This is a genomic window from Pseudomonas sp. NFX15 (assembly GCF_049132105.1).
Classification (GTDB): Bacteria; Pseudomonadota; Gammaproteobacteria; order Pseudomonadales; family Pseudomonadaceae; genus Aquipseudomonas.
This window is the reverse complement of record NZ_JAFMPV010000012.1, coordinates 57,672-115,342: the sequence shown is the minus strand read 5'-3', so window position 1 is coordinate 115,342 and position 57,671 is coordinate 57,672. Positions and strand designations below refer to the sequence as shown.

Sequence of the window (57,671 nt, the reverse complement as noted above, 5' to 3'; positions counted from 1 at the left end):
GTGGGATTTGAAGTCCAACGAAATCGGCATGTCCCATGAACTGTGCCTGCGTGACGGCGTCAATGTGGACAATGAGGCGGCCCGTGAGGCCGTCGGCCAATTGATCATCGATGCCGCGACGGCCACGCACCGGCACGCGGCCCTGATCCGTTCCTCGCCAGGAGCGGACGGTGCCATTGCGCGCATCGACGCGCTAAGCCGGCTGATCGATATCTACGCCGACGCTGACCAACGCCTTGAGGACGTTCCCGACGAATACCCGGACCGCGTCGAGCCCGCTGAGCTTGAGCGCGTTCGCGGCGTGCTCGGCGAATTTCGCCAACTGGCCCAGGACCAATTGGGTGCACTGTTGCCCGAGAACGGCCCAAGCCTGGCGCCGGCCCTGCCGAAACCCGTCGTCGCCGGCCCTTCCCGGCCACCCGCCAAGGTCACCAAGACTCGACCGCGTGAGCCGCTGCCAGCCAAGGCTTCCTCACCCGAGGAAGCCAGCTTCAAGGAAATCCTGCCGGCCCGACCAAAACCCGCCGCTCCACCGGTGATGGACGACACCGACGTTATCGCCGATGGCCTGGACCTCAACGAGAACGTGCAAGGTTTCATCGAGCGCACGCGCAAAGACGCCGCCAAGCCCAACCGCATCCCGGCCGATATGCAGGACCTGTTCGATTTGCAGGCCCTTCGGCTGGAACAGGCATCCATCCGCGTTACCCGAACCATGGCGCGGTTGCGCGCGACGGGGAAAACAACGCCTCCGGTGGGCGATCTTGACGCGCAACTCAATAGCGCAGCAGTGCGATTACGCGCCGCCGGCGTCAGCACCCGCGCCAGCCTGCTCAAGGAGCGCCAGCCCCGACAGGCCTATCTGCATTGGTTGCTGGACAACCAACAGGTGCGGATCGAAAGAAACGAGCAAGGACGCATCAAGACCAAAAAGCGCCGGGATTATTTTCAGGAGTACCGGATTCTCGACACCGCCAACAAAGACCAGCCACTGTGGCTCGCACATTTTCATTACGACTCACTGGAGGCCCCACTGGAGCAGTTCACCGCCGCTCACCTGAAAATCGCCGATGCCCATCTGCAGACCTTCACTGCCGAACGCCGCCAGGCTCTAACGGCCCTGGCACCTATCGACTATGTGTTGCGGCGCATCAGCGATGCGACGCTGTTTTTAAAACTCGAAGCTCAACCCTGAGGCCGGCAGGCGGGCGGCCCGCAGCAGTCGCCCGCTTCAACTTACGTTCCACACTTGGCGCAATCGCTCCAGCGCCGCCCCGATGGCTTTTTCGGGCACGGCGGCAAACCCCAGCACCAGACCCGCGCGCCGATCCATCGGCGTCGCGGAGTCGGGCAGCCAATAGCTGCTCAAGCCATTGACCTCGACATCGGCACTTCGCGCCAGCGCGATCAACTCTTGTTCTCGCGCTACGCTCTCGACCGGCACGGTCAAGTGCAATCCGGCAGTGACACTCGGTAATGCACCGACACCGGGAATCTGCGCCGGCCAACCTTCAAGCAACACATTGCGCCGGTTCAGCGCCGCACGCCGCATGCGACGGATATGCCGCTGGAAATGCCCCGCCGCCATGAACTCGGCCATCACCACCTGGGTGCTCACTTCAGAGTGACGCACATCGACCGCACGCCGCTGGGCAAACACATCCACCAACCCCGTCGGCAATACCAGGTAACCCAGGCGCAACGCCGGAAACGCCACTTTGCCGAAGGTGCCGACGTAGAGCACCCGGCTTTGCCGATCCAGCGCTGCCAACGGCGCCAACGGCGCACCGCTATAGCGGTATTCGCCGTCGTAGTCGTCCTCGACGATCCAGCCTTGCGTGCGTTCGGCCCAGGCCAGCAGCTCCAGGCGCCGCGCCAGGCTCATCACCACCCCGGTCGGGTACTGATGGGACGGCGTGACATAGGTCAAACGGCAGTCATTGAGCCCCGCCAATTCGGCGCAATCGATACCTTCGCCGTCCACCGCCACACCGTGCAGCCGCGCGCCTGCCACGGCAAAGGCATGACCGGCCGCCCGATACCCCGGATTTTCAATCGCCACGCCATCGCCCGGCTCCACCAGCAGCTGTGCACAAAGGCTAATCCCCTGCTGTGCGCCACTGGTGATCACAATTTGTTCAGCGGTGCACTGCATGCCACGGGAGCTGCGCAAATACGCGGCGATCATCGCGCGCAAGCGCGCATCGCCGGCCGGGTCGCCGTAACACAATTGCTGCAAGTCCGGTTTGCGCCAGAAAGCCGCATTCAGCTTGGCCCAGACCTCGAAAGGGAACAGATCGAACGCGGGAACACCGACCCGAAATGCCCGCGGCGGACCGCTCGGCGGGCTGGCCAAATGGTTGTTTTTTACCCGCTGCAACGGATCGTTGTGGATAACTTTGCTGGATGGATCCACAGGTAAATCGAGCCAATTTGTGGATAAGGCTGTGGGTAACCCTGTTGAAAAGCCTGTGGATACTTTTGTGGATAGTTTTTTCGCTGGCAACGCGGCTTGAGGCAGTTGCGCGACGTAGGTGCCGTCCCCGACCCGTCCTTCGATGAAGCCTTCGGCGTAAAGCTGATCGTAGGCTCGCACCACGCTGTTGCGGGAAATCGCCAGCGCCGCCGCCAGATCACGGCTGGCCGGCAGACGCGTGCCACTGGCCAATCGTCCATCGAGCACTCGCAGTCGCAAGGCCTGGTAGAGCTGGCGACTGAGGCCCAGGCGGCGATCGAGTTCGATACCGGCCGGGTTGAACGATAAGGAAAGCGGCGCATCGATCATGGCAATGGACCTACGAAATTGATCATTAATGGCTCTTACAACAGACCAATAGCCTGCCTACGATGAAGGCATTCGCCAAGGAAAATATCTCCATGTACACGCCGCGCGCTTTTGCCATCGACGAGTTGTCCCAATTGCATGAACTGATCCTCGCCACCCGTCTCGCCATACTGGTGACCCACGGCGAAAGCGGCCTGCAAGCCAGCCATGTACCGGTACTGCTGCATTGCGAACAAGGCTCGAACGGCACGTTGTACGGGCATCTGGCCAAAGCCAATCCACAATGGAAAGACCTGCGCGACGGTGCCGAAGCCCTGTTGATTTTTGCCGGTCCCGACGCATACGTCAGCCCTGGTTTCTACCCGAGCAAGGCCGAGCACGGCAAAGTCGTGCCCACCTGGAACTACGTCGCCGTACACGCCTATGGTCGAGCCGAAACCTTCAGTGACGGCGGGCGGCTGCTCGACATCGTCAGCACGCTCACCGACCGCCATGAAGCCGGCCGCGCCCAACCGTGGTCAGTGGCCGACGCCCCTGCCGATTACATCGACGGCATGCTCAAGGCCATCGTCGGTTTTGCCATTCCCATCGATCGCCTGGAAGGCAAGCGCAAGCTCAGCCAGAACCGCAGCCCCGCCGACATCGCCGGCGTGCGCGAAGGCCTGGCCGCCAGCCCGGATATCAACGACCAAACCCTCGCCCAATTGATGCCCAAGGAATGAACATGAGTCAGATCGACATTCGCCAGGTCACCGCCGACGACCACGCTGCCTGGTTGCCGCTGTGGCAGGCCTACCTGCGCTTCTACAAAACCGAACTGCCGCAAGCGGTCACCCAAAGCGCCTGGCAACGCATGCTCGACCCGAACGAGCCGACCCACGCCGCCCTCGCCTGGGCCGATGGCAAAGCCGTGGGCATGGTGCACTTCATCTACCATCGTTCGAACTGGGCCATCGAAAACTCCTGCTACCTGCAAGACCTGCTGGTAGCCGAGCAAACCCGCGGCACCGGCGTCGGTCGCCAGTTGATCGAGTTCGTCTACGCCACCGCCAAGGCTGACGGCTGCAACAAGGTGCACTGGCTGACCCACGAAACCAACGCCACTGCGATCCAGCTCTACGAGCGCATCGCCGAGCGCCCCGGTTTCATTCAATTTCGCAAAGCCATCTAGGTTCAAGGAGAACAGCATGTCGATTTCACTCGCCGACTGGAAAGGCGTCCCGGCACCGACCACCCGATTGATCGAAGGGCGTTACATCCGCCTGGAAAAACTCGACCCGGCACGCCATGGCGACGATCTGTTCAAGGCCCTGCAAGGCCCGGGCGCCGACCCGAGATTGTGGGACTACTTGCCGTATGGTCCCTTCCCGGAACGCAGCGCCTTCAACGACTGGCTGAACAACCACGCCGCCAGCAACGACCCGTATTTCTTCAGCGTGATCGACCGCGCCAGCGGTGAAGTCCAGGGCCTCCTCAGCCTGATGTCCATCGTCGCGGCACAGGGCCGTATCGAGATCGGCCACGTCACCTTCGGCGCGCCGATGCAGCGCTCACCGAAAAGCACCGAAGCGGTGTACCTGCTGGCCAAGGAATCCTTCACCCTCGGCTACCGTCGCCTGGAGTGGAAGTGCAACAACGCCAACGCCCGCTCCAAATACGCCGCCGAGCGCCTGGGCTTCAGTTTTGAAGGGGTGTTCCGCCAGCATATGGTGGTCAAGGGACAGAACCGCGACACCGCGTGGTATTCGATCTTGGACTCGGAATGGCCGGCGGTTGGCGCTGGGTTCGAGCGCTGGTTGAGTGAGCAGAACCAGACGGCTTCGGGGCAGGTGAAAGGGTTGGTGGAGTGCAGGGGGTAACAGCCTGCATCCTTACAGAAAAAGATCGCAGCGCCTGCACAGCGGTTGCCTGTCTCCTGCAGGCAATGCCGAGGGCTGCGATCTTTCATTCACGCCGAATACGCATGACCCCCATCTTCAATCCAAACGGTCTGAACACGGCATTCAATGACTTCAGCGTTTGATTGCCCTCTCCATGCTCGATATGCACCAGTGTGCGGACCGAAATCTTGCACATCTTCGCGAACTGGGTCTGGTGCAGCCCGGTAACTTCGAGTCGCAAGCGGCGTACCGCCTCGCCAATTTCAAGCGTGCCTTGAGCCAGCGCTTCCTGGATGCTTTCGATGAGCACGGTGCGCTCGGCGACAGTCATGCTCATTTCAGCCCCCACGCTTTCAGATACTGCTCCAGGTTTTTCAGGGCAATTCGCGGATGATTCATGGTCATGTCAGGCAAGCCGCTGGCCGACAATATGTCCGGCAGAGCCATCAGCTGATTCGCGTCTTCACGCAGGCGCTCAAACGAGTCCTGCAAATCACTCAGCCCCGCCAACGGGTCATCTGGATCAGCGAGGTCTGCCAATGCACGACAGACACCTCGCCAGTCGACATCTCCCGCGCGTTCCAGTTCTTTTGGCCACTTGGTAGATCGTGTAATACCTTCATCGTCCATGACCATAGGCGCCAGGTCATAGATCGGTGCGAGACGGAACGATGCAACGTCCCGGATGATTGAGGTATTGCGTCCATGGTTGTCCGAGTTGCCGAGGATTTTGTTGAGCAAATCCCGACGCAAGTACTCTGCGACGAGATCAGGGATCTGCTCCGTCTGTCCGGCTTCACGCCAAAGCCTCGCCAAAAGTCGGATCACTACCATGTGATCCATTGCACTGCCCGGAGTCGTAATATTCGCCAGCGAGTACATTGACTCCACGGCAAAACGCTCGACACCCTGCGCGGTTGTTTGACGGTCAAAACGCCGCACCCAAAGGCTGGGCTTGCTCGCCTCTTCCAACGCCAGCCCTTGCGCAGAGACTGTTTCGAGCCCCAAAGCCTGAAGCGCCTTGTAGTAGTGATATTCGCTTCTCAGTATTGCCTGGTCGGTTGTTGTCCCCTTATTGCGGGCAAACTTCACGAACCAATGCTGGGTAACGTCTGAGTCTTCAAGCACTGCGTCCGGATAAAAAAGTCCCGCCTTGCTCTCAGTCAGCAACAGCTTTGGAGCCTCGCCACCTGCACCCGTCGCACCGCCAATCGCAGCACCCTGTTCATAGGCATATTCGAGAAAACGATTGTCACGACTGATAACGTCCTGGCGCTCAAACCCCATTGGACGACGCTGATCCACCGCTTCGGCAGACTCCTTTACCCGCATATTGCCAATAGGAGCCGGAGTGCTTTTGGCCAACAAATAAAGGTCCGTACCGACATCGGAGGGCTTGTCTCCCCCCACGTGTGCGAGAAGAAACCTTTTGGCTGCACCGGCAGGTGCAATGTCATGCACAAATGCCGGAGCGTTGGTTCTCCTGCCATCCCAATCCAAAGGGAATCTGGCACTCACGGCTTTGGCGAACGGCGTGCCGATCTCCTCATAATTGTCAAAAAGATAGGATTGTGCATAACCAAAACTGCATCGACTTTCGAAGCCTTTTTCAGGGCGGTCGAAGCTTAAGACCATGGCGTCATGCCAATTCCCGTCGGTATGGACTTGCAAAGTCAGGTTATACATCAATCAACACCTGCATTTAACTGCATTTGAAGGAGGGTAATGGAAGCAGAACTGCAATATAGTGCGCATCCACACAAAAAAATTCAATGAGAACGCATTAAAATGCAGACTTATACTACCGGAGCGTGCTGGGCGAGTGCAGGTCTTGAGCTTGCGCCAGGGCCACAGATCTCGGATTGCTGTAAGAAAATGCATCACTTCGAAGGGGCAAAGATTGCTGTCTTTGACGTGCAATAACAATTTCTGCACAAGGGTCTGATACGCCCTTCAACGATGCCGGAACCGCCTGACATCGGTGCCGATAGCCCTGCTTTTAGAGTTTGGTCTCCTGCCATGGAGGCTAAATTCGATGCCCACTCAATACACACGCCGACCCCATCAACTCGCCCTGGCGATTGCCCTTGCCTTGGGCTGCACAGGTGTTGCAACAGCCCAACAGCCCGAACCCGTTGCCCCGGCACGCACGACAGCAGCCGCGCTGATCGCTGATCTGAATGCTTTCGCCAAAGACACCGATACCGTGCCGCTCCAGATCAAAAAAGCCACGGACGGCACGACCCTGAAACTGGATGAGCGCAATGACCTGATCACCCTGAACCCTAGAGGCAGCCTCACCGGGCTTCTGGATGGCGGAGCCGGTCAGAATGTCCTGCAACTTAACGCGGCAAAGGGCGGCAACCTGGGTGACACTCGCCAATTCCAGCGACTGGATGTCAATCAGGGGCCCTGGACCCTCAAGGGATCCGGGGATTTTAGCGAGGCCGTGTTGATACGGCCTAAAGCCGCCCTGACCAATAACGGACACATTGAAGGGCGTGCAATCGTTCAAGGCTCGCTGATCAATAACGGGTTGATTGTCGGCAATGTCGAGGTCGACAAAATGGGCACCTTCAGCGGCAAGGGTCACGTGGGCTCGATGGATGTGCTCGGCGAACTGGTCGTCAATCATTTGCACGGCGCACCGACCGTCGCGGGCGACCTGAAGCTGTTCGACAAGGCCGTGCTGGCCTATGAGATCAACGCCGCTGGACGGGGGGAAACAATCAAAGTCGAAGGTACGGCCAGTGTTGAAGGGGCCATCCTGAAAGTGCTCGCGATAGACGGTGAGTATCCACAACTGGGCCAGTACACCGTAATCGAAGCCAACGCGATTGACGGGGAATTTGCCCGCGTCGAAAACAACCTCGCTTTCATGAAGCCGGACGTGGAATACAAGGGAACGACCGTTGAACTCACCTATGCACGTAATGACGTCACTTTTGAGGAACTCGCGGTCACTGAAAACGGGCGGAAGCTCGGCGACAGTATTATCGAATCCAATGATTCAACGCCCCCGCAGTCGCTACCCCGGGAGGAACCTGCCGACACTGTCGTCAACAATCAACCTGTGAATACCCTCGCGCCTGAACCCGACGCGATCCCAGCGAAGACCATCGAGTCGCCGACAGCGCCTCAAGCGCCCACTGGCTCCAAAACAGCATCGGCACCTCCCGCATTACCGGCGGCTCCAACCTCCACGGCCAATAAATCCAAACCGTCCAGTCCAACGAACGCAGCTGTCGTCGCCTTGCTGGGTGCCGACAAAACCACCGCCTCACACGCCATCGAACAGTTAGCCGCCGGCACCACCGCCAACCTCGCCAAAGCGACGCTGAACAGCGACGGCCCCGTGAGTGCGACGATGCTCGCGGCCATGCGCCAGTTCGACAACGCTTCTGGTGTCAGCAGCCAGAAGGGAGCACCACGACGTGCAGCGGGCGACGACCACGACGGTCGCGTCTGGCTGCAAGCACTGGGTCATGGCGGCACTCTGGATCGCGACTTCGATGCCTTGAAATACGCGACTCAAGGCCTGGCGCTGGGCGCGGATTGGGCATTGGATGATGAATGGCGCATCGGTGTGATGGGTGGGAAGTCCCAAACGCGCCTGGACAGCCGTGACCTCGATGGCGATCTCGATAGCTGGCATTTAGGGGCTTATGCCCTGCGCCAGAGCGGCCATATGTCTTGGCGCTTTGGCGCGAGCCACAGCCACCACGATGGCAGCACCCAACGCCGAGTAGCGTTCAATGGTTTTCGTGACCGCCCCCAAGGCCGGTACGACGCCAGTACCCAGCAGGCGTTTGCCGAAGCCGGCTACAACATCGGCCGAGCCAACGTCAGCATCGAGCCATTCGCCGGCTTTGGTTTTCAACGCTATCAGCGCAATAGCTACACGGAAAAAGGCGGGGCCGCCGCGCTGAAAGTCGATGAACAATCGCAGAACAACCTCAGCAGCACATTCGGTCTGCGCGTGGCGAAACTCAACACACTGGATAACGGCATGCAGCTGACACCGCGTTTAAGTGCCCGCTGGAAACACACCTACGGCGAGGTCACTACGCAAACCCGCCAACGCCTGATCACCGGCGGGCGAAACTACACCGTCAGCGGGGCACCGCTGGATCGGGACAGCTGGAGCGTGGACGCAGGCCTGGATGTGCAGCTTTCGGCACGGCACACCTTGGGGATGGGTTATGGCGGTGAATTCAGCAGCGACAGCCGCAGCCATGGCGTGACGGGGCAATGGCGGATGACGTTCTGATCACCTAGTCAACACGAAGCCTGCTAGAACCAGCTTGCTGGCGATGGACTCAAGTGCGCCGCGTTTAGTCAGTTCTCGCGCGTTATCGTTACCGACCATCGCTGGCAAGCCCGCTCCTACACGTCAGGTGGTGGTTTCTGGCAGGCAAAAAAAGGGGAGCACATGCTCCCCCGAGGTATAAAACGTTGTATCGCGGCTGCTAAATCAGCCTTCGATCTCGATCAGGATTTCGCCCGGGTTGACCCGATCGCCCTTGGCCACGTGAATGGCGGTGACCTTGCCGGCGATGGCCGCCTGGACTTCGGTTTCCATCTTCATCGCTTCGGTGATCAGCACAGCCTGGCCCGCCTTGACGGTGTCGCCTTCCTTGACCAGGACGTCGACGATATTGCCCGGCATGGTGGTGCTGACGTGGCCCGGTGCAGTGGCTTGCTTGCGCTTGCTGCTGCCGCCGCCGACGAATTCGTTGAGCGGCTCGAACACCACTTCTTCCGGCATGCCGTCGATGGACAGGTAGAAGTGACGCTTGCCTTCAGCCTTGACGCCAACACCGGTGATGTCCACACGATAGGTTTCGCCGTGCACGTCGATGACGAACTCGGTCGGCACGCCTTCGCCACCGGCCGAAGCCACCTTGCCCGCTTCCGGAATCGGCAACAGCACTTCTGGGGTCAGGGTGCCGGCGGCACGCTCCTCGAGGAACTTGCGGCCGATGTCCGGGAACATGGCGAAGGTCAGCACGTCTTCTTCGGACTTGGCCAGTGCGCCGATGTCGGCACGCAGCTTGGCCATTTCCGGCTTGAGCAGGTCGGCCGGGCGAACGTCGATCACTTCTTCGCTGCCGATGGCCTGGCGACGCAGTTGCTCGCTCACTTTACCCGGCGCTTTGCCGTAGCCGCCTTGCAGATAAAGCTTCACTTCGTTGGTGATGGTTTTGTAGCGCTCGCCGGCCAGCACGTTGAAGAACGCCTGCGTACCGACGATCTGCGAGGTCGGGGTCACCAGCGGCGGGAAGCCGAGGTCTTCGCGAACGCGCGGGATTTCGGCCAGCACTTCGCCCATGCGGTTCAGCGCACCCTGCTCTTTCAATTGGTTGGCGAGGTTGGAGATCATCCCACCCGGCACCTGGTTGACTTGCACACGGGTGTCGACCGCGGTGAATTCGCTTTCGAACTGGTGGTACTTCTTGCGCACGGCGTAGAAGTACAGGCCGATCTCCTGCAGCAGCTCCAGGTTCAGGCCGGTGTCGAATTCGGTGCCCTTGAGCGCCGCAACCATCGACTCGGTGCCTGGGTGGCTGGTGCCGGAAGCGAAACTGGAGATTGCGGTGTCGATGTGGTCCGCGCCGTTTTCGATAGCCTTGAGCTGGCACATGGTCGCCAGACCGGCCGTGTCGTGCGAGTGGATGAACACGGGCAGCGACTGCTCGGCTTTCAGCGCACGAACCAGTTCACCGGTGGCGTACGGGGTCAGCAGACCAGCCATGTCCTTGATCGCCACCGAGTCGCAACCCATGGCCTCCATTTGCTTGGCCTGGGTGACGAACGCATCGATGGTGTGCACCGGGCTGGTGGTGTAGGCGATGGTGCCCTGGGCATGTTTGCCGGCAGCCTTGACCGCTTCAATGGCCACGCGCAGGTTACGCACGTCGTTCATCGCGTCGAAGATACGGAACACGTCGATGCCATTAACCGCTGCCTTGGCGACGAAGGCCTTGACCACGTCGTCGCTGTAGTGGCGGTAGCCCAACAGATTCTGGCCGCGCAAGAGCATTTGCAGACGGGTGTTAGGCAACGCAGCACGCAGCTGGCGCAGGCGCTCCCACGGGTCTTCTTTCAGAAAGCGTACGCAAGCGTCGAACGTTGCGCCGCCCCAGCATTCCAGCGACCAGTAGCCGACTTTGTCGAGCTTGTCGCAAATCGGCAGCATGTCTTCGGTGCGCATGCGGGTCGCGAGCAGCGATTGGTGGGCGTCGCGCAGGATGGTGTCGGTTACATGAATCTTCTTGGACATTGTTTTATTCCTCACAGGCCTGCGTGGGCGGCGATGGCGGCGGCGATGGCCAGGGCCAGCTCTTCGGGTTTGCGCTTGATCGAGTAGTTGGTCAGTTCAGGGTGGCTTTCAACGAAGCTGGTGTTGAACTGACCGCTACGGAATTCCGGATTGCGCAGGATTTCCTGGTAGTACGCGGCGGTGGTCTTGACCCCTTGCAGACGCATGTCGTCGAGGGCACGCAAGCCACGGTCCATCGCCTCTTCCCAGGTCAACGCCCATACCACCAGTTTCAGGCACATGGAGTCGTAGAACGGTGGAATGGTGTAGCCGGTGTAGATCGCTGTGTCGGTGCGCACGCCGGGGCCGCCGGGCGCGTAATAACGAGTGATCTTGCCGAAGCTCGGCAGGAAGTTGTTCTTCGGGTCTTCGGCGTTGATCCGGAATTGCAGGGCGAAACCACGGTGCTGGATGTCTTCCTGTTTCACCGACAGCGGCAGCCCGGACGCGATGCGGATCTGCTCGCGAACGATGTCGATGCCGGTGATTTCTTCGGTGATGGTGTGTTCCACCTGCACCCGGGTGTTCATCTCCATGAAGTACACCTCGCCCTCGGCGAGCAGAAACTCCACCGTGCCGGCATTCTCGTAACCCACGGCCTTGGCTGCGCGCACCGACAGGTCGCCGATGTAGGCGCGCTGTTCCGGGGTCAGTTGCGGGCTCGGGGCGATCTCGATCAGCTTCTGGTTGCGGCGCTGGATCGAGCAGTCACGCTCGAACAGGTGCACCACGTTGCCGAAGCTGTCGCCCAGGATCTGCGCTTCGATGTGCTTGGGATTGACGATGCACTTTTCCAGGAACACTTCCGCCGAACCGAAGGCCTTGGTGGCTTCGGAAATGACGCGAGGGAAGGCTTGTTCAAGTTCTTCGCGGCTGTTGCAGCGACGAATGCCGCGGCCGCCACCACCGGAGGTGGCCTTGAGCATCACCGGATAGCCGATGCGCTCGCCTTCGGTCAGGGCTTCTTCGATGCCCGAGACGTTGCCTTCGGTACCCGGGGTGACCGGTACGCCAGCCTTGATCATGCTGCGGCGCGCTTCGGTCTTGTCGCCCATGCGGCGAATGACTTCCGCCGACGGACCGATGAATTTGATCCCGCGCTCGGCGCAGATGTCCGCCAGTTCGGCGTTTTCCGACAGGAAGCCGTAGCCTGGGTGCAGCGCATCACAACCGGTTTCCACCGCCAGGTTCACCAGTTTGCGCGGGTTCAGGTAACCGGCCAGTGGCTCGGCGCCAATGCTGTGGGCTTCGTCCGCACGTTTCACGTGCAGGGCATGACGGTCGGCGTCGGAATAGATCGCGACCGAGCGAATGCCCATTTCGGCGCAGGCACGTACGATTCGTACGGCAATCTCACCACGGTTGGCGATCAGGATCTTTGTTATCACTTGGAGTTTCCCTTGAGCCGGTAATACCCACGACCTGCTAGACCCAGGTCGACGCGTGACCAAATGTTTCAACTTGGTCGCAGGGCCACACTAGCGCCCGTAAGGGATTAACAAAAATGAATAAAAATTGGGTCGTGCATAAGTAAAGACTTATAGTTGATTCATCAGCCAGCGACGAGAGCGACCCGATAATGCGTAAGTCATTGATGCGTATGACTTTGCGGCAATTGCAGATCTTCAACGAGGTCTGTGATCTGCGATCTTACAGCCGCGCAGCCGACGAAATGTCGCTCACACAACCGGCCGTCAGCCTGCAGATTCGTCAGCTGGAGGAGCTGATTGGTCAGCCTTTGTTCGATTATGTCGGCAAAAAACTCTACATGACCGAAGCCGCTGAAGCGTTACAGCGAGCCAGCCGGGATATTTTCGGGCGCCTGGAAAACCTCGACATGCAGCTGTCGGACATGCAGGGCTCACTGCAAGGGCAACTGAAACTGGCGATTGAATCCAGCGCCAAATACTTCGTGCCGCATCTGTTTGCCGCGTTCAAACGCCAACACCCGGAAGTGAACCTGCAACTGACTGTAGTCAATCGTGGCCAGGTGATTCGACGTTTGTCGGATAACCGCGACGACCTGGTGATCATGTCCATGGTGCCGCAGGACATGGGCCTGGAATTCCTGCCGTTCCTGAACAACCCGATTGTCGCCGTGGCGCCACCCGATCATCCGCTGTGCCATATGGGGCCGCTGCGCTTGCAGGATCTTGAGCCTTACACATTGCTGCTGCGCGAAACCGGTTCCGGTACGCGCCTGGCGTGTGAGGAGTATTTCAAAGAGAAGCGCGTGCATTTCAACCAGACCCAAGAAGTCTCATCGGCCGAAGCGCAGCGTGAATGCGTACTGGCAGGTTTGGGCGTTGCGCTGTTGACGCGCCACGCCCTGAACCTGGAGCTGGCAACCGGCGGGTTGATCGAGCTGCCGGTCGAAGAGCTGCCGCTGTTTCGCAGCTGGTGCCTGGTGCAGGCCAAGGCGAAACGCCTGTCACCGGTGGCGCACGCCTTCCTGGCGTTTATCCGCAGTGAACGGATTCAGATCAGCGCGCTGGTTGAGCGTTTCGACGGGAAGCTGCGGCAGACGTCTGCCAGAAGTTGAGTTCCAGCTCGGGAAAATCACCAATCTCGGCCAGAAGCTGACGGCGTTCGCAGCGATCTTCAATGGCGCGGCGAAATTCCATGCGGCGCTGATCTTCTTGCTGGCGACGGGTTTTGACAGCGCTGTTGCGTTCTTCGTAGGGCATGGCCATTTCGAGTCTCCCAAGGCGAGTTCAGGAGCTTCAAGATAGGCGCGAGGGATGACGGTTTGGCGGCTTGGGCGTTACAGACTGATGAATGTTTGTTGGGTGTCCACTGTACCTGTGGCGAGGGGGCTTGCCCCCGTTGGGTCGCGCAGCGGCCCCGAGTATTTTGCGACTGCTACGCAGTCGAACGGGGGCAAGCCCCCTCGCCACAGAGTCCGTGTTGATCTTTAGATCAGTCGTCCAGCGCTTTCACCGACTTGGGTGACAATCGCAAGCTGCGCAGGCTGCGCTTGACGCTCTTGAGGTGATTGACCAGGCTCGGCCCGCGCGCCATCGCCACGCCCATCGCCAACACGTCGATCACCACCAGGTGAGCGATACGCGAGGTCAGGGGCGTATAGATTTCCGTGTCTTCGTGCACGTCGATCGCAAGGTTAACGGTGGACAACTCGGCCAACGGCGTCTGGCTTGGGCACAAGGTGATCAACGAAGCGCCGCTTTCGCGCACCAGGTTGGCGGTGATCAGCAGATCCTTCGAACGCCCCGACTGGGAAATGCAGATCGCGACGTCGGTCGGCTTCAGCGTCACGGCCGACATCGCCTGCATGTGCGGGTCGGAATACGCCGCCGCGGTCAGCAGCAGGCGGAAGAATTTGTGTTGCGCATCCGCCGCGACCGCGCCCGAAGCGCCGAAGCCATAGAACTCGACACGCTGGGCCTGGGACATCAGCGTCACCGCCCGCTGCAACTCCAATGGGTCGAGCTTCTCGCGAACCTCCATCAGCGTATGCAGGGTAGTGTCGAAGATTTTCAGGCTGTAGTCGGCGACCGAATCATCTTCATGGATCGCAAACTGGCCGAAGCTCGCGCCCGCCGCCAGGCTCTGGGCCAGCTTCAGCTTGAGATCCTGGAACCCGGAACAACCGATGGCACGGCAAAAACGCACGATGGTCGGTTCGCTGATGCCTACGCTGTGGGCCAGGTCGGCCATGGAGCTGTGCATCACGGCCGCAGGATCAAGCAGCACGTGATCGGCGACCTTGAGCTCCGACTTGCGTAACAGGTGACGAGACTGGGCGATGTGTTGCAGCAGATTCAAAGGGCTGGACTCTTTGTTATTGGCAGGCGCCGGGGATGTAGCACGCTTGTAGTTATACTACATGAATCCGCTTTTTGCCTGCTCAATGCGTAACCACATCCCTCGACAATCAGGTACGCGCGCTCCATGTAGCGCCAGTGGCCGGTTTTTCGTTGCGCCTCGATGCCAGGCCTTTGGCGCGACAGTAAAAGTGCGCCACCCATCAAGAGCACCGTGACGCGCTATTTCATTTAAATCACACAATGAATATCAACTTACAAACAAATCCCGTCAGGTCGCCAAGGCGCCTGACGGGAAGCAACGTCGTCAGACCGCGCCCTGCCCCCGCAGTAGATCGGCCAGGCCTTGCGCCTCGACCGGCCGACTGATCAGGTAGCCTTGCACCTCATCGCAATGCTCCCCGTTGAGAAACTCAAGCTGCTCCTGCCGTTCCACCCCTTCCGCGACGACCTTCAGCGACAAACCATGGGCCATGGCAATAATCGCCCGGGTAATCGCCGCATCTTCGGTGCCCTCGCCCAAACCGCGGATAAACGCCTGATCGATCTTTACGTAATCCACAGGAATGCGCTTGAGGTAGCTCAGGGATGAATAGCCGGTGCCGAAATCATCGATCGCCAGTTTCACTCCCAAGTCACGCAACTGCTGGAAGGTGGCGATGATGTGTTCGACGCTGTCCAGCAACTGGCTTTCGGTCAGCTCCAGTTCCAAAAAATGCGGCGCCAGCCCGGTTTCTTCCAGCACCTGGCGCACCAGGCTGACCAGTTTGCCCTGGCGCAATTGATACACCGACAGATTGACCGACACCCGAATCGGCTCCAGCCCTTCGCGCTGCCATTCGCAGGCTTGCCAGCACGCCTGGCGCAATACGAACTCGCCGATCGGGCCGATCAGCCCGGTTTCCTCCGCCAGCCCGATAAAGTCCCCCGGCGGCACGCGGCCCATGGTCGGATGATCCCAGCGCACCAGCGCTTCGGCGGCGTTCAAACGACCCGTGCCCAGACACAGTTTCGGCTGGTAATAGACCTTGAGCTGTTTTTCGTCGATGGCTTTGCGCAACTGGTTTTCCAGTTGCAGGCGCTCCAGAGTGCTGGCCTGCAAGCTGTCGGTATAGAACTGGAAATTGTTGCCGCCCAGATGTTTGGCATGCTGCATGGCCATGTTCGACTGGCTGACCAACGCCGACATTTCCCGGGCGTTGTCCGGCAGCAGGCTGATGCCCATGGAGGCACTGACCACCAGTTCATGCCCGTCGATGGTCACCGGCAGGCGCAACTTGGTTGCCAGGCGCGTCGCCACTCGCGCCAGGCTCGAGAGGTTGCCGTAGGAATTGAACAGCACCGCAAATTCATCGCCGGACAAGCGAGCGATGGTGTCGGCCTCCGGCAGCGCGTTGACCATCCGTCGGGCCATTTTCTGCAGCAGTTGGTCGGCGATTTCATGGCCAAGGCTGTCGTTGAGCAGCTTGAAGCGATCCAGATTGATGTGCAACAACGCCAGGCTTCGATAACCGCCCTGACGGACCCGCTGGTGCGCTTCGTTCAACCGCTCACGAAACAACGAGCGATTGGCCAGGCCCGTCAATTCATCATAGTGAGTCAGGTAGCGCATGCGCTCCTCGGACTCGCGCCTGGCCGACAGGTCTGCGAAGAAGCCCACGATGTGACTGATTTTTCCCCGCGGATCGCGCACCGCATTCAAGTGCAGCCATTGCGGGTACATCTCGCCGTTCTTGCGGGTTTCCACCAACTCACCCTGCCAATTGCCGTGCTGCTCCAGCGCTTGATGGATGGCGGCGAAGTGCCGGCGGGCGTCGCGACTGCTGGGCAGCTCGGCTACGTTGCGCCCCAGAATGTCCTCGATGTCATAACCGGTAACGCGGCTGAACGCCTGGTTGACGGCGATCAGCGCATAGGACGGATCAAAAATCACGATGCCTTCGCTGGCCGCCTCGAACACCGTCGCGGCCAGTTGCTGTTGTTCTTCCAGCACCTTGCTGGCACTGATGTCGCGGCGCGTGCCGACCATGCGAATGACCCGGCCGGTTTCGCTGCGCTCCACAGCGCGGCCACGGTCTTCGATCCAGACCCAATGGCCATCGCCGTGACGCACCCGGTACTCGATCTGGTAGTCCTCGGTCCGGCCCTTCAAGTGTTCAACCAGCGCCCGCCGCAAGCCTGGAAGGTCTTCCGGATGCAAACGGGGTTTGAGGTGCCGCAGAATCGCCGTCACGTCTTCCGGATCCAGGCCGAACAGCTCCTGGATATGCGTGTGGTGGACTTCATCGGTTTGCAGGTTCCAGTCCCACAAGCCCAACTGACTGGCTTTCAAGGCCAGGGCCAGACGCGCCTCGCTCTTGCTCAGGGCCTGGTTGGCGGCGTCCAGTTCGAGGCTGCGCTGGGCCACGCGACTTTCCAGGTCAACCTGGATCTGGCGCAGTTCGTCTTCAGCACGGCGGCGCTGCTCGACTTCCTTGGCCAGCTTTTTGTTGAGCTGGTCGCTGCTGGCTTGGGCCTGTTGCAGATGCTCGATCAGCGCCTGATTCTGAAAGCGCCGCAGCAGGCCACGATCGATCAACCGATTGACCTGCCAGGCGACCACGCTCAGCGCACCGAGCAAGATCAGGCCGAACCAGCCCCAGCCTTGCTGTTGCTCGCCCGCGCCCCAGAACATATAGGCAATGGCTGGCAACAGGCAGGGCAAGGTAAACGACAGAAAGGCCGGCAGGCTCACGGCATAGGCAACACTGGCCGACAACGCGGCGGCGCCGATCAGGCCGAACACCCAGGCTTGCTGGATGAAGTTGTCGGCGGGGACCAGCGCAATGCCAGCACCGGCCAGGGTCAATCCGGTGAGGCCCGAACCGAGCAAGAACATGCGCACCCAATTGGGGTTGGCCTGGCGGTTGGGAATGGCCGAGTCGAACGCCGCGACTTGAATCACCCGCAAGGCCACCAGCGACAGCAACCAGACCAGCCACACGCTGACCAAAAAATAGCGCTGCGGGCTCCAGAGCAACCCGGCGCAGACCAGGCCATTGATCAGCATGAACAACGTGGGCAGCAGCGAGCCCTGGTACAGCAGGCGCGTGCGTTCGACCGCCATTTCCATGGCGTACTGTTTACGGATCTCCCGAGGCTCCACAGTGGGGCCCGACAGGTCGAAGCTGAGGGTCATAGGCGATGTTCTTGTTCTTATAATGATGAGCATGGGCCCGAAACGTGCTCGGAGCATACACAAGCAATGGCCGGGACCAAACTGCTGTTGATCAATAAATCGCCAAACCTGCTGGCCGCCAACGACACCACAAAACGCTGAAGGCGCGCTCTGACAGCGCTTGCGGGCGATGACCGACCGGTCATCCCTGGCCTACTTTCATCGGCTAATGCGAAGCGGTGTTTGCCCGGTGTGCCGCGGCCCCCTAGAATGCCCCGATGCGCGATGATCTCTCCCTTCTGCTGAACTCCCTCAACGATGCCCAACGACAGGCCGTAGCGGCCCCGGTTGGCCGTCAGTTGGTCCTGGCCGGTGCTGGTTCCGGTAAAACCCGAGTGCTGGTGCACCGTATCGCCTGGTTGATCCAGGTCGAAAACGCCTCGCCTCACTCCATCCTGTCGGTGACCTTCACCAACAAGGCCGCTGCCGAGATGCGCCATCGCATCGAGCAGTTGATGGGTCTCAACCCGGCCGGCATGTGGGTCGGCACCTTCCATGGCCTGGCGCACCGCTTGTTGCGGGCGCACTGGCAGGAAGCGGGCTTGAGCCAGACGTTCCAGATTCTCGACAGCGACGACCAGCAGCGGCTGGTCAAGCGGGTCATTCGCGAGCTCGGCCTGGATGAACAACGCTGGCCGGCCCGTCAGGCCCAGTGGTTCATCAACGGTCAGAAAGACGAAGGCCTGCGCCCGCAGCACATCCAGGCCAGCGGCGACCTGTTCCTGGCGACCATGCGCAGCATCTATGAAGCCTACGAGGCGGCGTGCCTGCGTGCAGGCGTTATCGACTTCTCTGAATTGCTCCTGCGCGCCCTCGACCTGTGGCGCGATCATCCAGGCCTGCTGGCTCACTATCAAAAGCGCTTCCGGCACATCCTGGTGGACGAGTTCCAGGACACCAACGCTGTGCAGTACGCCTGGTTGCGCCTGCTGGCCAAGGGCGGCGACAGCCTGATGGTAGTGGGCGACGACGACCAGTCGATCTACGGTTGGCGCGGCGCGAAAATCGAAAACATCTACCAGTACTCCGAAGATTTCCCGGATGCCGAAACCATTCGCCTGGAGCAAAACTACCGCTCCACCGCCGGCATCCTGAAGGCGGCCAACGCCTTGATCGCCAACAACACCGGGCGCCTGGGCAAAGAGCTGTGGACCGACGGCGGCGACGGCGAAGCGATCAACCTGTACGCCGCGTTCAACGAACACGACGAAGCACGCTACGTTGTCGAAACCATCGAAAGCGCGCTGAAAACCGGCCTCTCTCGCAGCGATATCGCGATTCTGTACCGCTCCAACGCCCAATCGCGCGTTCTGGAAGAAGCGCTGCTGCGAGAACGCATTCCGTACCGCATCTACGGCGGCCAGCGCTTCTTCGAACGTGCTGAAATCAAGAACGCCATGGCCTACCTGCGCTTGCTCGAAGGCCGTGGCAACGACGCCGCGCTGGAACGGGTGATCAATGTGCCGGCCCGTGGCATCGGCGAGAAAACCGTCGAAGCGATTCGCGACCACGCGCGACACAGCGATGTGTCGATGTGGGAAGCGATGCGCCAACTGGTGGCCAATAAGGGCCTTACCGGGCGTGCGGCCGGTGCTTTGGGCGCGTTCATCGAGCTGATCGAGAACCTCGCCGCCAAGTGCATGGAAATGCCGCTACACCTGATGACCCAGACCGTCATCGAGCAGTCGGGCCTGATCGCCTATCACGAAGCGGAAAAAGGCGAGAAAGGCCAGGCCCGGGTAGAAAACCTTGAGGAACTGGTCAGCGCGGCGCGCAACTTCGAAAACAGCGAGGAAGACGAGGAGCTGACGCCATTGGCGGCGTTCCTCGGCCACGCATCGCTGGAGGCTGGCGATACCCAGGCCGACGAGCACGAAGACAGCGTTCAGCTGATGACCCTGCACAGCGCCAAGGGCCTGGAATTCCCTTATGTGTTCCTGGTGGGCATGGAAGAAGGCCTGTTCCCGCACAAGATGAGCCTGGAAGAGCCGGGCCGTCTTGAGGAAGAGCGCCGTCTGGCCTACGTCGGCATTACCCGGGCGATGCACAACCTGGTGATGACCTACGCCGAAACCCGGCGCCTGTATGGCAGCGAGACCTACAACAAGGTGTCGCGCTTCGTACGCGAAGTACCGAAGGGCCTGATCCAGGAAGTGCGCTTGTCCAACAGCGTCAGCCGGCCGTTCGGTGGCAACCAGTCGATGAGTGGCAGCAACCTGTTCAGCGGCAGCGAGATTCCGGAAACCGGCTTCAGCCTGGGGCAGACCGTGCGTCACTCGATCTTTGGTGACGGTGTGATCCTCAACTTCGAAGGCGCCGGGGCCCAGGCCCGGGTGCAGGTGAACTTCAGCGAAGGCAGTAAGTGGCTGATGTTGGGTTACGCCAAGCTGGAAGCTATTTAAGGTCACGCACGCTGTTTTCCTGTGGGAGCGAACCTGCTCGCGAAGAACGATGACACGCTGTTCACATGGAAACTCGGATAATCCTTGTCTCGAGCAGGTTCGCTCCCACAGGTTGATTTGACAAAAGGCGCTAAAGACATGGGCTCAGGCTTTTCTTCCTCCTGGACATTTTGGGCCCTGTTATCGGCGGCATTCGCGGCAATGACCGCCATTTTCGCGAAAGTCGGCATCGAAAACGTCAATTCCGACTTCGCCACCCTGCTGCGCACCATCGTGGTGTTGGTCAGCCTGGCCTTGATTTTGTACGCCACGGGCCAATATCAGTCTTTGGGATCGATCTCTGCAAAGAGCTACCTGTTTCTGCTGTTGTCAGGGTTGGCTACCGGTGCATCGTGGATCTGCTATTTCCGCGCACTCAAAGTTGGCCCTGCCTCGCTGGTCGCTCCGGTGGACAAACTCAGCGTGGTGTTGGTTGCGGTGCTCGGCGTTGTCCTGCTCGGCGAAAAACTCGACCTGCGCCAATGGGGCGGTATCGGCCTGATCACGGCCGGGGTCGTGATGCTGGCGCTGCGACGCTAGGCGATAGTCCTACAAACCCTGTCCACTCATCTGACGTATCAAAGTCAAAAGGCCTTATTGCACTGACAGAAGCTGAACCCGACCTGTCAGGCAAAAGCCCGAAACACTCTGCCGCTAGCCAGTATCACTTCAGCTGTGCAACATGGCGCGCGTGCTCTCCACAAATGGGAATTCCCTATATGAAACGTTTTCTTAGCATCGCCATGGCGTTGTGCATCGGCCTGACGATGAGTCTCGACGTCAATGCCGCCAAGCGCTTCGGTGGTGGCAAAAGCGTCGGCGCTGCGCCGACGCACCAGACCAGCCAGATGGCTCCTTCTTCTCCAGGCATGGGCGGCGCTGCGGCGACCGCTGGTGCTGCCGGTGCCGCTGGCGCCGCTGCCAAGGCCGGTGGCGCTTCGCGCTGGCTCGGCCCTCTGGCCGGTATCGCGGCCGGTGGCCTGCTGGCCTCCATGTTCATGGGAGGTGGCTTCCAGGGCATGCAGATCTTCGACATCCTGATCATGGCGGTCATTGCGTTCCTGATCTTCCGCTTCATCGCCGCCCGCCGCCGCAAGCAGCAGGAACACTACGCTCCAGCCGGCCATGCGCCGATGCAGCGTGAAGCGTTCGAACAAAAGCCTGCCGGCGGTTCGATCTTCGGTGGTTCGCCAGCGCCGATTGCTGCTCGTCCGGTGATCAACGCGCCAGCCTGGTTCAACGAAAGCAATTTCGTCGAAGCGGCACGCAATCACTTCCAGTCCCTGCAACAGCACTGGGACGCTAACGAAATGGACAAGATCGCCGAGTTCGTGACCCCGCAGATGCTCGAGTTCCTCAAGCGTGAGCGTGCGGACCTGGGCGACGGTTTCCAGTCCACCTACATTGATAATCTCAATGTTCAGCTGGACGGTGTGGATGATCGTGCCGACAAGACCATCGCCACCCTGACCTTCACCGGCGTGTCGAAAAACTCGCGTTTCGACCAGGGCGAAGTCTTCAGCGAAAGCTGGAACATGGAACGTGCACAAGGCGAAAACCAGCCTTGGCTGGTGGCCGGTATCCGCCAGAACGGCTGATCAACCCCAGCGTTTCACTTGCTGCAACAAAAACCCCAGCCCCGGCTGGGGTTTTCTATTTCGCGGTTGCATCTATAGCGAGCTACTGTATAAACCGCCCCATATAAACCGCGCCATACAAGCAAGAGGATCCCGGACGTGGAAGAAATCATCGAACAACTGCGTGAAGCCAACGAACCGGTACCGGTCCCCTTGGAATTACCCGACGAAGACCTGTTGGTCGAAATCGAAGAACAACTGTTCATCGACATTCCGTTTGTCTTCAGAGAGTTTCTACTGACCGTCAGCGACGTGGTCTACGGTAGCCTGGAGCCGGTCACCGTGACCGACCCGCAATCCCACACCTACTTGCCCGACGTTGCCGCCAACGCCTGGGATGCCGGCGTCGATCGCAGCCTGATCCCGATCTGCCAGGACGGCGACGACTACTATTGCGTCGAAGAAGACGGCACCGTCGTGCTTTGGCAGGCCGAAGAAGAGCTCATCGCCGAAGAAACCTGGGAGTCCGTATGGCACTGGGCACGGGACGTCTGGCTGGAAAGCTGATCCCATCGTCACGCCGGGTGGTCAGTGCCCGGACGACTTATTGTGGTTATCGAGGGTTTCCAGCAGCGCCACCTGCATCCTCGTGTGCACGCGAATGAACCAGCGCCACAGCAGCGCCGCCACGGCGGCCGCGACCACGCCAATCAGCACCAGCAACTTGTTGGTCGGCAAAATACTGGCCGACAAGGCTGCCAGCAGTAAAAAGATCACCAGCAGCGACAGGATCGGGATCACTTCGGCGATCACCCGGCGTACTCGTTGAGTGTGGCGACCGGCCATCTCCGGCTTCACGCCCATTTCCGCCAGCAACATCGACAGTGCCTTGAGCTTGCGGTAGGCCGCGATCAAAAACGGCAGCGACAACAACAGCGCGCCCCCCCAGATCAATGCTTTCTGCCAGCTCGGGTCGTCGATCCAGTCTTGCAAGTAGCCCGACATGCGCTCGGCGAAGAACGCGCCCGAGAAGAAGATCGCGATCACCAACGCCAGGTTGACGCCAACCTGCAGCAAAATCCGCCGAATCATCGATGCCAGCAAGGCGCCTTCGCCTTGGGGCTGGATGCTGCGCAGCCATTCGCCGTACATCCCCAGCACCCGCCCCAGGCGTTCTGGCATAGCGCCGGCGAGCTTGATTGACAGCGGATCAGCCGCACGGATCAGGTAAGGCGTCAGCAAGGTCGTGATCACCGAAACCGCCACAGCCACGGGGTATAAAAAGTTGCTGGTGACCTGCAACGTCATGCCCAGCGCCGCGATGATGAAGGAGAATTCGCCAATCTGTGAAAGACCCATCCCAACCCGCAGCGAAGTGCGTCCATCATTACCGGCGATAAACGCACCCAGGCCGCAGGACAGCATTTTGCCGAGCACCACGGCGACAGTGATCACGGCGATGAGCCAGGCGTACTGAAGCAGGATCGCCGGATCGAGCATCAGCCCGATGGCCACAAAGAAAATCGCGCTGAACAGATCGCGAACCGGCTCGATCAAGCGCTCGATTTTCAGCAGCTGTCGGGATTCGGCCATGATCGCGCCGATCAGGAACGCGCCAAGGACCATGCTGTATTCAAGCTTGACCACCAGCAGGCAGAAGCCGAAACACAGGCCCAGCACGGTAATCAGCAGCATTTCGTTGCTGTCGAACGTTGCCACATAAGCCAGCAATCGCGGCACCATCAGAATGCCGACGACCAGGGCGACGATCATGAACAGCGAAAGTTTGCCAACCGTGGAGAACACTTCGCCGGAGCTGACCGTACCGCTGACAGCGATACTCGACAGCAAGGCGATGATGCCAATGCCGAGGATGTCTTCGACGATCAGCACTCCGAATATAAGCTGGGCGAATCGTTCGTTCTTCAGCTTCAGGTCGTTGAGCGCCTTGACAATGATGGTGGTCGAGGAAATCGCCAGGATCGCGCCGAGGAACAGCGAATCCATGGTGTTCCATTCGAACCAGCGACCGATCTCGTAGCCGATCCAGATCATCAGCACGATTTCCAGGAACGCCGCGATGAAGGCCGTCGCGCCGACCTTGAACAACTTGTGCAGGCTGAATTCCAGGCCCAGGCAGAACATCAGGAAGATGACCCCGAGTTCGGCCAGGGTCTTGATGGTTTGTTCGTCGTGGATCAAGCCGAAGGGCGGTGTGTGCGGACCGATGATGAAGCCGGCGACGATGTAGCCCAGCACCACCGGTTGTTTCAGGCGATGGAAAACCACGGTCACCACACCTGCGATCAACATGATCACTGCCAGATCCTGAATGAAACTGATGGCATGCATGGGTGAGGCTCCCTGGATGGCGCATAGGAAATGCCCTTGAGGCCGGGTCTTTTGCAGGTTAACACCGCGACTTCCGGCAGAAAGGCGGTGCAATATATGGAAACAGATCGATTGGGCGTGACGGCTGCCCTGCCCCCGGCGTCCCGATAACTGTTGGTTTGGAAAAACCGCAGAGGCACCCGCAGAGGTGCATCCCTCAAACCTGGTCTTGACCCGTGAGAATGCTATGGAACCCGGAAACGCCCAGCTGTCGATGACGGTATTGATGACCCCCGACATGGCCAACTTCTCTGGCAATGTTCACGGCGGCACCCTGCTCAAATACCTCGACGAAGTGGCCTACGCTTGCGCCAGCCGTTATGCCGGCCGCTATGTGGTGACCCTGTCGGTGGATCAGGTCATTTTCCGCGAGCCGATCCATGTCGGCGAACTGGTGACCTTCCTCGCTTCGGTCAACTACACCGGCAACACCTCGATGGAGGTGGGCATCAAAGTGGTGACCGAGAACATCCGCGAACGCTCGGTGAGGCACACTAACAGTTGCTTCTTTACCATGGTCGCAGTGGATGACCAGCGCAAACCTGCACCGGTACCGCCGCTGCAACCGGAAAACAGCGAGAGCAAGCGCCGCTTCATCCAGGCACAACAGCGCCGGCAGATTCGCCAAGAGCTGGAAAAGCGTTATCAGGAGATCAAGGGCGACGCTTGAGCGGCGTCAGTCAATTTGAGGATGTCCTGACGATTGCTTTCGCGAGCAGGCACCCTCCTACATTGGATTTGCGGCGTTCATAAAACTGTAGGAGCTGGCTTGCCAGCGAAGAGGCCAGCCCATTCAACATCGATGCCGCCTGACCCGCCGCCTTCGCTGGCAAGCCAGCTCCTACAATGGATTTGCGGTGTTAACAAAACCCTGTGGGAGCCTTCAGAGGCTGATAGGCGTCGCCTCGAACCGCACCCGCGGATGGGCAATTCGGTCCTGCGCCCGCACCAGTTCCAACTCGTAGCTGGCACAGGCCTGGGTTTCCAGTAGTACTTCATGCACCGCCGACGCCGTGAATTCGAACGCAGCCACCAGGCTGTCGCCCAACAGCACACGCGCCAGGAACAACCCCGACGTCAGGTCGCCCACGCCCACGGGCTGACGCGGAAACGCCAACAACGGACGCTGCAAGTGCCAGCTGCCGTCGGCCGTCACCAGCAACATCTCGAACGCTTCTGCCGGTTTGCCCGGATAATCCAGATGCTTGACCAGCACAGCTTTCGGGCCGCGCGCCAACAACGCACGCGCCATGGCCAGGCAATCGAACAACGACTGCGGCTTGCGCCCGGAGAAGCTGTCCAGCTCCAGCTGGTTAGGGCACATGAAGTCCGCCACGGCGGCGGCCTCTTCCAGCAGGAAATCGCTGACTTCCCCTGGCACGCTGCAACCCTTCTCCGGATGCCCCATCACCGGGTCACACAGGTACAGGGCCTTGGGGTTCATCGACTTGATGCGCGCCACGCCCGTCAGGATCGCCCGGCCCTGGGCCGCACTGCCGAGGTAACCGGAGAGCACAGCATCGCAGTTGCCCAACTCGCCAATCGCCGCGATGCCTTCGACCAGGTCGGGAATCTGTTGCGGCGACAGCACTTCACCGGCCCATTGGCCGTACTGGGTGTGGTTGGAAAACTGCACGGTGTTGAGCGGCCAGACATTTACACCGACCCGCTGCATCGGAAAAACTGCGGCGCTGTTGCCAGCGTGTCCAAACACTACGTGAGACTGGATGGCGAGCAAATGAGGCGTACGTTTCATGCGGTGGATTTCCGTAAAACGATTGAAATTCTAGCCGCGCAGTATGCGACTAAACACAGTCTGTACGACAGACCAGCGACGCAGTTAAGCTGACACTCTCTAGTTGGAGCACCCTGTTGATGCTGACCCTCGGAAATATCTTCGTGCTGATGCTGTTCGCCACGGCCGGCGCATGGCTATGGCATAACCACGGCTTGCGTGAGCGCGCGCTGGAGCGGGTCAAGCAGCACTGCAGCAACCTCGGGATCGAATTGCTCGACGGTAACGTCGCCTTGAAAAGAATCGCGTTTATCAAGGATGGCAGCGGCCGGCGACGCCTGGCCCGCGTGTACAACTTTGAATTCACCGTGACCGGCGAAAGCCGTCACAACGGCACCATCACCCAGTTTGGCGCCCACAGTGCCCAGATCGAACTGGCACCCTATCCGGTTCCGTTCGATGAAACCGCACCGGTGGCTGAGGTGGTCAAACCTCGCGCCGAGGTGATCGAGCTGAGCCAGTGGCGCCAGGAACATACCAAGTGGCGGCCCTGAGCAGCTAAGCCGATGCCGATCGGCACGCCGCCAGCTCAGCTTGCAGCCGCTCGGCGTCCTGTGGCTCAGCGAAAATCAGCTCGATACGTGAGTCCTGCCGCCATTCACTGGGCTGCCATTCCAGCACCGAGTTATCCACCGCATTGGCCGACACCCACCCTTCCAGACTGTGGATAACCAGCTTCGCCCTCCGCCAACCGAGGCTTTCAAGCCAGCGTCTGATCCGCTCAGCATCAAATACCTGGCTCGCATGCCAGCGCCAGCCAATGCTCCAGCCACCTTCCTGTGCCTGACTCAGGCAAATCGGCAACGCGGGATCAGCCCACACGGCCGGCAGCTGCGCCAGCCCCTTAGGCACGACAAAGTTATCCACACCTGGCTGTGCATTGGCATTCAACCCAGGCAATTCACTCAAGGGAAGAACGGCTTGCTGCGTCCAGTACAGGGAGCCTGGGGGTAACTGCGCCGCAATTTGCTGGCGAGCGGCGTCATCAAGATCTTCGGATTTGTTCAGCAGGAGCAGTCCCGCCTGGCTCAGCGCCAGCTGTTGCGACGGCGGCAACAGCTTGCCCGCCGCAAGCGCCTGGGCGTCCAGCACCAGTACACAAGGCTGGACAGCCAACACGCCTTGCCACGGCGCTTCGCTCAATTGCCTGAGTAACTGCGCCGGATGCCCCAGCCCGGAAGGCTCAATGAACACCCTGTGCGGTTTCGCCTTGCGCAACAAACGCCCGAGGCCAATCTGAAACGGAGCACCATTGACGCAGCACAAGCAGCCTCCGGCCACTTCGCCCAATGCGATACCATCGGCGTCCCGGGTCAGTAGCGCAGCGTCAAGGCCGATCTGGCCGAACTCGTTGATCAACACCGCCCACCGCTCCTCTGGCGGGCGTTGAGCCAACAGGTGCTTGATCAGGCTGGTCTTGCCGGCGCCCAACGGGCCGGCAATGACATGCGTGGGGATATTTTGCAGCATGGTCGGTGATGTCTGAGGAGGTAATGGATGCGGTTGATTGGCGGGTCGTTGTTGTTGATGCTCATAACTGGCGAGGCGCTCGCCCAGGCTTGCGTGGTGCACAGCCGGGCCGAGCGGCTGGACGTTCAGGTGTGCCAACAGAACCGCAACATACCGCAAAAGCTGTTTGCCGACGGGTTTTGCCGGCCGAGCCTGGCGGGGCAAAAAGTCGATGTGCAATACGTCGATCAATGCCCCGGCGGCGCCTTTGGCATCTGTAGTAACGCCCAAGTAGCCAATATGCCCTACCGGCAGGATATTCACTATTACGGCGTTGCCACGGATGCGGCGTATTTGCAGCCCTACTGCGAGGCTCAGAGCCAGGGCTCCTGGCTCAAGCCGTGAAGCGCGACAGCGAATCAGGCAGCCTCTTCATACCAAGGGCCGAAGGGATCGGGTAGCGAACGCCAGCCTTCGATGCCCGGTGCCATTTCCCTATCGGTCAAGAGGCAGGCATCCAGCTCGGCCGTGAGCTGGATGAAGTCGATGTTCTGGCCGATGAAAACCAGTTCCTGACGGCAATCGCCGCTCTCTACGACCCAGTTTTTCATGATGTCGGCTGTGCTTTGCGCGTCCTGCGGCCATTGGTTTTTCGGCACGAAACGCCACCAGCGCCCGGCAAAGCCATAGCGCATCAAACCGCCAGCCTGGGACCAGCTACCGGCGTCCATGTGTTTGCTCGCCAGCCAGAAAAAGCCCTTGGAGCGCAGCAGTTTGCCGTTGTCCCAAGCACCATTGATGAAGTCGAAGAAACGTTGCGGATGGAATGGCCGGCGAGCCCGATAAGCGCTCGAAGCAATGCCATACTCTTGCGTTTCCGGCAGGTGTTCGCCTCGCAGTTCCTGCAACCAGCCCGGTGCCATGGCGGCCGTTTCAAAGTCGAAACGGCCAGTGTCGAGGATCTTTTCCAAGGGAACTTCGCCCATCACCATCGGGATGATTTCCGCGCGGGCGTTGAGCCGCGCAAGGATGGCGATCAGCTCCTCCCGCTCGTGGCTACTGATCAGGTCGGCCTTGCTCAGCAGGATCACGTCGGCGAACTCGACCTGCTCAATCAGCAAGTCGGTAATCGAACGTTCATCCCCTTCCCCCAGCGTTTCACCTCGGGAAGCGAGGCTTTCGGCGGCCTGATAGTCGAGTAGGAAGTTCATGCCGTCGACCACCGTGACCATGGTATCCAGGCGTGCGATGTCGTTGAGGCTCTGCCCCTGTTCATCGCGAAAGGTAAACGTTTCCGCCACAGGCAGGGGTTCGGAAATTCCGGTGGACTCGATCAACAGGTAGTCAAAGCGGCCCTCCTTGGCGAGTTGGCTGACCTCCTCAAGCAAATCCTCGCGTAACGTACAGCAAATACACCCATTGCTCATTTCCACCAGTTTTTCTTCCGCGCGATTTAAGCTGACATCACGTTGGACTTCGATACCATCGACGTTGATCTCGCTCATATCGTTGACGATAACCGCAACACGTAACCCGTCGCGGTTACGTAGTATGTAATTAAGAAGTGTACTTTTTCCGGCGCCTAAAAAGCCGGAGAGAACGGTCACGGGGAGTCGATTGGACATTTTGCTTTTCCTCACAGGATTGCCCGGTCGCTGTGTCGGGCTTATTTCATGTTATAGTATAACAACACAAAATAACCATCCCCTTCTTGCCTTACACGTTTATGACCCCGATGCTGAACGCGTTCCTTTTCATGAGACGCCCCATGCGCAACGCACTGAAATTTGCATTGATCATGTTCTCCCTGCTGATAGCGGACGACGCGATGGCCCAGTTGCCCAGCCTGGCCACGTGCACACGCAGCGCCAATCTCTTGGCCTGCGTGGATGCACAAGGCAACGCCTACAGCGTCAACACCGCTGGAAGTACGATTTATATTCGGGGTTTTGAAATCGTCGGAAAACGCTATTGGGCGCAGACCAATAGCCGCTACGGTCAGCTGACGTTTTTTACTGGCATCGCATCGGATGGCGAAGCGTGGGTCGGCTACAACCAGCGTATCGGCTGGACCACGATCAACCGGTTCTCTAGCTCGGGCGGCAGCAGTGCCAAGTTCACCTGCAGCCGGATCGCAGGTTGTTAGGCCGATGTTTTCTCCATGATGGATATGCACTGAAATTTGCCGGATATAGCCGCGCAATCCTCATGCCAAGCCCTGAGACTGGAGTGGGTGGGCATGTGCGGTGTTATCCAGTAAGCATCGAAGCCCGGTTGAAAGATGAAATGTTCCACGTGGAACTTAAAGTTGAAGTGCCTTACTCATCCACCTGCCCCTGCTCCACGGATGGTCTAGTCTGGTTTAGTTCCACGAACGGTATCGTTGCGACACCTCACAGCCAACGCAGTCGTGCAAAATTGCATGTACGGTTGGCTGATCGTTCGGATGTATTACCTCTGGTCGCCGTCATCAATGACGCCGAAGCCGCACTCGGTACCGCTGTTCAAACAGCGGTAAAACGCGCCGATGAGCAAGCCTTCGCGTTCTGCCAAGATGCCGCACGGCGCTTGAACATGGCCCTGAAACGCCCCACAGCCATGGAAGCATTTCATGTCCGCGTAATTCACGCCGAAAGCCTACACGCCCATGACGCCGTCGCAGAAAGCTGTTTCAAACGGGGCCGGTAGCGTTTAAGCCCGAGGTTTGACCGTGCCGCAATCCTGCCCCAACCACACGGCACGGGATTCGAGGCTACCCTTCTGCTGGATGCCGGTTGCGTTGAACGTGCCATTGACCTTGGTGGTGAACTCTCGATCACTGACGAACGTCGCCACGCCCGCGCCCTGGGCTCTCGGGCAGCTGAAGCGGAACTTCCACTGATTACCGGAACGGTCGGTAATTTCCTGCTTGCAGCCCGACTGCGGATCCGTCAGTGGAATATTATCGGTCTTGACCTGATCCGGTGTCAGGCAGGCCCGAACACCTTTACCACCAATGGTGAGCCCCTGCTTTTCCAATTGCGCACGTTGTTCTGGGGTCATCTGGCCCTGAAGCTGCCCAAGAATCAATTGCAGGTCTGGCATGTTCTGGTCATCGACCTTCATATTGCTCGTGGTCAGCTCCCACAACCCTGGTTGCAACATTTGCGCGTGAGCCGCCACAGGAAGCGCCAATCCCAGTGCCATGGCCAAACCCAGCAGACGAACGTTCATCGAGAAACTCCTGATCAGTAGTGGCCGTTAGACGTCAGCGGCCGGCTTCGGTTCATGGACCAATTAATTAGCGACATTCTGCACAGAACATGGTCTGTTAAGCACTGAATCTTCAGGAGCAAGGCAGCCCCCATGGATTATTTCGGACCGCACATTTTCGGTTATACCATCGCCCTGTTGCACTCTCTGGGCATGATCGCGGCCATACACGCCGTATTGACCGTCCGTACCGCCCAAGGCTCGATTGCCTGGGCCCTGTCACTGTTTTTCATTCCCTACTTCACGCTGATCCCTTACCTGGTGTTCGGCCGCAGCTCCTTTGATGGCTACATCAAGGCGCGGCGCCAAGCCAACGAAGAGATGCGCAAAGCCGTTTCCGAACTCAACTGGCGACCCTGGGTAGAGGAAGCTCTCACCGCTCGCGCCTCGGCTGCCTACACGTCACTCAGGGCAATGCCCAAGCTCGGCCGCATGCCGTGCCTGGCCAACAATGAAGTGCGCCTGCTGATCAACGGCCAACACACCTTCGATGCCATTTTCGAAGCCATCAGCCAGGCCAAAGAAGCCGTGCTGATCCAGTTTTTTATCGTTCATGACGATCGCCTTGGCCAACGCCTTCAAACACTGCTGTTGAAGAAGGCCGCTGAAGGCGTGGCGGTGTATCTGTTGTATGACCGAATCGGCAGCCATTCACTGCCCCACGCTTACGTGCAGGCGTTGCGTGACGGCGGAGTCGAGGTCAGGGCCTTTGCCACTCGCAGCGGCTGGCTCAATCGCTTTCAGGTGAACTTCCGCAACCACCGCAAGATCGTGGTCGTGGACGGCATTCTCGGCTTCGTCGGCGGGCATAACGTCGGTGACGAATACATGGGCGAAAAACCACCCCTGGCGCCATGGCGTGACACCCATGTGCAAGTACGCGGGCCGGTCGTGGCGAGCATGCAGGAGTCCTTTGCAGAAGACTGGTTCTGGGTGGCGCGTGCGCTGCCACCGCTGATCCTGCCCGAGGTTTATCCGGAGGACGGCGTCCTGTGCCAACTGCTCGCCAGCGGTCCGGCAGACGCCTACGAAACCTGTTCGCTGTTCTTTGTCGAAGCCATCCATGCGGCGACTGAGCGCGTGTGGATTACCACGCCGTATTTCATTCCTGATGAAGCCGTGTTCGCTGCGCTGCGCCTGGCAGTATTGCGCGGTGTGGATGTACGCCTGTTGTTGCCATCGCGTCCCGATCACCGAATCGTCTATGCCGCCTCCAGCCTCTACGCCTTCGAAGCCGTGCGCGCAGGGGTGCGGGTATTCCGGTATGAGCCGGGATTCCTGCATCAAAAAGTGGTGTTGATCGACCGCGAAATCAGCGCCATTGGCAGCGCGAACATGGACAACCGTTCATTCCGCTTGAATTTCGAAGTGATGTTGATGACCGTCGACTGCGCGTTCGCCGCCGAGGTAGAACAGATGCTCGACGAAGACTTCGCCAACGCCCATGAAATCGCCAAGGACGAAGGCCGGGAGACTCACCGCCTGCAACAAGTCGGCATGCGGGTCGCCCGGCTTATTTCGCCGATTCTCTAGAGGTAGATATCGTCCCGGGTCCATGGCAGCTCGTGACTGCCGTCGGCGTGGGCCTTCACCGCTAGAATCTGATGCAGGTTGATCCAGCCGCGGGCGAAGGCATAAGCGCACCCGGCGAGGTACAGCCGCCAGATCCGCAGCGCTTGCTCGGGCACGAGCCTGGACGCGGCTTCAAGGTTGTCCTCCAGGCGTTCGCTCCAGTGATCGAGCGTGCGCGCGTAGTGCAGCCGCAAGCTTTCGACGTCGACAATCTCCAGGCCGGCCTCACTGATTTGCGCAGAGATCATCGACAGGTGCGGCAGCTCGCCGTTGGGGAATACATACTTTTCGATGAAGTCGCCGGCACCGCGTCCCACCGGACGGCCATCGGTGTGCTTGGCGGTGATGCCGTGGTTCATCACCAGGCCACCCTCTTTCACCGCGCCGAACAGCGTCTTGCAGTATTGCGCCAGGTTGGCGTGGCCGACGTGTTCGAACATGCCAACGCTGACCACTTTGTCGAAACGGCCATCCTGTGGCAGATCGCGATAGTCGAGCAGTTGCAGTTCAACCAGGTCCTCGAGGCCTTCCGCTATTACGCGCTCCTGGGCCAGGGCCAACTGTTCCTTGCTTAGCGTGATACCGAATACTCTCGCGCCAAACTCCCGGGCGGCAAAGCGCGCCAGCCCACCCCACCCACAACCAACGTCCAGCAAGTACTCGCCAGGTTGCAGGCGTAGCTTGCGGCACAAATGGCGGAACTTGGCTTGTTGGGCTTGTTCGAGCGTTTCACTACCGGTCTCGAAATACGCACAGGAGTACGCCATGTCACTGTCGAGCCACAGCTGGTAGAACTCATTGGAAAGGTCGTAGTGGTAGGAAATTGCCTTGGCGTCGGTCTCCTTGTCGTGGACGGTGCGCACCGGCTGATTGCCGTCGTCTTCGTCCACCAACGCCTGGCTCCACTCATCGCAGACGCGGATCACCTCGCTGATGGAACCTTCAAGCTCCAATTTGCCTTCGACAAACGCAGCACCGAGTGCATCGAGGCTGGGATGGGTAAACTGGGTGACCATTTGTGGGTCCTTGACCACAATCGTAACGCTGGGCGTCGGCCCCAGATTGAATTCGTGGCCGTCCCAGAGTCGCAGGCGAAGCGGTAATTGCAGATTCTGTAAGGCCGGTGGAAGTTGCGCGAGCATGGAGAATCCCCCTTGTTTCAGACGTCTGAACAGAGGGTAGACCATCTTTGAAAAATAGCTGGCTATCGAATTAATAGCCCTTTTCAATGATTCGCGACGCCTGCACGTGCCGCCGCGAACACACAAAATGATGTGCCCTCATTTCCAGTGACTACAGACCAGGCTCACAGTTCTAAAAATTTGCAGCGTCGTGAGCCCCGGACTAGAGCATTGAACTTCATGCATCGTCCTTGAGCTTTAGCAACGGCTCCTGGAAGCGCAGTAAACGACCGGCATTGCCCAACACCAACAAGGTGCTGAGGTTGTGCAGCAACGCCGCGATCATCGCCCCGGCCGCTCCTAGCCAACCGAACGCCGCGAAGGCGACAATCGCCAGGGTCCAGCCGAGCCCGATGACCACATTCACCTGCAAGGTTTGCCGGCATTGACGGCTCAGGCGCACGCACGTACCCAGGCGACGCAGGTCGCTGCCGATCAGTACGATGTCCGCCGAGGCCAGGGCAATGTCTGCACCCCCGGCGCCCATCGCTACACCGACCACCCCCGCTTTGAGGGCCAGCGAATCGTTGATACCGTCGCCGACCACCATCGGCCGGAAGCCGCTGTCGATCTCCTTGAGCACACGGTTGAGTTTGTCTTCGGGCAAAGCTTGGGCTTCGACGTCACTGATTCCGACATCCCGGGCGAGCGCCTGAGCGACGCTGTGGCGGTCACCGGTGAGCAATAACTGGCGGCCCAATCCGAGCTCGCGCAATTCACTCAAGGCAAATTGCGCCTCGGGTTTGACGCTGTCAGCCAACAACAACCAGGCAAGGAATTCACCGTTGAGCGCCAGCCCGGCAATCGGCCCGTCATGCACAGGCACCGACGTGGTACTGATACCCAGTTGCGCAAACAACTCCGGCCGGCCGAGCGCCGCTTCACCCTGCTCGGTCATGGCCACCACACCAAGGCCCTGGCGTTCATGAATATCGGAAAGCAGCAGGAAATGCGCCTGGGTCACCAACCCTGCCAGCGCACGGCTGACCGGGTGGCTGCTGGCCGAGCCGAGGCTGGCAGCGAGCTTGAGGACATGACTGCGATCCTCCAGAGGACTGTCGATCGATTGCAGGCGCAAGGTGCCGAACGTCAGCGTGCCGGTCTTGTCGACCACCAGCGAAGTGAGGTCCGCCAACTCTTCGAGGAACGCAGAACTGCGAATCAGGATCCCGTGGCGCGCGGCGACCGCGACACCGGCAATCGCCGTGGCCGGTGCCGACAATACCAATGCACAAGGACAGGCCGCTACCAATACCGCGAGCATCGCTTGAGCGTTATTGGTGATGAACCACGTTACGGCCGCGAGCAGCAACACCAGCACCATGTAGCTGCCGGCGTAACGCTCCAGTAAACGCGTGATCGGTGGTTTTGAACGCTCGGCGTTTTGCATCAAGGCAATGACTTTACCGAGGGTCGATTCCTGGCCGGTGCGGTTCACTTCGATTCGCAGCAGGCCGTCGAGATTGATTGCACCGCCGAACACCGACATGCCGACGCCCGCCTCCACGGGCACGGATTCGCCGGTAATCGAGGCGGTGTCCAGGCTGGCCTGGCCGGATAACACTCGACCATCGGCTGGCACCCGGTCACCGGCTCGCACTTCAACTTGATCGCCGGCCTTCAAGGTGCCGTTGTCGACTTCGATAATGGAACCGTCTGCCTGCACTTTGCGCGCATGGCTGCGAGTCAGCTTGCCGAGGGCGTGAATCGCTTCCTGGGAACCGATCACACTGCGCTCTTCCAGCACGTGACCGAAGATCATGATGATCGGCAACAAAGCGGCCGTCAGCAGATCGCCGGTGGCCCACGCACCGAGCATGGCCAGCGCAATCAACTGATCGGTGATGCCGTGCAGGCTCGGATAGCGCAGGCTGTACCAAGCCGAGCGCATCACCGGCACGGCGACCAACAGCGAGGCAACACCCAGCAGCAGTTGACTGACGCCCGACTGCTCCGGTGCCAGCCAGCGCCAGATCAAGCCCAGCGCGAGCAGGCCCAAGGCGAGCATGGCCAAGGTCAGTTGACGGGCAGCGCGACGCTGTTCGGCCGACGACAACAGGCTCGGTGCGGCGGCGGTTTGAGCGGTCATTGTGCAGCTCCCTGAATGATCAGGCGGGAATCGTCTTTGGGATCGACGGTAGTAACCGAACCGGCCTGGCCAAGAATTTTCGGCATGCGCTCGCGATAGATGCGCAGCAACATTTGCGGATCGGTGCCCTGCTGTTGGGCCTTGGCCAAGCTCAATACTGTCGCCGTATCAGCCGACGCTTTGGCCAGTCGTTCGCTCGCCTGGGCATGAGCCACTTGCAGTGTGCGGTCGGCTTGCTCGTTGGCCGTTTGGGTCAGCTTCTCGGCATCGGTACGCGCATTGGCCACGGCCTTGTCGGCTTGCTGACTGGCCGTCAGTACCGCGTTGAAAGCGTTCACCGCTGGATCAGGCAAACTCGACTGCACATCGACCCGCGCCACTTCGATCCCCAATCCCTGCCCCGTCGCAGTGAGTTCAGCCAACCGCTGATTGATACCTTGCACCAGATCACCACGCAAGCGCTCGCGTCGTTCCGCAGCCTGGCTATCGGCACCGATCAATTCCGGACGTGCGACCAGAATGGTGTCCAGGTCTCGCGCCGCCGTGAGTGCAACCGCACTACGCGTCACCAATCGATCCAGTGCCGGCAAAACGTGTTCGCCTTGGAGCACGAACGCGTAAGGCTCAGTGACTTTGTAGAAAACCCTGACATCGAGTTGCACCACACCCGCATCGCCTGTCAGCAGATAACCGGAGCCCGCGAGGGCATCACTGATGGGTGTCGCAAAACTGGCCACGCGATCGGCCTGAATCGCCGCACCACCGCGCAACAGACTCTCGACTCGGCGCTCGATGACCCGATCCGCTGCCGGCAACAAAATCACCTGCTCGAACGGTTGCGGCCAGGCCAATAACAGCCCTGCATTCTGAATCCGATCCAGCGCGCCGAAATGCAAAACCACTGCGCGATTCTGTGGATCGATCTGCCGCACATTGGAAAATGCCCAAGCCAATGCCGCCAACACTGTCACCGCGTACAGGGCGAGAAACGCCAAGCGTCCGGCTTGAATCCAGGGGCTGCTCAACTCATTTGTTCCACGTGGAACCAAATTCATGGCTGCGATCCGGACTTGTTGTCGAGATTCGGCGGACCGTCAACCAACACCCGGAACGGTGCGGCGTCAGTGCGCAGAATCAACTTGGTTCCCGGCGTCACGATCGTGCCCAAGGTGTCGAGTGAGCGCAGCAGGTTGTAGAGCTGCGGTGAACCCGCATAGGCGCGGCCGTAAATCTGCGCGGCTTCGACGCGAGATTGCGCTTCGATATCCGCCGCTTTCACTGTGGCGTCCGCCTGCACAATTCGCGCATCACGCTCGGCCGCGGAACGAATTTGCGCCGCCTCACGCTTGCCGATGGCCGTACGCTCCGTGGCGATGGTTTCACGCTCGGCACGCATCCGGTCGACGGTCGCGGTGAGCGTCACCGAGGGCAACGTCAATCGTTCAATGCCCACCTGCAACACACGCACGCCATAGGTGGTGAGCAACTGCTGATCGATTTGCTTGCGCAGTTGCGCTTCGAAATCGGCGATGCGCACCTGGCTGGCATCGGTGTTCACAAGGTTCGCCAAATCAAAACTGCTGGCGGTGGTTTCCAGCGCGGAGCCGACGAAGGTGCGAATCTGCCGTGCGGCTTCATCGGGTTGGTTCTGCACGGCGCGCATGAAACGCTGCACATTGTCCGGATCACCCTGCACCTGCCACGCCACATAAGCCTGAACGATGATGCGCAAACCATCGCGCGTACCAACATCCTGCAAACCGCTGGACGTGGTTCGCAGGCGCAGATCCACCGGGATCGCCGCCTCGAACGGTGCCGGCCAGCGCCAGCCCAGTCCCGGTTGCAGCAACACTCGCGAAGGATTGCCGAAGCGTGTGATGACCGTGGCTTCCCCCGAGCGCACCTGAACCAGGCTCGCGGCGGCGATGGCGAACGCTACCAACAAGGCCGCCCATCCCATGCGACGCCATGGAAAAGGACCGGCCTCCTGCGGGTCGCCGTGGTGATGATGGTGATGGCCGTGGTGATGATGCCCGCCATGGCCGTGATCGTGGCCGGCGTGGTCATCGTGATCGTGAGTGTGGGACTGGCTCAATTGGCAGCTCCTGGCTGGGTAGTGTGACGCGACGGCGCAGAGTCAACCGGCAGCGTGAACGTACGGAGGTCGATGGTCGGCGCATTGCTGCTGCCACCCAGACGATGATCGAGCACCAGCAATTTGGCGTTGACCAAACCCTGGGACAACTGACTGAAATATTGCTCCAGCACAAAGGCCTGCCCCGCGCTGGCATAGGCTTTTTGCTCGGCGCTGAATTTCAAGTCCGCGGCCTGCGCGCCGGCATTGATTTCACGGGCGCTGGCCGTTGCCTGATCGCGGGCGATGCTCGCTTGCAACTGCGCCTGATTGGTAGCTTCGGCGGCTGCACCGCGTTCCCGAGCAATCAAGGCTTGCGCGCCAATTTGCGCCGCTTGCACGCCGTGATAGGCATTGGCTGCGCCGGCGGGAGGGTGAATGGCCTCGACCACTGTGGCGAGAATTTCCACGCCGCTGTCGAGTTTTTTCAGGTCCGCCTGCACGGCGCGGCCAATTTCTTCGGCCAGCCCTACCCTGTCCTCACCCAACAAACCGTCGAGGGTGCGCGAGGCAAAATCATGCACCAGGATTCGGCTGGCAGTGCTGCGAATCAGCATCGGTACATCGGCACTGTTGTAGGTCGCGGCCAACGCGGCTTCATCACTCAGACCGATACGGTAGACGAAGCGCACGTCCATGTTGACGATCTGAAAGCTCTGCTTGTCGGCGCGGCTGCTGGCGATCACCTGGGATTTGTCGTTCACATGGCTGGCGTCCCACAAGCGGTTGGCAATCGCTGGCGCCGGGCCTTCAGCGGGGTCGGCCTGAGCAGGGGCCGGGTTTTCGCCCACACTGGTGGCCAACTCGTGAACCACGCCATTCTCGACGCTCAAGACTCGGCCCAACGGCCACGGAAAACCGATGTGCAAACCTGGGCCGAACACTTCGACTGGCTTGCCGAAACGTTCGTAGATGCCGCGCCCTTGCAGGGCAATTTCGTGAATGCCGGTCAGCGACCAGCCCACCAGCGCAACCACTGCCAATACGGGAAGGAACGCCCGACGCATGTAAGTGAAGGCCCAGATCTGCCGCAGATCGATACCGAAGCGGTTGTGCAATTCGTGCTGCAATGCCAGCAATGGTTGAGGTGGCCAACGCAGCATGTCCGCGATAAAACTTCGCGCCAGCAGCTCCGGTTCAAGACGCTCTCGGCGTGGGCTGAACAATGACAGTACCGCGCGCAGCAACAACTCTGCCGCCACCAGCCCTGGCAACAAGCCGATCAACACTGCCAGGCGTACGGGCCATACCGACGTTTCATCGGCAAATAGCAGGCAAAAAGAACCGAGTACGAGGCTGATGATTACCACACGAATCAATTGACCCAACGTGGCAGCTTCAGGCCATTGCGCGGTGTTTTCTTGCGCCAGATGGCGCTCCATCACCAGCAGGCCGAACGCTAACAGCAACGCGCAAGCAGCGCCGACGGTGGCCGTCAGACCCAATGCTGTCGGCGGTAATGTGAGGTTCCAGGTCTGTTCGACGCCCAAAATCGCCAGCAATGCCCAACCACCCAGCCACAGCGTTGGTGCGCCGATTTGCCCGAGCAGGTGCTGCGATTGCCGACCGATCCGGTCGAGCAAACGCTCATACCATCCGCCAGGGGCGACAGGCACGTCGACGACGACCTCCGGCACCACGGGGTTCATGGCGCGGGCACGCCACTGGGCGACCCACCCGGCCGATTGCGCACCGGCCATCAACAACACAAACGCCATGCTCAGATTCAGCAGCAATGCTGGCCACAATGTTTGCGAGGAAAACAGCCCGGCAAAAAACGCCAGCAGCACACCCACCGTCGCGAGAACACCCGCACAGATAGTGAACAGGCGCAAACGCCGCCCTTGAATGAACGCCTGCTGAAAGCGCGGCAATCCGGCTAACGGCGTGTCATCAACATCGAGATCGACTTGCATACCACTCCAGAGTGTCTTCGCTGACACGGCAATTCGTTACGGTATAACGAAAATGGTGAAATTTCCGTACTCAAAGCGAGCTATCTAAAGATGCCCAACCTGTCGTTTACCTGAAGCCTTGACCGAAATGCGCTGAAACGCACATATTACGTTCGTAATTTTATACGAGAACTACTTTTACCCATCCTCCCTTTTCGATCCAGGAGTACATCCATGAGCACTTATGACGTCGTGATACTCGGCGGTGGCCCCGGCGGTTACAACGCGGCGATCCGCGCCGGGCAACTGGGTCTGAAAGCAGCGTGCGTAGAAGGACGCGCCACACTCGGCGGCACCTGCCTGAACGTCGGCTGCATGCCATCGAAGGCATTGCTGCACGCCTCCGAACTGTACGACGCAGCCATGGGTACGGAATTCGCCAACCTGGGAATCGAGGTCAAACCCAGCCTCAACCTCGCCCAGATGATGAAGCAAAAGGATGAAAGCGTTACCGGGCTGACCAAGGGCATCGAGTTTCTCTTTCGCAAGAACAAAGTCCATTGGATCAAAGGCTGGGGCCACATCGACGGCCCGGGCAAAGTCACGGTGACCGACAGCGCCGGCGGCAAGACCGAACTCAGCGCCAAGGACATCATCATCGCCACCGGTTCAGAGCCCACGCCCCTGCCCGGCGTCGACATCGACAACAAGCGCATCCTCGACTCCACCGGCGCCTTGTCCCTGACCGAGGTGCCCAAGCATCTGGTAGTAATCGGCGCCGGCGTGATCGGCCTGGAGCTGGGTTCGGTCTGGCGGCGTCTGGGAGCACAGGTAACGGTCGTCGAGTTTCTCGACCGGATCTGCCCCGGCGTGGACATCGAAGCCGGCAAAACCCTGCAACGCTCCTTGAGCAAGCAAGGCTTGAGCTTCAAGTTGAGTTCCAAAGTGACCAGCGCCACGACATCAGCCAATGGCGTGCAACTGAGCATCGAGCCTGCTGCGGGCGGCACGGCCGAGTTACTGGAAGCCGATTACGTGTTGGTGGCCATCGGGCGACGACCTTATACACAGGGCCTGGGCCTGGAGAACGTCGGCCTCGCCACCGACAAACGCGGCATGCTCGCCAACAAAGGTCATCGCACCGAAGCCGCCGGGGTCTGGGTGATTGGTGACGTGACCTCCGGCCCCATGCTGGCGCACAAGGCCGAGGACGAAGCCATGGCCTGCGTCGAGCAAATTGTCGGCAAGGCCGGCGAGGTGAATTACGACCTGATCCCCAGCGTGGTCTACACCAAACCGGAACTGGCCAGCGTCGGCAAGACCGAAGAACAGCTCAAGGCTGAGGGACGGGCCTACAAGGTCGGCAAGTTTCCCTTCACCGCCAACAGCCGGGCGAAGATCAACCATGAGACTGAGGGCTTCGCCAAAGTGCTGGCCGATGAGCGCACCGACGAGGTGCTGGGTGTGCATCTCGTTGGCCCAAGCGTCAGTGAGATGATTGGCGAGTATTGCGTGGCCATGGAGTTCAGTGCCTCGGCTGAAGACATCGCCCTGACCTGCCACCCGCACCCGACTCGCTCCGAGGCCTTGCGCCAGGCGGCGATGAATGTAGAGGGGATGGCGACGCAGATGTAATGGCGTGAATGGTCGGTGCCTGACACACCGTCTTCGCGGGCAAGCCCGCTCCTACAGGGATTGCGCAGTACTTGTTGGCGAGCCTGCTCGCGAAAGCGGTACATGCGGTTTAAAGCGGCAAATGCTCCAGCGGCAACGCCCCCGGAGCCTTCACCGTATGAATCGCAAAGTTACTGCGAATGTCACTCACCCCCGGCAGCTTCAGCAACCGCCCGGTGAGAAACCGGTCATAGGCGCGCAAATCCGGCACCACCACCTGCAGCAGAAAATCCGATTCTCCCGACACCAGGAACGCTGAAATCACCTCGGGCAACGCCGTGACCGCCAAACGAAAGGCTTCGGCCTGCTCGTCGTTATGGCGCTCGACCTTGACCCCGACAAACACCGTCAGCCCCAACCCCGCTTCGTCACGATCCAGATTGGCCTGGTAGCCGCGGATCACCCCCGCCTCTTCCAGCATCCGCACCCGGCGCAAGCAAGGCGATGCCGACAGGCCGATCTCGTCGGCCAGTTGCACATTGCTCAGTCGGCCATCGCGCTGCAGCGCAGCGAGGATCTTGCGGTCATAGGCGTCGAGTTTCATGGTTTGGCAGATCCTGATGGTTCAAGCGTCATTAACGGGCAGATTATGCCAATAGCACTGCCGATAGTAGCTGACAACGCAAGCACCTGCCCTGCCCTTCGGCCATAGACTGGCACGACCAAATCGACAACGAACGGGGTGCAACGTGGAAGGACTCTGGCTGTTTTTCATGGCGCTGGCGGTGGTCTATCTGCTGCCGGGGCCGGACATGATCCTGCTGTTGCAGACCGGTGCCCGCGAGGGCAAAAGCGCCACGCTGGCCACGGCGGTTGGCCTGGGCATCGCCCGGGGCTGCCATGTGGCATTGGCAGCGCTGGGGCTGGCGGCATTGTTCAAAGCCGCGCCCTGGACCTTCGATGGGGTGCGCCTGGCAGGCGCCGCGTATCTGCTGTGGATCGGCATACAGTGCCTTCGCACCACCCTGTTGCCGAACCTGACCGCTAACGGCAAAGCCGTCGAACAACCGCATTGGGGCACCGCCATCCGTCGCGGGCTGCTGACCAACCTGCTCAATCCCAAGGCCCTGTTGTTCTGCTCGGTTCTGCTGCCGCAATTCATTAACCCGCAGGCCGGGCCGGTGCTCGGGCAATTCGCGACATTGGGCGTGGTGCTCGTGAGCGTCGGTTTGCTGTTCGACAGCGCCTACGCCTTGGCCGGGGCGGCACTCGGCCGCTGGCTGCAACGCAGCCCTTCAGCCCAACGCCTGCAACAATGGTTGTTCGGCAGCCTGTTGATCGGTTTCGCCGTGCGGCTGACCTTTGTGCAACAGGCGTGAGCCTTTATTGAGCCTTGCGACGACGACGCTTGAACATCAATAGCGCCACGGCGGCGATCGCCACAACGCTACCGACCTGCAACGGTGTCTTGTATGGGCGCAAAGCCGAACGCGCCGATTCGGTGACCTGGGTCACGTAGCGTTTGTCGGCGTTCTCGAAGTCGGGGTACGGGCACTGGTGACCGAAATCCGCAGCCCATTGCACGTAAGGCCCTTGCTTGATGTAGCGCTGATAAATCGCACGTTGCTCCTCGACACTGCTGTTCCACCCCGAGGCCTCGCACAACACCGCCGCGAACGCCTGACTGGTGTGGGGCAAGTTGTCCGCCGCCTTGTTCGCCAGCGCCGTGGCGACAAAGCGGTAGTGATAACGCTGATCGGGTTGGGCAGCGCTGGCTTGCTGGCGCTTCACTTCGTCCTCGGCCACCAATGGACCCACCTTGAGCTCATCGCTCGCCAGGGTGAAGTTACCGCCGAGCGTGGCGTAATCCGGCGCCATCTCGTAGCCGAGAATGTCCATGCCCCACTCACGTGCCGTCCAGGCCGCATTAAACAGCGCCGCGGCGCGACGGGTCGGCCACCAGGCTGAGTCGGCCGCCAAGCGTTGCTCGCCATACAACCTGGCCTTGTGGCGCAAGCCGTCGTTGTCGAAGTACGCCGGCGCTTCCTCGTAATGCCCTTCGCGCAACAAACGCCGCCCCAGCAGATTGCGCAGGCTCGCCGCCACCGGCAAGGGCACATAGTTGTCGCGGTCCTGCTGGCTGAGCGGCGGCGGTGCTGGCACTTGCGTGTCGACGTAGTGCTTGAGTTCGTCGAGGGTCAACACGCGCTCGGCCACGGTGGCGGCGTCAAACCAATAGATGCTTTGGCTGCGATACAACTGGTCGAAGGCTTGCAAGTAGTCCCCGCGTTGCAAGGCCAGGATCGCGCTTTCGCCCTCGACCCGGCATTTGGGCTGGAGCGTTTCATAATCGAAATCCGGTGTGCGGCGCTCGCCCCAGGATTCATTCTGCGGGAAGGCCTGGGCTGCCTTGGCATAAGCTGCGGCGGCTGCGGCCTTGTCGCCCTCGCGCACCGCCAGTTTCGCCCGCAGCCACCAGGCCAATCCGCCATCGCCGGCGTGTTCGAGGAAGGCCTTGGCGCTGGCGTAATCGCCCTGTTGATAATTCATCGCTGCCAGGCGGTCGGCGTTGTCGAGGCTGCCGCGGGTGCTGTTTTGCAACAGCTTGATCATTTTCTGTTCGTTCGGGGGGTGATCGCCGAACGACCAACCCAAGCGGCTGATCAACGACGCAGTCACTAATTGCTGCACAGGCTGGCCCTTGAGCAATTCGGCCACCTGATCTTCTGGCAGCGCCAGCAAGTCGGTCATCAATAGCTTCAGCGATTCGTTGCCCACGGCGGAGCCGTGCAGATTCTGTGTCGCGTACAACTCGATGGCGCGGTTCCAGTCGCCGGCGGTGCGCACCACCCGGGCTTCTTCGCCGAGGCTGGCGACGCCCAGTTCCAACGGATCGCTGAAGCCGTCGATGCTCATTTGCCGGGCTTGTTCGAAGGCCTTGGCGGATTGTTCGAGCAGGTCCGGGGCGGCATTGGCCTCGGCGCTCATGGCGTACAACGCGCGCCCCAGCGAGTACGCTGCCCAGGTACTGCGAGAAGCCCGCTGCTCGGCGGGCAAGGCCAGCACTTTCTTGAAATAGGTGGCGGCCAGGGCCGGATCGCCCGCGCCAAAGGCCACGGCGCCAGCCAGGTACAACCGGAGCTCAGGCGGCAGTGTCGCGCCCTCGGTTTCCCCCTGACGGGCATCGGTCAGGCTGCGCAGGTGTTTGACCAACACTTGTTGCTCAGCGGACAGTCCCTCTTGCTCGGCCTTGTCCCACAGCGCGACCGGGTCAGTTTCTTCGGCGTAGTTGGCGGGAGCGGTGATGTTTTTCAAGCCGTTGATGGCGTGGCCGAGGCGGCTGATTTCAAAGCTGAAGCTGCCTTCCGGCAACTCCGCCAACGACTGGCCTCGGTTATCCAGCAGGCGCATCGGGAAGTCCGGACCGCAAGCCAGCGCCGAACCCAGCGGCAGGCTGAGGCTCAGGCAAAGCAAATGACGCGGCCAGTTACGGGTGAACATTCGAACCTCCTTGATCAATGTTGGCGCAGCGAGCCCAACCAATGGCACGCTGCCCGCCGGCCGGCATTCGGCCGTCGCGCAGGCGGGTGAAGGTAAGCAGATCAGGTTGCCGTTGCAACGCATAACCGGCCAGGGCATCGGCGCCCTCACAGCCGCTGACGGCCAGTGTCAGGCGTTCGGGCCAGGCGCGGTCGAGGTTGCCCTGGTTGCTGATGGCGATGTCATAGAGGCCATTGTCGGCCGAGAGTTTCAATTGCAACTGACTGTCGAGGACATCCCCACGCGCCACCGCACGCAAGGTGGTCAAGCTCCAGGCGCGACGGTCGTTGGCCAATGGCAGGCGAAACCAGATCAGCCCCGCCAGGTGTTTCGGTGGGTCGGCGCGCAGCTCGCGGCCCAGAGTGCGCAACGACAGCGGATCGGCGAGCAACTCCCGACGCAGGCCTTCGCGCGCCAGGCTCACTTCGCTTTCCACGATCGGCGCGCCATCGGTCGATGGCAGCAACGCGACGCCATAGGCCGGCAGCGCCAGATAGAAAGGTTTGCTCGTGAGCCGGCTCCAGGCTATCGCCCATTGCCGGGCCTGATCGGCATTGAACAAGCCGCGACGCGGATCGCTCACCGCGTGCACCTGCAACACGCTGCTGTCGACTGTGGATAACAAGGCCGGCAGCTCCCGGCTGTCGAGCCAGGACGGCAACGCGGTGATGCTCAGCGCCAGCGACGCCGGCAACGTTTGACGTAAACGTGCGAGAAACTGCCGATACGCCGGTAGCCGCGCATTGCCCGCATCGTGGTCGATTTCCACGCCCGTGAGGTTCAGTCCTTGTGCCTGCCAATCGCCGATCACCTGCTGAATCTGCGCGGTGGCTTCATCCTGATCGAGTGCCTTGAGCTGCCCGTCCAGGCGAATCACCGCAATCAGCGGCCGACCATCACCCTTGAGCAGTGCCGGACCAATTCGCGCCCGACTCCAGCCCGCGTTGGGGAAGGCCTGCAGGGCCAAAACCCGCAACGTCGAAAAGTCGGCGCGGCTGTCGCGCAAGGCAGCCTCGTGGGCCGGCGTCCACTGCCGCTGCCAGACGTAAAGTTGTTGATCGAGCGGTGGTGCGTCCTGTTGTTGGCAACCGGTGAGGAACACCAGCGCCATCAGCAAGGCCCTCGAGCGAGTGAGAAAAACCATTAAAACGCCTGTCCCTGAAAAGCAGAAAGGGCCTCGACGGCCCTTGTTCATTCTGCCCTACCCTACCCAGCCATCGGCTGACGGGCAACGTTCAACTGCATTCTTCCTTCACAGATCGAGTACCAACGGCTGCGCCCCTTGCGCCGGAATCGCACAGCAGATCAGTACTTGTCCTTCATCCGGCACTTCCGCTGGCGGCAATGGGTAATGCACCTGACCACTGACCAACCGGGTCTTGCAGGTGCCGCACGAACCGCCGCGACAACTGAACTCCGGGCGCAGGCCCCGGCTTTCCGCCAACTCCAGCAAGCTGCCGCCGTCCGGCTGCCAACGCGCCTCCTTGGCCGAGCGCTGGAACACCACGGGCACCGAGGTGGTGGCCGCTGGCGGCTGCTCGATGACCACGGCATCGGGGTCCGGGCGACGACGCAAGGTCGAAGGGCCGAAGGTCTCGGCATGAATCCGCGAGTCGCGGATGTCCAATTCCCGCAGGCCGTCGTACAACGCCTGGGTAAAACTTCCGGGACCGCAGACGACGAAATCAAGTTCGTCGTAGTCCTCGACGGTCAGCAGATCCTTGAGCAACTCAACGTCGATCCGGCCCTTGAGGTCGAAATCCTCTCCAAGTGACGCCTCGGCTTCCGGCTGACTGAGCAAGCGCACCACCCGCACCGCATCGCCAGCGTCTTCGAGCAAACGATCCAGCTCTTGGCGAAACGGTTGGTCGGCCAGCGTGCGCGAACTCTGGATAAACACCGTCGGCCGGATACGCCGGGTGCGCAAGCCCTGGTAAACCACCTCTCGCAGCATCGACAACAGCGGCGTGATGCCCACCCCGGCCGCCAACAAAACCAACGGCCGACGCTCATGGGGCGCCACGGTGAAATGCCCTTGCGGCGCCCGAGCCTCCAGGACGTCGCCGACCCGAATCCGCTCGTGCAAATGCGTCGACACCCGCCCGTCACGCTTCACGCTGATGCGGAAAAAATCATCGGACGGTGCGCTCGACAAACTGTAGGTGCGGATATGCACCTCGCCGTCGATAGTAAAGCGCAGCGGCAAATGCTGCCCGGCCTGAAACAACGGCAATCCAGCGCCATCGGCAGGCTCCAGATGGATCGAGCGGATGTTATGGCTTTGCGCTTCGATCCGCGCCACCCGCAAGGGCCGCCATTGATCGCCCAAGGCTTTGGCCTGCAAGCGCGCGTCGGCCTGCGCCCAGGTGCCCGTGAGCAAACTGGTGGGTGAAACTCCATCGAAACGCCAGCGCAGGGCCAACGCGGCGGGGCGACGCACGACGCGCTCGACTTCGAATGTCCACAGGCGCTCGGCCCCCTGGAACGCTTCGACCTGCGGGCCTTCGAGGATGATTTCGGTGCGACCGCTCAGTTGCAGCACATCACCGCTATTGAAATCGACGAACAACAACCCGGCCCGGGGATTGAGCAGCAGGTTGCCCAAGGTGTTGAAATGCAGGTTGCCGGCGAAGTCCGGAATGATCAGCCGATTGCCTTCCACGCGGACAAAACCGCTCTGACCACCGCGGTGCGACACATCCACCGAGCGCTCGCCATCGACCTCCACATAACTGGCCACGAAAAACGTGTCCGCCTCGCCAATCATCGCGATGGCCGCCGCGTCCAGTTCGATGAAGTGCTCGGCGACGCGGGTTGCCGGATCGGTCAGCGGCACCGAGCGAAACTGACGCAACTGAATGTACTGCGGGCAATTGCCGAAGGACTGGTCCACCGTCACCTCGAAACCACCCGTGGTCATGGCGCGGACATGACCGTTGAGGCGGTTGCGACGGCGAGTGTGTAGCTCGATGCCCAACAGTCCGATGGCCGCGCCATCAACCAATTGCGCGGGATCGTCGACGGCCGGCAGGCTGCGAAATTGCAGCAAACCGGGTTCCGGCGAGTGGGCGAAACCGGGTTGCCCCTCCAGGAGACTGGCCCACGGACGACCGTCGGCATCCACCGCGCCGTACAGCATGAACGGCAGTTGCTGATAAAAGGTGCGGTGCTGGTCCGGCATCTCCCTGCGAATGACCTTACGCCCGAACTGCTCCATTCGTTCGGCAACGCCTGCATACGCCTGCAATTGTCTCTCGCCGGCGTGCCAAGGTGAACGGTCCATAACGGCTTCTCCCGTGCGCCATCGGCGCAGAATGGAGCGGCCCGGCAGTACCGGGCCGCCAGTATCAGGCAGTTTTTTGCAGGCCGGCGACAGTGCGCGGCATGCCGACAAAACCGGGCAACGCCTCAATGCGCGCCAGCCAGGCGCGAATGTTGGGGTAGTCGTCCAGCGACACATTGCCTTCCGGTGCGTGGGCGATGTAACTGTAGGCGGCCACATCGGCAACCGTCGGCTCAGTGCCAGCCAGGTAAGGCGTATTGGCCAGTTCGTGTTCAACTACCTTGAGCACGGTGTGGGCGTAGGGAATCACTTCTTCAGCGTTGTAAGGTGCACCAAACACTGTGATCAACCTTGCCCGGGCAGGGCCGAAGGCAATCGGTCCGGCCGCTGCCGACAACCAGCGCTGAACCTTGGCACCGCCCACCGGATCGGCCGGCAGCCATCGACCGTTGCCGTACTTTTGCGCCAGGTACACCAGAATGGCGTTGGAGTCGGCCAGTACCACGCCGCCGTCATCGATCACCGGCACCTGGCCAAAGGCATTGAGCGCGAGGAACGCCGGCTGCTTGTGTTCCCCCTTGGCCAGGTCAACGAAGATCAGCTCGGTGGGCAATTTCAGCAGGGACAACATCAACTCGACACGATGAGCGTGGCCGGAACGCGGGAAGTTGTAGAGTTTGATCGCTTGCATGGTCGACACCTCGGTTCTGTGGTGCTGATCAGGACGAGCAGCGCCGGTGGGTCGTATCTTCCACCGACATCCAAAACAACAGAATCACCAGCAAACGCAATCCATTGTTTCACCCGGTGAAATAATTCACCGGGTGAGCGCCGGATGCTCGCGCAGGGTCTTCACCGCGAAATCCACAAAGCTGCGCACCCGGGCGGGCGCTTTGCGGCCGCCCTGATACACCACATGGATGGGTAACGGCGGCAATTCGAAGTCGGCCAGAATGATTTCCAGCTCTGCGGCGGCGACTTTGCTCGCCACCTGATACGACAGCACGCGGGTAAAACCCAACCCCAGGCAGGCCGCGGTGATGGCCGCCTGATTCGCGGTCACCACCAGTCGCGGATCGGCCCGCACGCTCAAGGTTTCGCCATTTTCAAGGAATGGCCAACTGCGCAATTGGCCGATGGCGGACGTCGCGATAATCGGTGCCTGCGCCAGTGCCTGCGGGTGTGTTGGCCGACCATGAGCAGCCAGAAAGGCTGGTGAGGCGCAGATCACCCGCCGTACCTCGCCCACGCGGATCGCATGCTGATTGCTGTCGGGCAATTCACCAATGCGAATCGCCACATCGACGCCCTCCTCGACCACGCTCACCACCCGGTCCACCAGCAACGCGTTGATGCAGACTTCGGGGAATTGCGTCAGGTAATTCACCATCAACGGCGTGACAAACAGCTCACCGAACAAGACCGGCGCGGTGATGGTCAGCTGCCCACGCGGGTGGATATGGCTGCCCGCTGCCGAATCCTCGGCTTCCTGCACCTCGGCGAGAATTCTCCGACAATCTTCCAGATACCGCTGGCCGGCCTCGCTCAAATACACGCTGCGCGTGGTGCGCGTGAACAATTGTGTGCCAATGCGTTGCTCAAGTGCCGCCACCGCCCGGGTCACGCTGGCGGCCGACAGGCCCAGACGCCGCGCCGCTGCCGAAAAGCCCTGCTCCTGGGCGACCGCAACGAAGACCTGCATTTCCTGGAAGCGGTCCATGGCACTAGCCTCATTTCAGATTAATAAAAACGCAATTTAAACGGGAGTTTTTACAATGCAAGTGTTGAACCCCGCTAGTTGATTGCCCTGCGTTTAATAAACGCGCCGGGATCGTTTGATAATTATTGAGGCTTATTATCTTGCGACGGTGGCGGGTGTTCGCAATTATCCGGCCCGATCGGCGGCCATGGCTAATATCTGACAGGAACCTGAGCCCTTGTCACGGCGACTCAGCAACGGCCAGATAAGAGCCAGCCAGCGAACGCCATTCACTGCAGCATAATTCCCTGTGCATAAACAGGCGGAATAGACGACTGCTCCTATACTACAAGCCACCTTGTTATCTATTGGGTTTTTGATAGGTACTTCGTTGAGATTTTCCCTTGCTTGAAGCAAAGCGTTATTGGGTTGTTAACGCTTGGACGGGCGGTTCATGGGCCCTGATTTCAGTTCGCAGCAAGCAAGGAAGAGTTGAACTTCAACTGGCTGGCTAACCCTGTTTTACACAACAAGGAGTTCAAAAATGTTACGCACTAACATTTCTGCTAGAGCCGTCTCCGGTGGTTTTCTCGATGTGCTGATACGCGCCGGGCTGATTGCCGTGTTGGTTTTGTTCTGTTTCCAGATTTTCCACCCGTTCCTCAACCTGATGCTCTGGGCGGTGATCCTCGCCATCACTCTGTATCCATTGCATGCACTGATCAAGCGCAAGCTGGTCAACAAGGACGGTCGTGCCGCCACCCTGATCGTGGTGGTCGCCCTGGCCTTGCTCATGGTGCCGATCTACTTGCTGGGCACCTCGATCAGTGAATCGGTCCAGGGCACCCTGGCGATCCTCAAGTCCGATACGCTGCAAATTCCGCTTCCCAGCGAAAAAATCGCTTCCTTGCCGCTCATTGGCAAGCCGCTCTATGGCTACTGGATGCAAGCCGCGACCGACATGAGCAGCGTGGTGATGAAGGTGATGCCTTACGTCAAGTCCGTCGGCCTGACCCTGTTGGGCAAGATGGCTGACGTCGGCGTGGGTTTCCTGTTGTTCATCGGCGCCCTGATCATCGCCGGCGTGCTCATGGCCTATGGCGAAAACGGCGAAAGAAGCGCCCTGGCCATCACCTCGCGCCTTTCCGGGCCTGACCGTGGCCCACGCATCACCGAGCTGTGCACCGCCACCATTCGCGCCGTTGCCCAGGGCGTGGTGGGTATCGCGTTCATCCAGATGCTGCTGGTCGGCGTGGGCTTCGTGCTCATGGGCGTCCCTGGTGCCGGGTTGCTGGCCATGGTCGCGCTATTGATGGGGATCATGCAGCTACCGGTGCTGCTGATCACCATCCCGGTGATTGCCTATGTCTTTGCCACCGACGGCACGACCCTGGGCACTATCGTGTTCTGCATCTATAGCCTAATCGCCGGGATGGCCGACAACGTCCTCAAGCCGTTGATGCTGGGGCGTGGCGTCGATGTACCGATGCCAGTCATCCTGATCGGCGCGCTGGGCGGCATGGTCAGTGGCGGGTTCATCGGTCTGTTCATCGGGCCAGTGGCACTGGCGGTGGGCTACCAACTGTTCTGGCAATGGGTCCTGGACCAACCGGCTGTCGAGGTCGTGAACGAGCCGATGCAGATCGAGACGACGAACGAAACACCGCACATCGAGGCCCTGAACGACCAGCACCCTGTCTGAGGAGTTAGCGCCTGATGCCACGCCCTGCTTGCATCAGCCGGCTGCTGATCGGTGGCTTCGTCGTTCTCGGGGGTTGCGTGCAACTTGGGCCGGACTTCAAGTCACCGGCCCAACCCTGGGTTGACCATTGGAACAGCCCGGCCCTCGAGATCGCTGGCCAACAACACGCGCAACCCGACAGCCGCCAATGGTGGCGCGTGTTCAACGACCCGGTGCTGGACCATTTGATGGCCCAAGCCGATGCCCATAATACCGACCTGCAAGTCGCCGGCCTGCGAGTCATGGAATCGCGCGCGCAGTTGGGCATTGCCCTGGCCGGACGCTATCCGCAAGTGCAACAGGCCAACGCGGACAGCCTGTACCTGAACCAACGGCAATCAGGCGGTGCCAACCCGCAGGACACGCACTTCTGGCAATACAGTGCCGGGTTCGATATTGGCTGGGAGCTGGATTTCTGGGGTCGCTTCAGCCGGGCCATCGAGTCGGCCGACGCGGCGTGGTTTGCTGCTCAGGCCAACCATGAAAACGCGCTGGTACTGGTGCACGCGCAGTTGGCGCAGAACTACTACGCCTTGCGCACTGCCGAAGCACGCCTGGCGATCGCCCGCAGCAACGCCAAATTGCAAAAACGCAGCTACGAGATCACCGAGCGCCTGTTCAACAGCGGCGCCGAAGCCGAACTCGACTTGCAACAAGCCAAGACCCAGTACCTGGGCACGCTCAGCACCATCCCGGATTTCGAAAGCCAGGTGGCGAGCTTGCGCAATGCACTGTCGACCCTGATCGGCCAGCCACCCGGCTCGATCCCTGACCTCAATCGCAACACCGGGCTCGTGCCGTTGCTCGATACCGCCGTGTTGCAGGACGTACCCGCCAACCTGCTGGTGCGGCGCCCCGATGTGCGTGCGGCCGAACTGCAAGTGGCGGCGCAGTCTGCATTGATTGGCGTGGCCGAGACCGACCTGTACCCGTCCATCAGCCTGCTGGGCAGCATTGTGTGGTCCGCCAGCTCGCTCAACGCGGCGCCCAACAGCGTCAACTTCGTGGCCGGCCCCAGCCTGAGCTGGAACATCTTTGACCACGGCCGCATCACCAACAACGTACGCGTGCAGGATGCGCGCTTGCAGCAATTGATCGTGATCTACCAGGACAGCGTGCGCCAGGCCGCGCGCGAGGCCGACGATGCCGCCACCGGCCTGATCAAGTCCCTGGAACGCGACCGTATCCTCAGCGATGCCTCGGTGGCCGCTGAACGTTCGGTGACCCTGGCCAACGCCCAATACCGCGAAGGCTATTCGGACTTCCAGCGCGTACTGGATGCCCAGCGCGCCCTGTTTGCCCAGCAAGATATCTACCTGGTCAACCGAGGCACCGCCGTCAACAGCCTGATCGCCTTGTACAAGGCCTTGGGCGGTGGCTGGTACAGCGACCAGCCGATGATCGACCCGGCCACCCGCAAACAGATGCAAGAACGGACCGATTGGGGCGATCTGCTCGACGAACCGAAGGAAAAAGCCCATGACTGACAGCCAACAACCGGCCGCCGAGAACACCCCGGCCCCCGCCGCCGACCCGGCGAAAAAAGCCATCAACTGGGTAGTGATCCTGATCATCCTGAGCCTGGTCTGGTACCTGCTGGCCGACCGTTACACGCCCTATACGCAACAGGCCCGAGTCCAGGCTTTCATTGTGCCGGTGGCCGCCGAAGTGTCCGGGCGGGTGATCAAGGTGCATGTGCGCAACAATCAGGACGTGAAGGCCGGCGAATTGCTGTTTGAAGTCAATCCAGAGCAGTACCAGATTGCCGTCGATCGCGCCCGCGCCGACCTTGAATCGACCCGTCGCCAGGTGGGCGCGAACACCGCCGGCGTCGACTCCAAACTGGCGTCGCTGCGCGCCTCCCAGGCCAATGAACTCAAGGCCCGCCAGGATATTCAGCGCCTGGAACGCTTGTACAGTGAAGACCCGGGGACTATCTCGCTGCGACGCCTGGAGATATCCCGCGCCACTCTCCAGGAGTCCATCAGCCAGGTCGCCGCGGCCAAGGCCGAAGTGCAACGTGCGCGGGAAACACAGGGTGGTAACGAAGACGAAAACGCCCAGTTGCTCAGCGCCGCCAGCAACCTGGAAAAGGCCGAGCTGGACCTGAGCAATACTAAGGTCCATGCGCGCTCGGCGGGCCTGATCACCGACCTGCGCACCGACGTCGGCCAGTTCGCGGCGGCGGGCGCTCCGGTGATGACGCTGATTGCCATCCACGATGTATGGATCAGCGCCGACATGACCGAGAACAATCTGGGCAGTGTTCAACCCGGAACGCCAGTGTCCATCGTCCTCGACGCCCTGCCGGGGGAGATATTCAAAGGCCATGTGCGCAGCGTCGGTTATGGCGTTGATATCGGCCAGACCACCCAACCGGGCAGCCTGCCGAAAGTGGAGAACAGCCGCGACTGGCTACGCCCGGCCCAGCGCTTTCCGGTCATCATCGAGTTCGAACCCGGTGAGTTGAAAGGCCCGCAAGGCATCCGCTCCGGTGGCCAGGCCGAAGTCATGGCATTCCCCAGCGAAAACAGTCCGCTGAATATTCTGGGGCGCGTGTTCCTGCGCCTGATGAGCTGGTTGTCCTATGCGTATTGAGCGCCCGGCCCGGGTTCAGCGCGCGCTGCGACTGGGCTTCGGTACCGCGCTGTGTCTGGCGGCAAGCTTTGGCCTGGCCCTGCCGATTCCGTTCCTTTCGCCGATGCTGGCCTTGATGATGCTGGCAGCGATGAACCGACCGTTGCCGTTCAAGGCCAGTTTGGGTTTGATCCTGATCCTGATGCTGACCACCGGCACCGGGCTGCTGCTCATTCCCCTGCTGCGTTATTACCCGGTCAGCGGGGTGTTGCTGGTGGGCCTGTGCTTGTTCCTGGCTTTCGGTTACGGATTGCGCGGCGGCAATCCACTGGTGGCGACATTCCTGGTGGTGGGCCTGACCTTGATCAGCTCAGCGGGGACCGCTGAATTCGCCTTGGGGCTTGAAGTGATCGTGGCCCTGGTCAAGGGGCTGTTCCTCGCCGTCACGACGCTGACCATCGGCCACTGGCTGTTTCCCGACCCCGCCAGCGCCCCCGTGGCCAAACCCGGCCCGAGCCTGACACCCACCGAAACCAGCTGGCTGGCGCTACGGGCCACGCTGGTGGTGCTGCCGACGTTCCTGCTGGCCATGGTCGACCCGGCCAGCTACCTGCCGATCATCATGAAAGCCGTCACCCTCGGCCAACAAAGCTGCGCCACCAGTGCCCGCAGCGCCGGCAAGGAATTGCTCGGCTCGACTTTGCTTGGCGGCCTGATGGCGATTCTTTTCTGGTGCGCGTTGAGCCTGTTCGTCAACCTGTGGATGTTCTTTCTGTGGATGTTGCTGTTCGGCTTGCTGGTGGCGAGGAAACTCTACGGCCTGGCCAAGACCCGACAGCCCCCGAGCTTCTGGCTCAACAGCCTGGCGACCCTGATCATTCTGCTCGGCCAATCGGTACAGGACAGCGCCGCGGGCAAAGATGTCTACACCGCCTTCGCCATCCGCATGGGCTTGTTCATATTGGTAACCTTGTACGCCTGCGTCATGGTCTATCTGCTGGATACGCGGCGCCAACGTCGGATTTCGTCCACCTAGAAACAGAAAACCCCCAGAAGGGGGTCATGCTGCTCAATTAACCGAAAGATCAAACAACCGAAAACCTGTGCCGAGGAAGCTGGCTCCCTCGCCACAGATTCAGTGTTCGTCCGTACGTGAACGGCATTACCCACAATGGGGGTTTTCACCTGTGGATAACTTATTCCACAGTCACCGACTTCGCCAGGTTGCGCGGCTGGTCGACGTCGGTGCCCTTGAGCACGGCAACGTAGTACGACAGCAGTTGCAGCGGGATGGTGTAGAGAATCGGCGACAGGATGTCGTGGATGTGCGGCATGTGGACAACGTGCGTGCCTTCACCGTTGGTCATGCCGGCCTTCTCGTCAGCGAAGACAATCAACTGGCCACCGCGGGCGCGGACTTCCTGGAGGTTGGACTTCAACTTCTCCAGCAGTTCGTTGTTCGGCGCCACGGTCACCACGGGCATGTCGTTATCCACAAGCGCCAACGGACCGTGCTTCAGCTCACCGGCCGGGTAGGCTTCGGCATGGATGTAGGAGATTTCCTTGAGCTTGAGGGCCCCTTCCATCGCTACCGGGAATTGCGCGCCACGGCCGAGGAACAGCGTGTGGTTTTTCTCGGCGAACAGCTCGGAGATTTTTTCCACGGTGCTGTCCATCGCCAGCGCCTCGCCCAGACGGGTCGGCAAGCGGCGCAGTTCTTCGACCAGCGTTGCTTCCACGCCTTTGGCCAAAGTGCCGCGCACTTGGCCCAGGGACAGGGTCAGCAACAACAGGCCAACCAATTGCGTGGTGAAGGCTTTGGTCGACGCCACGCCGATTTCGCGACCGGCCTGGGTCAACAGGGTCAGGTCGGATTCACGCACCAGTGAGCTGATGCCGACGTTACAGATCGCCAAGCTGGCAAGGAAACCCAGTTCCTTGGCGTTGCGCAGCGCAGCCAGGGTGTCGGCGGTTTCGCCGGACTGGGAAATGGTCACGAACAACGTGTCCGGCTGCACCACCACCTTGCGGTAGCGGAACTCGCTGGCGACTTCAACTTGGCAAGGAATCCCGGCCAGCTCTTCGAGCCAGTAACGGGCGACCATACCGGCGTGGTAACTGGTGCCGCACGCAACGATCTGCACATTACGCACTTTGGCGAACAATTCGGCCGCCTGTGGGCCGAATGCCTGCACCAGCACTTGGTTCTGGCTCAAGCGACCTTCCAGGGTGCGCTGCACCACGGACGGCTGCTCGTGGATTTCCTTGAGCATGAAGTGGCGGAATTCGCCCTTGTCAGCGGCTTCGGCGCCATCGCGGTACTGCACGGCTTCGCGCTCGACGGCTTTACCGTCAACGTCCCAAATCTGCACGCTGTCGCGGCGAATTTCGGCGATATCGCCTTCTTCCAAGTACATGAAACGGTCGGTGACCTGACGCAGGGCCAACTGGTCGGAGGCCAGGAAGTTTTCGCCCAGGCCCAGGCCAATCACCAGCGGGCTGCCACTGCGGGCTGCCACCAGGCGATCCGGTTGTTGCGCGCTGATCACCGCCAGGCCGTAGGCACCGTGCAACTCTTTGACGGTGGCTTTGAGGGCCACGGTCAGATCGTGCAGATCTTTCAGTTTGTGGTTGAGCAGGTGCGCGATGACTTCGGTGTCGGTGTCCGAGGTGAAGACATAACCCAAGGCCTTGAGTTGTTCACGCAAGGCTTCGTGGTTTTCGATGATGCCGTTGTGCACCACCGCCAGGTCACCCGAGAAATGCGGGTGGGCGTTGCGCTCGCACGGCGCCCCGTGGGTGGCCCAACGGGTGTGGGCAATGCCCAGGCGACCGACCAGTGGTTCGGTGGCCAATGCCTGCTCCAGCTCACTGACTTTACCCGGGCGACGCAGGCGCTCGAGTTTTTCGTCGTTGGTATAGACCGCCACGCCGGCGCTGTCATACCCGCGGTATTCAAGGCGCTTGAGGCCTTCGACCAGGATGGCGGTGATGTTACGTTCTGCGACTGCGCCGACAATGCCACACATACTATTTCTCCTGACTGACAGCCGCGCAAATCAGTGTGATTCCGCGGGCCTGAATCTGAGCGCGAGCCTCCAGCGGCAGGCGTTCATCGGTAATGAGGGTATGGACGCTGCTCCATGGCAGCTCCAGGTTTGGGATCTTGCGGCCGATCTTGTCGGCCTCCACCATCACCACCACTTCGCGGGCGACGTCGGCCATGACACGGCTCAGCCCGAGCAGTTCGTTGAAGGTGGTAGTACCACGGACCAGATCGATGCCATCGGCGCCGATAAACAGCTGGTCGAAGTCGTAGGAGCGCAACACCTGCTCGGCGACCTGGCCCTGAAAGGACTCGGAATGCGGGTCCCAGGTGCCACCGGTCATCAACAGCACCGGCTCGTGCTCGAGTTCGCTCAGGGCGTTGGCGACATGCAGCGAGTTGGTCA

General features: G+C 60.5%; 47 protein-coding genes and 1 pseudogene (2 of these 48 cut by a window edge). 22 read left to right on the top strand and 26 right to left on the bottom strand.

Annotated elements, in window-relative coordinates; all coding sequences use genetic code 11:
- A protein-coding gene (locus J1D76_RS15130) for a hypothetical protein (protein WP_421139070.1) crosses the window boundary here: on the top strand, nucleotides 1-1,195 show its 3' end. It extends 3,344 nt beyond the left edge of the window; 1,195 of the gene's 4,539 nt are visible here — the last part of the coding sequence; its start codon lies off the left edge, out of view; the stop codon is at nucleotides 1,193-1,195.
- 36 nt (nucleotides 1,196-1,231) lie between these two features.
- Here the strand turns inward: J1D76_RS15130 and J1D76_RS15125 are convergent, their stop codons facing one another.
- On the bottom strand, nucleotides 1,232-2,785 hold the full coding sequence (locus J1D76_RS15125; protein ID WP_421139069.1) for a PLP-dependent aminotransferase family protein: 1,554 nt from the start codon (nucleotides 2,783-2,785) through the stop codon (nucleotides 1,232-1,234).
- A 92-nt stretch (nucleotides 2,786-2,877) separates the two neighbouring features.
- Between J1D76_RS15125 and J1D76_RS15120 the strand changes: the two genes are divergently transcribed.
- From J1D76_RS15120 to J1D76_RS15110, 3 genes are read left to right on the top strand one after another with little or no spacing between them, the layout of a single operon-like run.
- Complete coding sequence (locus J1D76_RS15120) at nucleotides 2,878-3,507, top strand: FMN-binding negative transcriptional regulator (protein ID WP_421139068.1); 630 nt, start codon at nucleotides 2,878-2,880, stop codon at nucleotides 3,505-3,507.
- 2 nt (nucleotides 3,508-3,509) lie between these two features.
- Nucleotides 3,510-3,956: a GNAT family N-acetyltransferase gene (locus J1D76_RS15115; protein WP_421139067.1), complete on the top strand. Its 447-nt coding sequence runs from the start codon at nucleotides 3,510-3,512 to the stop codon at nucleotides 3,954-3,956.
- 16 nt (nucleotides 3,957-3,972) lie between these two features.
- Nucleotides 3,973-4,644: a GNAT family N-acetyltransferase gene (locus J1D76_RS15110; protein WP_421139066.1), complete on the top strand. Its 672-nt coding sequence runs from the start codon at nucleotides 3,973-3,975 to the stop codon at nucleotides 4,642-4,644.
- A gap of 85 nt (nucleotides 4,645-4,729) precedes the next feature.
- Here J1D76_RS15110 and J1D76_RS15105 read toward each other — a convergent pair whose 3' ends face one another.
- Together J1D76_RS15105 and J1D76_RS15100 are read right to left on the bottom strand one after the other, a co-directional pair.
- Entirely contained in the window at nucleotides 4,730-5,002 is a 273-nt protein-coding gene (locus J1D76_RS15105) for a helix-turn-helix domain-containing protein (protein WP_421139065.1), read from the bottom strand.
- Complete coding sequence (locus tag J1D76_RS15100; RefSeq protein ID WP_421139064.1) at nucleotides 4,999-6,351, bottom strand: type II toxin-antitoxin system HipA family toxin; 1,353 nt, start codon at nucleotides 6,349-6,351, stop codon at nucleotides 4,999-5,001. Before J1D76_RS15100 ends, J1D76_RS15105 begins: the two co-directional genes overlap by 4 nt.
- 349 nt (nucleotides 6,352-6,700) lie before the next feature.
- Here J1D76_RS15100 and J1D76_RS15095 point away from each other — a divergent pair, with 349 nt between their 5' ends.
- Complete coding sequence (locus J1D76_RS15095; protein ID WP_421139105.1) at nucleotides 6,701-8,935, top strand: autotransporter outer membrane beta-barrel domain-containing protein; 2,235 nt, start codon at nucleotides 6,701-6,703, stop codon at nucleotides 8,933-8,935.
- 204 nt (nucleotides 8,936-9,139) lie between these two features.
- On the opposite strand, the gene oadA is transcribed toward J1D76_RS15095, so the two are convergent.
- A complete protein-coding gene (oadA, locus tag J1D76_RS15090) occupies nucleotides 9,140-10,948 on the bottom strand; it encodes a sodium-extruding oxaloacetate decarboxylase subunit alpha (RefSeq protein ID WP_421139063.1) in 1,809 nt (602 codons plus the stop codon).
- An 11-nt stretch (nucleotides 10,949-10,959) separates the two neighbouring features.
- Nucleotides 10,960-12,375: an acetyl-CoA carboxylase biotin carboxylase subunit gene (locus tag J1D76_RS15085; RefSeq protein WP_421139062.1), complete on the bottom strand. Its 1,416-nt coding sequence runs from the start codon at nucleotides 12,373-12,375 to the stop codon at nucleotides 10,960-10,962.
- Between the two features lie 191 nt (nucleotides 12,376-12,566).
- Between J1D76_RS15085 and J1D76_RS15080 the strand changes: the two genes are divergently transcribed.
- Entirely contained in the window at nucleotides 12,567-13,529 is a 963-nt protein-coding gene (locus J1D76_RS15080; RefSeq protein WP_421139061.1) for a LysR family transcriptional regulator, read from the top strand.
- Here the strand turns inward: J1D76_RS15080 and J1D76_RS15075 are convergent.
- The 3 genes from J1D76_RS15075 to J1D76_RS15065 form a co-directional block, all read right to left on the bottom strand.
- Complete coding sequence (locus J1D76_RS15075) at nucleotides 13,471-13,680, bottom strand: PA3496 family putative envelope integrity protein (protein WP_421139060.1); 210 nt, start codon at nucleotides 13,678-13,680, stop codon at nucleotides 13,471-13,473. The genes J1D76_RS15080 and J1D76_RS15075 overlap by 59 nt on opposite strands.
- 226 nt (nucleotides 13,681-13,906) lie before the next feature.
- A complete protein-coding gene (gene hexR / locus J1D76_RS15070) occupies nucleotides 13,907-14,773 on the bottom strand; it encodes a transcriptional regulator HexR (protein ID WP_007954250.1) in 867 nt (288 codons plus the stop codon).
- A gap of 306 nt (nucleotides 14,774-15,079) precedes the next feature.
- Nucleotides 15,080-17,950, bottom strand: coding sequence for an EAL domain-containing protein (locus J1D76_RS15065; protein ID WP_421139059.1), 2,871 nt, complete (start codon nucleotides 17,948-17,950; stop codon nucleotides 15,080-15,082).
- 257 nt (nucleotides 17,951-18,207) lie between these two features.
- On the opposite strand from J1D76_RS15065, the gene uvrD reads away from it, so the two are divergent.
- From uvrD to J1D76_RS15045, 4 genes are all read left to right on the top strand, one after another.
- Nucleotides 18,208-20,391, top strand: coding sequence for a DNA helicase II (uvrD, locus tag J1D76_RS15060; protein WP_421139058.1), 2,184 nt, complete (start codon nucleotides 18,208-18,210; stop codon nucleotides 20,389-20,391).
- 138 nt (nucleotides 20,392-20,529) lie between these two features.
- A complete protein-coding gene (locus tag J1D76_RS15055; protein ID WP_421139057.1) occupies nucleotides 20,530-20,970 on the top strand; it encodes an EamA family transporter in 441 nt (146 codons plus the stop codon).
- A gap of 179 nt (nucleotides 20,971-21,149) precedes the next feature.
- Nucleotides 21,150-22,028: a Tim44 domain-containing protein gene (locus tag J1D76_RS15050; RefSeq protein WP_421139056.1), complete on the top strand. Its 879-nt coding sequence runs from the start codon at nucleotides 21,150-21,152 to the stop codon at nucleotides 22,026-22,028.
- A 138-nt stretch (nucleotides 22,029-22,166) separates the two neighbouring features.
- The gene (locus J1D76_RS15045) at nucleotides 22,167-22,574 is read left to right on the top strand and encodes an SMI1/KNR4 family protein (RefSeq protein WP_003187120.1); all 408 of its coding nucleotides are present in this window, start codon (nucleotides 22,167-22,169) and stop codon (nucleotides 22,572-22,574) included.
- A gap of 21 nt (nucleotides 22,575-22,595) precedes the next feature.
- Here the strand turns inward: J1D76_RS15045 and J1D76_RS15040 are convergent, their stop codons facing one another.
- Nucleotides 22,596-24,359, bottom strand: a complete 1,764-nt coding sequence (locus J1D76_RS15040) for a cation:proton antiporter (protein ID WP_421139055.1) — start codon at nucleotides 24,357-24,359, stop codon at nucleotides 22,596-22,598.
- A gap of 226 nt (nucleotides 24,360-24,585) precedes the next feature.
- Here J1D76_RS15040 and J1D76_RS15035 point away from each other — a divergent pair, with 226 nt between their 5' ends.
- Nucleotides 24,586-25,068 carry an acyl-CoA thioesterase gene (locus tag J1D76_RS15035; RefSeq protein ID WP_421139054.1) on the top strand — a complete coding sequence of 161 codons (483 nt, stop codon included), beginning with the start codon at nucleotides 24,586-24,588 and terminating at the stop codon, nucleotides 25,066-25,068.
- Nucleotides 25,069-25,281: 213 nt separating this feature from the next.
- On the opposite strand, the gene pdxY is transcribed toward J1D76_RS15035, so the two are convergent.
- A complete protein-coding gene (gene pdxY, locus J1D76_RS15030; protein ID WP_421139053.1) occupies nucleotides 25,282-26,154 on the bottom strand; it encodes a pyridoxal kinase PdxY in 873 nt (290 codons plus the stop codon).
- Nucleotides 26,155-26,273: 119 nt separating this feature from the next.
- Here pdxY and J1D76_RS15025 point away from each other — a divergent pair, with 119 nt between their 5' ends.
- Entirely contained in the window at nucleotides 26,274-26,687 is a 414-nt protein-coding gene (locus J1D76_RS15025) for a DUF3301 domain-containing protein (protein ID WP_421139052.1), read from the top strand.
- 4 nt (nucleotides 26,688-26,691) lie between these two features.
- On the opposite strand, the gene J1D76_RS15020 is transcribed toward J1D76_RS15025, so the two are convergent.
- On the bottom strand, nucleotides 26,692-27,663 hold the full coding sequence (locus J1D76_RS15020) for a CobW family GTP-binding protein (protein ID WP_421139051.1): 972 nt from the start codon (nucleotides 27,661-27,663) through the stop codon (nucleotides 26,692-26,694).
- 27 nt (nucleotides 27,664-27,690) lie between these two features.
- Here J1D76_RS15020 and J1D76_RS15015 point away from each other — a divergent pair, with 27 nt between their 5' ends.
- On the top strand, nucleotides 27,691-28,047 hold the full coding sequence (locus tag J1D76_RS15015; RefSeq protein WP_421139050.1) for an NADH:ubiquinone oxidoreductase: 357 nt from the start codon (nucleotides 27,691-27,693) through the stop codon (nucleotides 28,045-28,047).
- A gap of 14 nt (nucleotides 28,048-28,061) precedes the next feature.
- Here J1D76_RS15015 and zigA read toward each other — a convergent pair whose 3' ends face one another.
- On the bottom strand, nucleotides 28,062-29,267 hold the full coding sequence (gene zigA, locus J1D76_RS15010; protein ID WP_421139049.1) for a zinc metallochaperone GTPase ZigA: 1,206 nt from the start codon (nucleotides 29,265-29,267) through the stop codon (nucleotides 28,062-28,064).
- 143 nt (nucleotides 29,268-29,410) lie between these two features.
- On the opposite strand from zigA, the gene J1D76_RS15005 reads away from it, so the two are divergent.
- Both J1D76_RS15005 and J1D76_RS15000 read left to right on the top strand, forming a co-directional pair.
- On the top strand, nucleotides 29,411-29,788 hold the full coding sequence (locus tag J1D76_RS15005) for a glutamine synthetase (protein ID WP_421139048.1): 378 nt from the start codon (nucleotides 29,411-29,413) through the stop codon (nucleotides 29,786-29,788).
- A 68-nt stretch (nucleotides 29,789-29,856) separates the two neighbouring features.
- Nucleotides 29,857-30,330, top strand: a pseudogene (locus J1D76_RS15000) (GTP cyclohydrolase, FolE2/MptA family); the annotation flags it as partial.
- Nucleotides 30,331-30,333: 3 nt separating this feature from the next.
- Here J1D76_RS15000 and J1D76_RS14995 read toward each other — a convergent pair.
- Complete coding sequence (locus tag J1D76_RS14995; RefSeq protein ID WP_421139047.1) at nucleotides 30,334-30,855, bottom strand: DUF3617 domain-containing protein; 522 nt, start codon at nucleotides 30,853-30,855, stop codon at nucleotides 30,334-30,336.
- A 132-nt stretch (nucleotides 30,856-30,987) separates the two neighbouring features.
- Between J1D76_RS14995 and cls the strand changes: the two genes are divergently transcribed.
- Nucleotides 30,988-32,427, top strand: coding sequence for a cardiolipin synthase (cls, locus tag J1D76_RS14990; protein WP_421139046.1), 1,440 nt, complete (start codon nucleotides 30,988-30,990; stop codon nucleotides 32,425-32,427).
- On the opposite strand, the gene cfaB is transcribed toward cls, so the two are convergent.
- The 5 genes from cfaB to hflK (J1D76_RS14965) all read right to left on the bottom strand — a co-directional run bounded on the left by cfaB (nucleotide 32,424) and on the right by hflK (J1D76_RS14965) (nucleotide 39,786).
- The gene (gene cfaB, locus J1D76_RS14985) at nucleotides 32,424-33,608 is read right to left on the bottom strand and encodes a C17 cyclopropane fatty acid synthase CfaB (RefSeq protein ID WP_421139045.1); all 1,185 of its coding nucleotides are present in this window, start codon (nucleotides 33,606-33,608) and stop codon (nucleotides 32,424-32,426) included. The two genes, cls and cfaB, sit on opposite strands and share 4 nt — an antisense overlap.
- 217 nt (nucleotides 33,609-33,825) lie before the next feature.
- Entirely contained in the window at nucleotides 33,826-35,736 is a 1,911-nt protein-coding gene (locus J1D76_RS14980; protein WP_421139044.1) for a heavy metal translocating P-type ATPase, read from the bottom strand.
- On the bottom strand, nucleotides 35,733-36,791 hold the full coding sequence (hflK, locus tag J1D76_RS14975) for a protease modulator HflK (RefSeq protein ID WP_421139043.1): 1,059 nt from the start codon (nucleotides 36,789-36,791) through the stop codon (nucleotides 35,733-35,735). Before hflK (J1D76_RS14975) ends, J1D76_RS14980 begins: the two co-directional genes overlap by 4 nt.
- A complete protein-coding gene (gene hflC / locus J1D76_RS14970) occupies nucleotides 36,788-37,831 on the bottom strand; it encodes a protease modulator HflC (RefSeq protein WP_421139042.1) in 1,044 nt (347 codons plus the stop codon). Before hflC ends, hflK (J1D76_RS14975) begins: the two co-directional genes overlap by 4 nt.
- On the bottom strand, nucleotides 37,828-39,786 hold the full coding sequence (gene hflK, locus J1D76_RS14965) for a protease modulator HflK (RefSeq protein WP_421139041.1): 1,959 nt from the start codon (nucleotides 39,784-39,786) through the stop codon (nucleotides 37,828-37,830). The genes hflC and hflK (J1D76_RS14965) overlap by 4 nt, the downstream gene beginning before the upstream one ends.
- 213 nt (nucleotides 39,787-39,999) lie before the next feature.
- Between hflK (J1D76_RS14965) and lpdA the strand changes: the two genes are divergently transcribed.
- Complete coding sequence (lpdA, locus tag J1D76_RS14960) at nucleotides 40,000-41,400, top strand: dihydrolipoyl dehydrogenase (RefSeq protein WP_421139040.1); 1,401 nt, start codon at nucleotides 40,000-40,002, stop codon at nucleotides 41,398-41,400.
- Nucleotides 41,401-41,509: 109 nt separating this feature from the next.
- Here the strand turns inward: lpdA and J1D76_RS14955 are convergent, their stop codons facing one another.
- On the bottom strand, nucleotides 41,510-41,983 hold the full coding sequence (locus J1D76_RS14955) for an Lrp/AsnC family transcriptional regulator (protein ID WP_421139039.1): 474 nt from the start codon (nucleotides 41,981-41,983) through the stop codon (nucleotides 41,510-41,512).
- 145 nt (nucleotides 41,984-42,128) lie between these two features.
- Between J1D76_RS14955 and J1D76_RS14950 the strand changes: the two genes are divergently transcribed.
- Complete coding sequence (locus tag J1D76_RS14950) at nucleotides 42,129-42,758, top strand: LysE family translocator (RefSeq protein WP_421139038.1); 630 nt, start codon at nucleotides 42,129-42,131, stop codon at nucleotides 42,756-42,758.
- Between the two features lie 4 nt (nucleotides 42,759-42,762).
- Here J1D76_RS14950 and J1D76_RS14945 read toward each other — a convergent pair whose 3' ends face one another.
- The 5 genes from J1D76_RS14945 to J1D76_RS14925 all read right to left on the bottom strand — a co-directional run bounded on the left by J1D76_RS14945 (nucleotide 42,763) and on the right by J1D76_RS14925 (nucleotide 49,922).
- Nucleotides 42,763-44,880 carry a hypothetical protein gene (locus J1D76_RS14945; RefSeq protein WP_421139037.1) on the bottom strand — a complete coding sequence of 706 codons (2,118 nt, stop codon included), beginning with the start codon at nucleotides 44,878-44,880 and terminating at the stop codon, nucleotides 42,763-42,765.
- On the bottom strand, nucleotides 44,867-46,063 hold the full coding sequence (locus J1D76_RS14940; RefSeq protein WP_421139036.1) for a DUF3142 domain-containing protein: 1,197 nt from the start codon (nucleotides 46,061-46,063) through the stop codon (nucleotides 44,867-44,869). Before J1D76_RS14940 ends, J1D76_RS14945 begins: the two co-directional genes overlap by 14 nt.
- A 108-nt stretch (nucleotides 46,064-46,171) precedes the next feature.
- Nucleotides 46,172-48,202: a pyridoxamine 5'-phosphate oxidase family protein gene (locus J1D76_RS14935; protein ID WP_421139035.1), complete on the bottom strand. Its 2,031-nt coding sequence runs from the start codon at nucleotides 48,200-48,202 to the stop codon at nucleotides 46,172-46,174.
- A 64-nt stretch (nucleotides 48,203-48,266) separates the two neighbouring features.
- Entirely contained in the window at nucleotides 48,267-48,893 is a 627-nt protein-coding gene (locus J1D76_RS14930; protein ID WP_421139034.1) for a glutathione S-transferase family protein, read from the bottom strand.
- 126 nt (nucleotides 48,894-49,019) lie between these two features.
- Complete coding sequence (locus tag J1D76_RS14925) at nucleotides 49,020-49,922, bottom strand: LysR family transcriptional regulator (RefSeq protein WP_421139033.1); 903 nt, start codon at nucleotides 49,920-49,922, stop codon at nucleotides 49,020-49,022.
- A gap of 523 nt (nucleotides 49,923-50,445) precedes the next feature.
- On the opposite strand from J1D76_RS14925, the gene J1D76_RS14920 reads away from it, so the two are divergent.
- From J1D76_RS14920 to J1D76_RS14905, 4 genes are read left to right on the top strand one after another with little or no spacing between them, the layout of a single operon-like run.
- A complete protein-coding gene (locus J1D76_RS14920) occupies nucleotides 50,446-51,603 on the top strand; it encodes an AI-2E family transporter (RefSeq protein WP_421139032.1) in 1,158 nt (385 codons plus the stop codon).
- A gap of 14 nt (nucleotides 51,604-51,617) precedes the next feature.
- The gene (locus J1D76_RS14915; protein WP_421139031.1) at nucleotides 51,618-53,129 is read left to right on the top strand and encodes an efflux transporter outer membrane subunit; all 1,512 of its coding nucleotides are present in this window, start codon (nucleotides 51,618-51,620) and stop codon (nucleotides 53,127-53,129) included.
- Nucleotides 53,122-54,240 (top strand): HlyD family secretion protein, encoded by a 1,119-nt coding sequence (locus J1D76_RS14910; protein ID WP_421139030.1) that lies wholly within the window; start codon nucleotides 53,122-53,124, stop codon nucleotides 54,238-54,240. The genes J1D76_RS14915 and J1D76_RS14910 overlap by 8 nt, the downstream gene beginning before the upstream one ends.
- Nucleotides 54,230-55,255 carry a DUF2955 domain-containing protein gene (locus J1D76_RS14905; protein ID WP_421139029.1) on the top strand — a complete coding sequence of 342 codons (1,026 nt, stop codon included), beginning with the start codon at nucleotides 54,230-54,232 and terminating at the stop codon, nucleotides 55,253-55,255. The genes J1D76_RS14910 and J1D76_RS14905 overlap by 11 nt, the downstream gene beginning before the upstream one ends.
- A 160-nt stretch (nucleotides 55,256-55,415) precedes the next feature.
- Here the strand turns inward: J1D76_RS14905 and glmS are convergent, their stop codons facing one another.
- Complete coding sequence (glmS, locus tag J1D76_RS14900) at nucleotides 55,416-57,248, bottom strand: glutamine--fructose-6-phosphate transaminase (isomerizing) (protein WP_421139028.1); 1,833 nt, start codon at nucleotides 57,246-57,248, stop codon at nucleotides 55,416-55,418.
- Nucleotide 57,249: 1 nt separating this feature from the next.
- Nucleotides 57,250-57,671 carry the 3' portion of a DeoR/GlpR family DNA-binding transcription regulator gene (locus tag J1D76_RS14895; RefSeq protein WP_421139027.1) on the bottom strand. 355 nt of this gene lie beyond the right edge of the window, so the window shows 422 of its 777 coding nt (coding positions 356-777); the start codon falls outside the window, past its right edge — the gene reads right to left on this strand; its stop codon occupies nucleotides 57,250-57,252.

Bases quoted from the DNA above. Each gene is read 5' to 3' on its own strand.
- oadA (WP_421139063.1), bottom strand. From the start codon at position 10,948: ATGTCCAAGAAGATTCATGTAACCGACACCATCCTGCGCGACGCCCAC.
- J1D76_RS15055 (WP_421139057.1), top strand. From the start codon at position 20,530: ATGGGCTCAGGCTTTTCTTCCTCCTGGACATTTTGGGCCCTGTTATCG.
- cls (WP_421139046.1), top strand. From the start codon at position 30,988: ATGGATTATTTCGGACCGCACATTTTCGGTTATACCATCGCCCTGTTG.
- cfaB (WP_421139045.1), bottom strand. From the start codon at position 33,608: ATGCTCGCGCAACTTCCACCGGCCTTACAGAATCTGCAATTACCGCTT.
- J1D76_RS14935 (WP_421139035.1), bottom strand. From the start codon at position 48,202: ATGGACCGTTCACCTTGGCACGCCGGCGAGAGACAATTGCAGGCGTAT.
- J1D76_RS14920 (WP_421139032.1), top strand. From the start codon at position 50,446: ATGTTACGCACTAACATTTCTGCTAGAGCCGTCTCCGGTGGTTTTCTC.
- J1D76_RS15025 (WP_421139052.1), top strand. From the start codon at position 26,274: ATGCTGACCCTCGGAAATATCTTCGTGCTGATGCTGTTCGCCACGGCC.
- J1D76_RS15075 (WP_421139060.1), bottom strand. From the start codon at position 13,680: ATGGCCATGCCCTACGAAGAACGCAACAGCGCTGTCAAAACCCGTCGC.
- J1D76_RS14930 (WP_421139034.1), bottom strand. From the start codon at position 48,893: ATGCAAGCGATCAAACTCTACAACTTCCCGCGTTCCGGCCACGCTCAT.
- J1D76_RS15050 (WP_421139056.1), top strand. From the start codon at position 21,150: ATGAAACGTTTTCTTAGCATCGCCATGGCGTTGTGCATCGGCCTGACG.
- J1D76_RS14955 (WP_421139039.1), bottom strand. From the start codon at position 41,983: ATGAAACTCGACGCCTATGACCGCAAGATCCTCGCTGCGCTGCAGCGC.
- J1D76_RS15110 (WP_421139066.1), top strand. From the start codon at position 3,973: ATGTCGATTTCACTCGCCGACTGGAAAGGCGTCCCGGCACCGACCACC.
- uvrD (WP_421139058.1), top strand. From the start codon at position 18,208: ATGCGCGATGATCTCTCCCTTCTGCTGAACTCCCTCAACGATGCCCAA.
- J1D76_RS15100 (WP_421139064.1), bottom strand. From the start codon at position 6,351: ATGTATAACCTGACTTTGCAAGTCCATACCGACGGGAATTGGCATGAC.
- J1D76_RS14925 (WP_421139033.1), bottom strand. From the start codon at position 49,922: ATGGACCGCTTCCAGGAAATGCAGGTCTTCGTTGCGGTCGCCCAGGAG.
- J1D76_RS15095 (WP_421139105.1), top strand. From the start codon at position 6,701: ATGCCCACTCAATACACACGCCGACCCCATCAACTCGCCCTGGCGATT.
- J1D76_RS14945 (WP_421139037.1), bottom strand. From the start codon at position 44,880: ATGTTCACCCGTAACTGGCCGCGTCATTTGCTTTGCCTGAGCCTCAGC.
- J1D76_RS15080 (WP_421139061.1), top strand. From the start codon at position 12,567: ATGCGTAAGTCATTGATGCGTATGACTTTGCGGCAATTGCAGATCTTC.
- J1D76_RS14940 (WP_421139036.1), bottom strand. From the start codon at position 46,063: ATGGTTTTTCTCACTCGCTCGAGGGCCTTGCTGATGGCGCTGGTGTTC.
- J1D76_RS14915 (WP_421139031.1), top strand. From the start codon at position 51,618: ATGCCACGCCCTGCTTGCATCAGCCGGCTGCTGATCGGTGGCTTCGTC.
- J1D76_RS15040 (WP_421139055.1), bottom strand. From the start codon at position 24,359: ATGCATGCCATCAGTTTCATTCAGGATCTGGCAGTGATCATGTTGATC.
- J1D76_RS15065 (WP_421139059.1), bottom strand. From the start codon at position 17,950: ATGACCCTCAGCTTCGACCTGTCGGGCCCCACTGTGGAGCCTCGGGAG.
- lpdA (WP_421139040.1), top strand. From the start codon at position 40,000: ATGAGCACTTATGACGTCGTGATACTCGGCGGTGGCCCCGGCGGTTAC.
- J1D76_RS15035 (WP_421139054.1), top strand. From the start codon at position 24,586: ATGGAACCCGGAAACGCCCAGCTGTCGATGACGGTATTGATGACCCCC.
- hflK (WP_421139041.1), bottom strand. From the start codon at position 39,786: ATGCAAGTCGATCTCGATGTTGATGACACGCCGTTAGCCGGATTGCCG.
- J1D76_RS14905 (WP_421139029.1), top strand. From the start codon at position 54,230: ATGCGTATTGAGCGCCCGGCCCGGGTTCAGCGCGCGCTGCGACTGGGC.
- glmS (WP_421139028.1), bottom strand. From the start codon at position 57,248: ATGTGTGGCATTGTCGGCGCAGTCGCAGAACGTAACATCACCGCCATC.
- J1D76_RS15015 (WP_421139050.1), top strand. From the start codon at position 27,691: ATGCGGTTGATTGGCGGGTCGTTGTTGTTGATGCTCATAACTGGCGAG.
- J1D76_RS14995 (WP_421139047.1), bottom strand. From the start codon at position 30,855: ATGAACGTTCGTCTGCTGGGTTTGGCCATGGCACTGGGATTGGCGCTT.
- zigA (WP_421139049.1), bottom strand. From the start codon at position 29,267: ATGTCCAATCGACTCCCCGTGACCGTTCTCTCCGGCTTTTTAGGCGCC.
- J1D76_RS15105 (WP_421139065.1), bottom strand. From the start codon at position 5,002: ATGAGCATGACTGTCGCCGAGCGCACCGTGCTCATCGAAAGCATCCAG.
- J1D76_RS15125 (WP_421139069.1), bottom strand. From the start codon at position 2,785: ATGATCGATGCGCCGCTTTCCTTATCGTTCAACCCGGCCGGTATCGAA.
- pdxY (WP_421139053.1), bottom strand. From the start codon at position 26,154: ATGAAACGTACGCCTCATTTGCTCGCCATCCAGTCTCACGTAGTGTTT.
- J1D76_RS15005 (WP_421139048.1), top strand. From the start codon at position 29,411: ATGCGCAACGCACTGAAATTTGCATTGATCATGTTCTCCCTGCTGATA.
- J1D76_RS14910 (WP_421139030.1), top strand. From the start codon at position 53,122: ATGACTGACAGCCAACAACCGGCCGCCGAGAACACCCCGGCCCCCGCC.
- J1D76_RS15020 (WP_421139051.1), bottom strand. From the start codon at position 27,663: ATGCTGCAAAATATCCCCACGCATGTCATTGCCGGCCCGTTGGGCGCC.
- hflK (WP_421139043.1), bottom strand. From the start codon at position 36,791: ATGAATTTGGTTCCACGTGGAACAAATGAGTTGAGCAGCCCCTGGATT.
- J1D76_RS14980 (WP_421139044.1), bottom strand. From the start codon at position 35,736: ATGACCGCTCAAACCGCCGCCGCACCGAGCCTGTTGTCGTCGGCCGAA.
- J1D76_RS15115 (WP_421139067.1), top strand. From the start codon at position 3,510: ATGAGTCAGATCGACATTCGCCAGGTCACCGCCGACGACCACGCTGCC.
- J1D76_RS15120 (WP_421139068.1), top strand. From the start codon at position 2,878: ATGTACACGCCGCGCGCTTTTGCCATCGACGAGTTGTCCCAATTGCAT.